Below are 57,129 nucleotides of genomic sequence, written 5' to 3' on the forward strand. Positions count from 1 at the left end.
CGCGGGGGGGGGGGGGCGCGGGGGGGGGGGGGGGGGGGGGGGGGGGGGGGCGCCCCCCCCCCCCCCCCCCCACGGCCCGGCGGCCGGGGTCCGGGCCCGGCCGGGCGGTCCTCCCCGCCCGGCCGGACCTGCTAAGCGGCGACCGGTTCGCGTGCGGCGACGCGGCACCGGGTGAGAACCGTCTGTGCGGTCTCGCCGTAGATGCTGTGGTCCTTGACCGTGCCGGTCAGCTCGACCTCGTCGCCCTGGTCTGGGACGTCGGCGGCGCTGCTGAACCAGACAAACACGTTGCCCTGCGGGTCCTGGAACTTCACCAGTCGGCGGCGCTGGGTCTGGTAGCCGTACGTCCGGCCCTCCAGCTCGATCACGGTGGTCACGGTGGCGGCGGTGGTGATGCGCTCGCCCACCGTGCCCTGCGGCCGGGAGTTCTGGGCGGCCCGCTCGGCGGCCTCCTTCTCCTGGTCGCGGTACCAACCCGCGATGGCGGACACCAGCGTCGGCAGGTGGCGCGGGTCGACGGTCTCACTCTTCGCCAACTGGCCCACCTTGTGGCGGTAGTCGGAGAGGCTGCCGTATCCCTGTACGGCCCACTCCCGGACGGCGGCGGCGGTGCTCGGAGCGTCGGGGTCGGCGTCGATGGCGGCTCGCCATTCCATCGGGGCGTTGCGGCCGAAGAAATACGTCTCGACGGTATCGGCGGTCGGCACGGTGTCCTTCCACTGCTCGGACCGGCTGTAGAACCGGCCGTCCATCGTGACGATGGCGGCGGTCACCCGCAGGACCTCGATCACGGGAACACGGAGATCAGCCGGAATACCGCCTTCGTTGCCGTCCCAGTCGGAATCCTTCAGCGTGCCGAACCGCCACAACGCCTGAAGCCCCTTGATCGGCAGACCGGTGTACGGCTCGACGCACGTGGTGCCCAACTGCCGCATCTCGCCGTTCTCGTTGCGGGCAAGGTAGGTGGCGGTGCGGTGACGGGCGACGGCGCACCCGTGGCAGAAGTTCTCGATGGCCCGGTACTGGCGCGCGGCCTCGGCGTCCTGCTCGGGCAGACCGGGGAACAGGCTGGTGATCGTCTCGCAGCTCTCCTCGTCGTGGTCCAGGCGAGCGATGACGGTCCAGCCCTGGTGACGCGGGACGTCGCCGGAGATCGACACGGTGACGGTGGGGCGCTTGCCGATCACGCGGCCGTCAAGGTCGCGGTAGTTGGCAAGGAACGGCTCGGAGAAGTCGAGCGCGTACGCGCTGAGGTGGTGGACGGCCGCGCGGGCGTTGGTGGCCTCGACAAGCTGACGGACGCGGGACTGGGCGGTCGCGGGGATGGAAAACCGCATGACTGCGCTGGTCATCGTGGGTGCTCCTGCTGGTGAGAGAGGAATTCGCGGGCCCGGCCGGGGGGTTGCCCTCTGCGCACGGCCGGGGCGGTCCGGCTGGCGGACCGTGGTGTTGGAGGGGGGTTGCCCTCCCCCTCCAACACCACTAATTAAACCATGTTTAGAGGTGTGTGGCAAGCATCCCGGCCGGGGATGTCGAGTGCGGCGCGGTCGCGCAGGAACGCGGCGAACAGGGCGGCGGTGTAGCTGTCGGCGGTGCCGTACGTGCGGCGGCAGTCCAGCGCGCCGATGCGCTCGCCACGGTGGTGGACGGGGAACGGCTGACCGGGGGCCGGAATGGCGAGCGCGTACAGTCCGCGCGGGGTGTCCACCCGCAGGACGACGGCGGCGGCCTGGTGGTCGTAGGCGGCAGACCAGCGGGCGGGGCCGATGCCGAACTCCGCGAGTCCGCCCGCGATGGCGCGGGCCTGCATGATGTCGGCGGTGGTGCCGGGGTCGGGCTCGGCGGGGGCGGGGACGCATCCGCAATCGTGGTCGTCGGCGTGGGTCTCGAACAGAGCTGTACGGGTCACTGTGGGGCTCCTGGGGGTGCCGGGGGCGGGCGGTTCCCGCCCCCCGGCGTCGGGCGGCTGAGGTGGTTAGGCGGCGGCTTCGTCGTCGCTGGCCGGGTCGTCGGCTTCCTCGGCCTCCGGCTCGCCCGTCTCCTCGTCGGTGCCGGGCTCCTGCTCAGTCTCCGGCTCGCTGCCGGACGTGATCGCGGCGCGGGGCTTCTTCTTCGACGGGTCGTAGGGCTCCTCGTCCGCGACGGACTGCTCAATGGGTGTGAGCGGGTACCCGAGGGACGCGAGCACCTGGAACCACCGGCCGGTGGGCTTCCGCGTCCACGGGGCGTGCTGGCTGTCCGTCCGCCATGCAGACCGGTTCGCGCACTTCTCCCGGACGGCCGCGATGGCGGCGAACTGGAGCTGGGGGGCCCGGCGCGGGTCCTTGGCGACGTGCCCGGCAAAGCTGCTCCGGTCCTTCGCCTGCTCGGCGTTCAACCCCAGGAATCCGGCCAGAATCTCCGTGGTGCCCTCCTTGTTCAGGTCGTCGGAGATGCCCCAACTACCGTCCAGCAGAGCGTTATTGACGTGCCCGATCAAGGTGTTGGTGGTGTTCTTCGGGAGGTTGCGCCGCTTGATCAGGTCCGTGATCCACTTACGGCGCAGGGCCTCGGCCGCGTCCCAGTCGATGTTCCCCTTCTTGACGGCGGCGCGGGCGGCGCGCTCGGCCTCCTTGTCGGCGGCGGTCATCGTGCCGCCGCTGGCGCTGGCACCCTCGGGCACCATGTGCCCGTACAGGCCGGGGGCGGAGCAGTAGGGCTCGTACCGGTTCCCCCGCCGCTCATCGAACACCCAGACAAGACCCTTGCACTCGGCGTGCTCCTCGGTGCTGATGCCGCGCAGTCGCCACACGGGCATGGCGCGCTCGGACAGTTCCTCGGCGTCCCTGATCTTCTGCCCGGCCGTCTCCAGCTCCGCGCGGTGTGCCTCCGCCTTGTTCCGCTTGTCGCGCTTGGTCCGCTCGATCGCGATGGCCCAGTCAACGTCTCCCTCGTCGGCGTCGTCCTCGGCGGCGGCCTCGGTGATCGCGGCGAGCGCTTCGGCATCGTCGGCGAACTCCGAAAGTGCGGCCAGGTGCTCGAAAGTCCACTCGTAGCTGCCTGCGCCGCTGACGGCGGCGCTCAGCTTCTCGTCAGACCTGACCTTGACCAGCGTCTTGACGTCCTTCTGCCGCACGCCTGCGGCCTTGGCGATTCGGCCGACCTGCGCGCCCGCCTCGGCGGCGCTGAACATGGCCTGGTTCATCTCGGAAGTAGTGAGGCTCTTACGGTGCTGAGCAGTCGTGATCATGTCGAGGAACTGCCCGGCCGCGTCGCGGTCGTCGTCCTCCCACTCGTACGGCAGGTGGGTGAGACCCGCGTCCGTCGCTGCGTGGTAGCGGCGGTTTCCGTCGTTGACCTGGAGGACTCCGCCGTCGAGCCGCTGGATCTTGACGGGGATGCGGCACCCCTCGGTGCGGAGCGAGTCCACGAACGGCGCGTTGAGGTCGAGATCTTCACGGGCGTTCTTCGGGTGCGGGGTGAGCACGTCGATCCGGATGACGGGGCGGGGCGTGACCGGCACGGTCTCCAGCCCTGCGGCGAAGGCGGCGGCCAGTCGCTGGAATCCGTCGATGACCTGCGGCACGCCGCCGTGGGTGCGCACGACGTACAGCGGCTCGACGACGCCGTTGCCCTTCACGTCGGCCAGCAGATCGGCCGGGGCCTCAATGTCGCGGACGTTGCCGGGGTGCGCGGCGAGTTCGGAGACCGCGAGGGTCTGCCACGGGGCAGGGGCAGTCTGGACGCCGGCCTGGGTCTTGGTGTTCGTCATCGATCCTTCTCTTTCTGGTGAGAGTTCGTCGGGCCGTTCGGCCCGGTGACAGTGTCGGTCGGGGGGTTGCCCTCCCCCTTCCGGCGCCATTAATTAAACCATGTTTTTAAGAGTGGGGCAACCGGGGGTGCTGTGATCGCCGCCACTCGGGTGCAGGGCTGCGGCGGTGCGGATCATCGCGGCGGCCTCGGCGGTGTTCCGCTCGGGTTCGTCTCCCCAGCACCACAGGAGGGTGCGCCGGTAGGCGTCCTCCGTGAGCCGCAGCTTTCGCCACCGGACCCCGGACACGGGACGGCCGTTGACCTGGTTGCTGAGCACCACAAGGGAGTCGAACAGGGCGCGTTGGAAGACGTCCCACGGTTCACCGCGCACGGACCAGCGGGGCCGAACGGAGCGTACGCCGCGCTCCCACGCGTGCAGCACGGTGCACGGGGCGGTGTCGCCCATCCGGCCGGGCTGCCAGAGGTGGTCACCCTGGTAGAGGCCGACGCGTTCGATGTGGTCGGCGGCCGCGGTGAGGATGCGGGCGGGGGTGGCTGGGGGCTTTCGAGCGGGCACGGTCATGCCTCCTGGGTAGGTCGCGGGCTCGGCGGCCGGGGGGCGGCGGATGGCCACCCCCCGACCTCGACGGGGTTACGCGGCTATGGACCCGGCCATGGTGCGGCCGATCCGCTTACCGCCGATGTCGGCGCGGCTTCCCGCCGTCCACCCGGCTCCGTACCCGTTGCCGGTCATGGTGGTGGTGCCACCCTTCCGTGCACGGGGGTACGCCTGCTGATAGCTGCGCGAGACGACGGCCTTGCGGTCCGCGAGCACGAGGGCCGCGCTGCGGCCGGTGGCGGTGGTCTCGCCCCTGGCCTCGTCGCGTGCGCCGCGCTCGGCCTCCTCGATGCGGTCGCCCACCCGGTTGATGAAGCCGAGAAGCCAGGACCGACGCCAGGCACGCGCACCCTGACCCGGCGGGACCGACTGAGCGGCCAGTCCGCTGTTCATCTGGAGGAGAAGGGAGGTGTAGAGAAGTTCGACACGCTGAAGGTCGCTCGCATACCCGAAGATGTGCACTCGGCGGGCCGGGCCGCTGCCGTCCCGGCCGAGGTGGATCAGCTCGCAGCCGAGGGCGAGCGCGATGCGGTTGATGAGGCGGACACGCTCCATCGCCCACGGATTGTCCAGAACGATCTTGCGGTCCGTCGGGGCGTCGCTGGCCGGGTTGGCGTCGTTGAGCATCGCCTGTTCGACGCCGTACTTCGCCATCATCTCGAACGCCCGCTTCCGAGCCAACTCCGCCTCCGCCTCCGGAGTACGGGGGTCCTCCGCCTTGGCGAGAAGGGCGCGGATGGTTTCGAGCTTCGCGGGTGCCTTCGTGGTGCTCACGTTCGTTCTCCTGGTGAGAGAGGTTGTCGGCGGCCGGTCGGCCTGCCGTGTGCCGGTCGGGGGTTGCCCTCCCCTTCCGACATGACTAATTAAACCACGTTCTAGGGGTCGGGTCAACCCGGATAGGGTCTCTGACCTGGCCTTTTCTCACACCCCACGGCCCGCACCCGCCCGGCCGGGCCCGGCCACAACGGGCCTGGGCGGGGTTCCCTCCTCGGTCGGACAGCTCCGCCGTACCAGGGTTGCGGGCGCGGTGTCCGGGCTCGCGTAGCGACCGCGTAGCGGCTTGGCCTGGACGCCGTGCCCGGGTTCCTGGTACGCCCCTTGGGGTGTCCGGCCGAGGAGGGAACCCCGCCTTCACCACCCGCACCACGACGGCGCGGCACCCGACCGACCAGCCCTCACCCCCTCCGAGGAGGACCCGCCGGAGGCTGCCTTTCGCTCTGGCCGGCACCCAACGAACTCGTGGTTCGAGATGTCCGCGTTCCTGTGCCTACGGTGCGCGCGACGAACAGTATTTTCGAACAGAACTGGGGGCACGGGTGAGCACGAATTCGGCAGGACCGGTGAGCGCGTCGGAGCTGCGGCGGCGGGTTCGCGCTACTGAAGCGGTGAAGGCGAAGACGCGGGAGATGGCCGCCGAGCACGCGCTGACCGCGCGTGAGGCTGCGGTGAAGACGGCCAAGGCGAAGGAGGAAGCCGACGTCACGGCACGGGAGGCGGTTGCTGTAGTGCTGCGGCTGTTCGACAACGACGCCGAGTTGGTCTCGGAACTGCTGGGCGTCCCGGCGGAGGAGCTGGAACGCGAGGCGAAGCCTGTTACCGCCGCTCGGGCGAAGGAGGTCATCGAATCGCTGCGAGCCCGCGCCGAGCGGCCCCGCACCACCCGAGCCCGTAAGCCTCGGGTGGATGCGGCAGGCGCGGCTTCCTCGACCTCGGGCGCCCCGGCCCCGGTCGTCACGGCGGACGGCGGCCGGGCTGATGCCGCCTGAGAACGACATCGGGCCCGGACTCTTCCCGCTCGCGGCGGTGAACGGGTCCGGGCCCGTTCGCGTTGACGAGCAACTTTCTCTCATCGGTGAGCCAACACCGGTTCGTATACCGGCCGTTGAGTGGATGTCCTGGCTGGCCAACGAGTCCGTTCGGGCCCGGTACTGGGCGAAGGTCTACCGAACCTCGTCAACCGAGGACTGCTGGTTCTTCTTCGGCGGGATCTCCAGTACCGGCCACGCCACCTTCAGGGCTGCGTCGCGGCCGGGCAGGACGCGACGCGGCACGGTGCCGGGCCACCTCTACGGGTACCAGCTCGCGCACGGTGTCATCCCTCGGCTCGGCTGGGGTACCGACAGCCCGACCGTCTGCCACACCTGCGACAACCACTCCTGCCAGCAGCCGGCGCACCTGCGACTGGGGACAGCGGCGGAGAACCGGGCCGAATGGCTGGCCCGCCGCAGAGACCCGGGTAGCCCCCTCGCCGACCTTCGCGGCCCGGCCGGACGCTCCCGCGCCATAGGCGCCGCTATCAGTGCCGGCCGGAACGGCGGGGAGTCCGGAGCGGAGATCGCAACACGTATCCGTGCGGCGATTGCGGCGGGTCGTCCCCTCAGCCTCTGGTAATGCGAGGCACAGCCCTACCCCCACATTTCACGATGCACCTTGGATGCATGCGAGCGTCCGGTCCGCAACGACGCAGGAAGGGTGGGGTGGACGGTCTCGATCGACTCCACCGTCGCAAGGGCTCACCAACACGCAGCCGGCACCCGCGAAGAAAAAGAGGGATCAACCCGAGGGCGAGTCGGATGAACCGGCAGCAGTTGCGGGTCGCGAGGCGCTCGGCCGAACCGGGGCGGGCCGACTACCCGCAGTGCCGTCTTCGCTCATCCGCAGCAGCCGCGACCGGAACCTTCTACGGTAGTCATTCTCAACGCTGCTGAGCAGCGCGTTGGTGTCCACCATGCCGACCAGATGCGGCGCGCTTGAACTGAGGGATCAAGCGCGCGTCTGACGATCGATGGACGCTGGTTCTTCCGTCATGAATCAGCGGTAGTCGTCGGGCGTGACAGCCTCCGGCAGGTTTCCAGAGTCAACAGGGGTCTCCTACGGCATGACGAACGTGGCGCTGTACTTCGCCCGCGTCACCGCGACATAGAGCTTCGCTCTGTCTCCGGCCTGGGTGCAGTCTCGGGTCTGGTAGTAACTGATCATCGGCTTCGTCGGGAAGATGAGCACGCGGTCGAACGTGCTGCCCTTCGAGGTACCCATGTTCATTGCGTCGAGACCGCATGTATCGGCTCGCTTGTCCCAGCGCAGCACCGTCGGCGCGTACTCCTCTGCATACTCCAACACGGCCGATTTCCTGATCGCGAAGATGCCATCGTGACCAGTCATTTCGGTGTTCTTGGACACGGTACGCGCAAGGTCGGGGTACAGATCGTCTGCGAAATCACAGATAACTTGGTTGCAGCGGTAACTCTCTACTCGGTTTTCAACGAGGCATAGGTCGGTACGCGTAGCCAACCACTCAACGATGCCACTCCCTTTATACTTCGAGTTCTTTGTAGCGTTGTTCGTTGCGAAGGTGGCCTGGCGGGGATCGCCAACCACCGTGACGGAAATCGGCGACTTCATCAGCAGGTCCAGGAGTTCGAGGTCGTACCCCGCCATGTCCTGGATCTCATCAATGAAAATATGGTCGTACATCCGCGAAAGACGATCGACCACCATACCCTTGCTCAGTTTGTTGGCCTCGAAGGAGAACGCCGATACGCCGTCTCGATACGCCGACTTGCCACGGTCTAGGTAGTATTGCTGAGGCTTGCTTTTTGGGATGTACCTCGAACGCTGTCCCACGAAATTGAGCCTACCCATCATTCCCGCTTCACCGAGAACAAAGCTCTGATAGGGGCGAGCACACTCGTTGAGGAGAAACGTGAACCAACCCATGACCGTGACGTGCCTCGGTAGCACTCCAGTGCCCGCGCTCAGTCGGCTCACGATCTGGTGGAGATTTTCGTTGGTGTAAGTCGTCACCAAGACACGCTTGCTCGGATTAGCGACGACGCAGTCGATGATGTGCTGAGTTTTCCGCGAGCCGGCCGCCGCGATGACGGCCCGATTATTGGGCGACTGCATCCCTTATGTACTCCGGCATGTTGATGGTCTGGTCGCTAGAGAAGATCGTTAGAGCACAGGTTGTCTTTCGATCCTCCATGTGCTCAAGCAAGTCTACTTCGGAGGTAAAATTCTTTCCGAGGATAGCGTTCATTGTGACGAGACCGTTCGCCTTTAGGAGTTGCGGCTCAAGGGTCTTGTATGCCTTATCCTGTCCCACGTGAACAGAGATGTTCGGGAAGACAGTGTGAGCGGCGTACTTTCGCTGCACCTCTGCGGCATCGGTACCGTCGTTATCCCTCACGACGGCGACCACATTGCCGGTGAGTGATGCGATATCTAGGAACCGACGAAATGCCAGTCCACGAACGCTGATTACGTCTACGCCGTCTTCAATGGGCAGGCAACCATGAACGTCCCTGTAGGCCCGCTGAACAATTAGTTCATCGGACGGCCCTTCCACAAGGATTGATCGTCGAGCAAGCACAAGGCGCAGGGTGTCGTAACCCGACAGCTTACGGAAGTAGTCCTGCGTGTCCGCCGGAAGGCTGTCGAGGCGGAACCCCTCCGTCGCCGAGAGCAGGACGAGCTTCTCAAGCCCTAGCTTGTTCAGCACGTAGGAGCTGTGCGTAGTGATAAATACCTGCTTGCCGTCGCACTTGTCGCTGATCTTCTTAACCAGCTTGCCCAAGTTGGAGAATGACAGGTGATTCTCCGGCTCTTCAACCAGGACGATGTGCGCGTCTTCAACCTTCTTGTTGAGAGCGAGAAGAATTTTGAGCGTACTCTGCTCTCCCTTGCCAACATACTGAAATGGCAACTCGTCGAGGTGCGGAACGATACTGCTTTCCCAGCTCGATTTCTGCGAAACATCGATACCGAGCGTTAGTTCGCGATCACTGACGTCACTGGGAGCGCCCCGTAGCTTCTGATTAATCTTTACGATCGAGTCGTCTGCTGCAAAATTCTCCCGAAGACTGCGATATGCGCGCGTTAGCTTTACGCGTTCGTCTGGCGCAAGGTGCGAGTTGATGATTCCGTTCAGGTAGTAGTCGACACCACTCTGAAGGTGAATGTTAGAGGCGTCGATCAGGGAGGCCGTTGCAGGAATGCTTCGGAAGGTAATACCATTGCCCGAGAAGGCCAGCCAATCGACCTTGTAGTACTCGGTGGGAATCAATCTGACTTGCTTCGGATCCCTGATGAACTCCTTGTACTCAGGCACGTAATCTGGGTTGAGCGCAACACGAACACGCACACCCGGCTCATTGGCCTTCAGAAGATTATTGGTTCCCATCAGCTCAGCAGGCGCAGTTTTACTGTCGAGGAACAGGTCAATAATAATCTCTGGTGGCCTGGCTTCTCGCCCCTCTCGGAGGGCGGCGATGTACTCGGCGGTGGCCTCTTGGTGGAACAGATACGGCGACAGCTCCTGGGCAAGCATTTTGCCTCGCAGCCTGCCCGTGAGCGCAAGGCTGATTGCTTCAAGAATCGTCGACTTACCGGCGTCGTTATCCCCGACCAAGATGTTCATCTTGGGGTCGAAGTCGAGTTTGAAGTTGCGAAACGAGCGATAATTCTGAAGGATAATTTTCGACAGCATATGCCCCCCATTTTCCCCTCGAAGGCGAGAATTAGCTGAATCACGGAATCGCTCCGTCGCTCAAACCCCCACCGCACGCCTTCGAACAAGTGGCGAGGATCGTAGCAGGCATCACCACAGTTACAGGAGTAGAACCGACAAACTTTTTGACCACACCTATGCGTTTGGAACAGATGTGCGAACCCCCCGACCCGGCCCACACCGCTCGCCCTCTCTTACGCCTCGGGCGACCTCGACGCTGGGGCAAGCTACTCCATCGTTCGAGGGCTACAACGAAGAAGACTCCCCCTATCCGGTGGTCGGCAGGGTGTTCCTCATTCCTGGGAGCTAGAAACCCGACTCACCGACGGCCGACCTCGGCCCTTGGGGTCGGGCACACCCACTGCACATCAAGATGACACCCAGTCCGGCGGGACCAGGCGGCATCTTCGAGGTCCATAGGTGTGCGTGGGGTTATATGCCGCTCACGGCGCCGCTCAGCGTGCTCGTCTCGTGCAGCACCGCCCCGCTTCTCGCTCGATCACCGCTTCCAACAGTCCGCCGATGACTTGGGTGTTCCGTGAGCTGCTCCAGACACGGCGCGATCACGTGGTGCGCGTCGTTGTGAAGGAGCCGACGAACCAGAGCTGGGGCATCTGTGGCACCGCCCAGATGATCAATAAGGAAGAGGACGGCCCACCTGTCTCTTCGCTCTCTCACTATTGCCCCTGGTGCCGCAGCTGGCGGAGCCGTTCTGTTCGTGGCCATGCAGGCTCGGCGTCGCCGCGAGCGGCCAGTTCCGCTACTCCTGCACCACGACGGATATAGGCTGTCGGCTTCCCGCACAACCCCGCCAGTGGCCAGTGCGTCAACTTCGCGACCATGGCTACCGACCCCGCCACCGTCTCGCGAGCCCTCAAGAGTCTGACCGATGCGGCCGCTGTCGTCTTCCTCGGTACCGACTGCGAAGGCGACACCACTACGTCCTGTTGCCCGGCAAAGGCGCCTCCGACCGCCTACTCGTACGCTCCGTCGCCTTCTCCTGAGAGGCCGGGCGCACACGGGCGCCCATAGTCATCCCCGGTGCCTCCCCCACGGGCGGCCGGCGGGTCGACGTGATGGAATTCTTGCGCCATGGGGGCCTACTCGACGAGGAGCAGGCGCCCGATGACTTCGTGGCTGCATGCGCACCGCACTCATGGCGGCGGACCCAAGCGCCGCAAGCGTTAACAGAGCACCTCTGACCGAGGCCAGCCGGACACCCCAGAACCGTGCCCGGTCGCGGCCGGAGCCGTGCCCGTTCTTGGTAGTTCAGCATAAGAGCGCACGGCCTCCGCCTCCTGGCAACTCATGCGGCCTTAGAGACATGCATATCTGCGGAACCCATAGCCCACTCAACGGCAGCCACGACCTCGTCGTCCGATGCCTCCAGCAGGTGCCCGTACCGGTCGACCGTCGTCGTGATCGACTCGTGGCCGAGGCGGGCCTGAATCACGGGCAGCGGGACCTTGCCAGCTATGAGCCAGGAAGCGTGGGTGTGGCGAAGATCGTGGATTCGCGGGCGCTTGGTGAGACCGGCTGAGTTGGCCGCGTCCAGGGCCGGCTTCCAGCGGTGCGCGTGGAACACGCCGGAGTGCCACGCAGCGCCCTCTGGCGCCGTGAATATCAGGTCGGTCGGCTTCTTCCCCTGGCATCGCCTCTGGAACAGCTTCACCTGCTCTGGCGTGAGCACGAGGGTGCGACGTGACTTCTTCGTCTTGGGGGCGCCGAGGAACGTTCCGCCCTCGCCGCGCCTCTTCCAGGCCCGCTGCACCCGGAGCGTCGGTCTCTTCCCCACCAGCGTGAAGTCGCGGGGCTGGAGCGCCGTGATCTCGCCCCAGCGGAGCCCGGTGCTCACCAGAGCATCGACGATGTCCAGGGCGTCCGCCCGTACGTGCTGCCGAAGGACGGCGTACTCGTCGGGTTCGAGGAACACCTCGTCGTCCTCCGTGTCGTTCCCCTTGGGCAGCCGGGTGTGTGCACAGGGGTTCGAGTCACGCAGCGGCGGATCGGCGGTCACGGCCGACTGGAGAATGCTGAACAGCAGGCCGTGCAGGTTCGCGATCGTCTTCGCGGCGTACGGTCGGCGCTCAGTCCCGGCAGGATGCAGCGGACCAGGCTTTCCGTCTTGGAGGTCGAGGATCCACTGACTGATGTGGGCGCGCGTGAACCGCGGGCCTCGGTCGGAAACTGACAGCTCTCCAAACCACGGAGTCAGGTGGTTATCGATGAATCTGGTGTAGTTCGTGCGCGTGTGGTCCGATATATCGGTGAGCAGGCCCACGTAGGTGTGTGCGTACACGACGAACATCTCAGCAGCAGGCACCGCCGGTTCGTCAGGCTTGACGAAGCCCTTGCCCTTGGTCCACCCCGGGGGCCATTGCTGTCCGTGACCGTTCACCAAATCCCGAAAGCGTTCCGCCGGGTCGGAATCGTCGAAGGTCTCGTTGCACCACGCACCGGCGCGACCGCCCCCGGCGCGCCAGTAGACGATGTGCGAGGTCTCCCCGGAGCTCAATTTCTTCGTCTTGATGTAGGCCATGGGGACAAGCGTACGAGGACTCCGTGCGGTACTCGTGCGGTACCGCGCCTGCCCGACGGCTCATCAATCGGGCGTATCTGCAGGTCACGACGTTTCTGCTGTGGTGGGGCGGGTGGGACTCGAACCCACGGCCGACGGATTATGAGTCCGCTGCTCTAACCGGCTGAGCTACCGCCCCGTCTCGGCGTGGCGCGTACAAGTGTGCGCACCGTCTGCCGCAGCATAGCCGGTCATACGATCTCTCGCTTCGGATGGCCGACTTCACCTGATCTTGAGGACGGCGCTGCGTGCTGCCCGGTTGCGGACGAGATCGAGGAGACCCGAAAGAGGCACTCCAGGGCCCTTCGGGGGCTCCGGGAAGGCATCGGCCGGGCACGCGAAAGAGGACCCCGAAGGGCCCTCTTCCGTTCCGCTCCCCCGACTGGACTCGAACCAGTAACCCTCCGGTTAACAGCCGAATGCTCTGCCAATTGAGCTACAGGGGATCGCGCTCCCCCGACTGGACTCGAACCAGTAACCTGCCGGTTAACAGCCGGCTGCTCTGCCAATTGAGCTACAGGGGATTGCTGCGTCGCTGCGAAATCGTACCTGCCTGGCGGCTGCCGGGCGGCGCGCGTTCGCTGCGACACATACATTAGCGCAAGCAGGGGGGTGCTCCGCCAATCGGTATCGCCCGGGGTGATCTCGGGTGGTCGCGGGTAGGCGGGCTGCACACGTCGCACGAAGCGTAGGAAGGGTGGCAGCCATGCGGTACCGGCTCACGTTCATCGCCGGAGTGGCCCTCGGTTACGTGCTCGGCACGCGAGCCGGGCGCGAGCGTTACGAGCAGTTGAAGAAGACGGCCCGGCAGTTCACGGAGAACCCCGCCGTGCGCAACGCCGCCGAGAGTGCCGCGCACAACGGGCGGGACTTCGCGGGCAAGGCGTACCACTCGGTCAGCGACAAGGTCGGGGACAAGGTGCCCGCCTCCGTCGCCGAGCGGGTCCGGTCGCTGCGGGACCGCAGCAGCCAGAACGGCTTCGAGGACGACTGGGGGACCACCAATACCTAGGAGCCGTGGCCTCGTCGCGGACGGCGGCGGTTACGGGAAAATGGCGGGGTGCGGCAGAATCTCCCCATGGGCATAGTCGCGGGGTTGGACAGTTCTTCCGCCTTCACTCACATCGTCGTCTGTGACACGGACTCGGGCGCCGTGCTCCGGGAGGGGTACGCCGCCCATCCGGTCGAGGCCAAGGCCACCGAGGTCGATCCGCAGGCCTGGCTGCTCTCGCTCGGCGAGGCGGCCTCCGGTGGGCTGCTCGAAGGCGTGCAGGCCATCGGGGTCTCCGCGCAGCAGCACGGGCTCGTCCCGCTGGACCAGCAGGGCAACCTCGTGCGTCCCGCCCTGCTCGGCAACGACCGGCGGGCGCAGGTCGCCGCGGCCGATCTCGTCGACGCGCTGGGCGGGCGGGGGGCCTGGGCGGAAGCGGTCGGGGCCGTGCCGGGGGCCGCGCAGCCGGTGGCGAAACTGCGCTGGCTGGCGCGGACCGAGCCGGAGAACGCCCAGCGAGTGGCCGCCGTGCTCCAGCCGCACGACTGGCTCGTGTGGCAGCTGCTGGGCCGGCCCGCCCGGCGGACCACGGACCGGGGCGCGGCCTCGGGCACCGGCTACTGGTCGGCCGGGTCCGCCGCCTACCGGCCCGATCTGGTCGAGCTGGCCCTCGGCCACTCCGCCGGACTGCCCGAGGTGCTCGGCCCCGCCGACTCCGCCGGGATGACCCCGGAAGGGCTGCTGATCTCCGCGGGCACCGGCGAGACCATGGCCGCGGCCTTCGGGCTCGGGGTCGCGGTGGGCGACGCGGTGGTGTCGCTGGGGGCCTCCGGGTCCGTGATGGCGGTGCATCACGAGGCGCTCGCCGACCCGAACGGGATGATCACCTCGTTCGCCGACGCCACCGGGATGCACCTGCCGGTGGTGCACCTCTCCAATGCCGTGCGTGCGCTGCGCGGGACCGCCGAGATGCTGGACGTGGAAGGGCTGGAGGAGCTGTCCGCGCTGGCCCTGAAGTCGACGCCGGGCGCCTCCGGGCTGGTGCTGCTGCCGTATCTGGAGGGCGAGCGCACCCCGCAGCTCCCGCACACCGCGGGCACGCTGAGCGGGCTGCGGCGCGAGTCGATGAAGCCGGAGCATCTGGCGCGGGCCGCGTTCGAGGGGATGCTGTGCTCGCTGGCCGACGCCCTCGACGTACTGCGGGGGCGGGGGGTGGAGGTGCGGCGCGTCTTCCTGCTCGGCGCCGCCGCCGAGCTGCCCGCCGTACAGGCCCTGGCCCCGGCGGTGTTCGGCACCCAGGTCGTGGTGCCGCAGCCCGCCCAGTACGCGGCGATCGGCGCGGCCCGGCAGGCGGCGTGGGCGCTCGGGGTCTCGCAGGGCTCCCTCGACCCGCGCACTCCCCCGGCCTGGCAGGGTGCGGCGGCCCAGGTGCTGGAGCCCGGCGACGAGCTGGCGGTCGGCGGTGCGGTGCGTCAGCAGTACGCAGCGACCCGGGACCAGATCCACCCCGGGGCCTTCGGCGGAGCGCACCCGGCGTAGCCAGGACCGGGCCCGCACGCGTCGCACCCGGCACGCACCCCGGCCAGGACCGGACCCGTACGCGTCGCAACCGGCACGCAACCCGGCCAGGACCAGATCCGTACGCTTCGCGACCGGGGCAGGGCCGTCCGGTGCCCGCCCGCGAACGGTGCCGCGCCCGGAGTGAGTCCGTGGTTCCGGAGCGCGGGAGGGCTCTCCGCGCGCTCCAGGTTTGACCTGGGCTTGGCGAAAAGGGTTCGCCCTCGGAGTACGGCGTACGCGAAACTGGGGCGGCCTCTGCCTTCCGCCGATTCCGAGAGACCCGCGTGCTCATAAAACTCCTGCGGGCCCATCTGGGCCCGTACAAGAAACCCATCGTGCTGCTGGTGTTCCTCCAGCTGCTCCAGACCTGCGCCACGCTGTATCTGCCCAGTCTGAACGCCGACATCATCGACAACGGTGTCGTCACGGGCGACACCGGCTACATCCTGGAGTTCGGCGGTCTGATGATCGCCGTCAGTGTCGTTCAGGTGCTCTGCAACGTGGGGGCCGTGTACTACGGCGCCCGGACCGCCTCCGCCCTCGGGCGCGATGTGCGGGCCGCCGTCTTCGACCGGGTGCAGTCCTTCTCGGCCCGTGAGCTCGGGCGCTTCGGGGCGCCCTCGCTGATCACCCGGACCACCAACGACGTCCAGCAGATCCAGATGCTGGTGCTGATGGCCTTCACCCTGATGGTGTCGGCCCCGATCATGTGCGTCGGCGGCATCATCATGGCGCTCGGGCAGGACGTGCCGCTCTCCGCGGTGCTGCTGGCGGTCGTGCCGGTGCTCGGCGTCTCGGTCGGTCTCATCGTGAAGAGGATGCGGCCCCTGTTCCGCACCATGCAGGAGCGGCTGGACTCGGTGAACCGGGTGCTGCGCGAGCAGATCACCGGCAACCGGGTCATCCGCGCCTTCGTCCGGGACGGGTACGAGGAGAAGCGGTTCCGGGGTGCCAACACCGAGCTGACCGATGTGTCGGTGGCGACCGGGCGGCTGATGGCGCTGATGTTCCCGACCGTGATGACGGTGGTCAACCTGTCGTCGGTCGCGGTGGTGTGGTTCGGTGCGCACCGCATCGACAGCGGCGGGATGCAGATCGGCGCGCTGACCGCGTTCCTCGCCTATCTGATGCAGATCGTGATGGCCGTGATGATGGCCACGTTCATGTTCATGATGGTGCCGCGCGCCGAGGTGTGCGCCGAGCGCGTCGAGGAGGTGCTCGGGACCGAGTCGAGTGTGGTGCCGCCCGTCGCTCCGGTGACCGAGCTGCGGCGGCACGGGCATCTGGAGGTGCGGGGCGCCGAGTTCCGCTATCCGGGCGCGGAGGAGCCGGTGCTGCGGGCCGTGGAGCTGGTGGCCCGGCCCGGGGAGACGACCGCGGTCATCGGGTCGACGGGAAGCGGGAAGTCCACGCTGCTCGGGCTCGTACCCCGGCTGTTCGATGTGACGGACGGCGAGGTGCTGGTCGACGGCGAGGACGTGCGGACGCTCGATCCGGTGCTGCTCGCGAAGACGGTGTCCCTGGTGCCGCAGAAGCCGTACCTCTTCTCGGGGACGGTCGCGACGAACCTGCGGTACGGGAATCCGGACGCCACCGACGAGGAGCTGTGGCACGCGCTGGAGGTGGCGCAGGCCAAGGAGTTCGTCGAGGCGCTGGAGCACGGGCTCGACGCGCCGATCGCGCAGGGCGGCACCAACGTGTCCGGCGGTCAGCGCCAGCGGCTCGCCATCGCCCGGACGCTGGTGCAGCGCCCGGAGATCTATCTGTTCGACGACTCGTTCTCCGCGCTGGACTACGCGACCGACGCCGCGCTGCGGGCGGCGCTGGGGCGGGAGACGGCCGGGGCGACCGTGGTGATCGTGGCGCAGCGGGTGTCCACGATCCGTGACGCGGACCGGATCCTGGTGCTGGACGAGGGCCGGGTCGTGGGGACCGGCACCCACCACGAGCTGATGGACGGCAACGAAACATACCGGGAGATCGTGCTCTCCCAGCTGACGGAAGCGGAGGCCGCGTAATGGCCGGTCCGGGCGGACGGATGATGGCCGGGGGCGCGCCCACCGACCGGTCGATGGACTTCAAGGGGTCGAGCAAGCGGCTGCTGAGGCGGTTCGGCCGGGAGAAGTCCTCGCTGTGGCTGATGCTGGCCGCCGTGACGGTGAGCGTCGCGCTGTCGGTGGCCGGTCCGAAGATCCTCGGGAAGGCGACCGACCTGATCTTCGCCGGTGTGGTGGGGCGCGGAATGCCCGAGGGCACGACGAAGGCGCAGGCGATCGAGGGGCTGCGGGAGAAGGGCAGCGGCTCCATGGCCGACATGCTCTCGGGGGTGGACTTCACCCCGGGCGAGGGCATCGACTTTGGGGCGGTGGGGAACGTCCTGCTGGTGGCCCTGGTGATCTACGTCGGGGCCGGGCTGCTGATGCTGGTCTCCACGCGGCTGTCGATCCGGGTGATCAACCGGATCGTGTTCCAGCTGCGCGAGGACCTCCAGACGAAGCTGGCGCGGCTGCCGCTGTCGTACTTCGACCGGGCCAAGCGCGGTGAGGTGCTGAGCCGGGCGACGAACGACATCGACAACATCTCGCAGACGCTCCAGCAGACGATGGGGCAGCTCATCAACTCCCTGCTGACGATCGTCGGGGTGCTGGTCATGATGTTCTGGATCTCGCCGCTGCTGGCCCTGGTCGCGCTGGTGACGGTCCCGTTGTCGGTGGTCGTGGCGACACAGGTCGGCAAGCGGTCGCAGCCGCAGTTCGTGCAGCAGTGGCGGGTGACGGGGACGCTCAACGCCCACATCGAGGAGATGTACACCGGGCACAACCTGGTGAAGGTCTTCGGCCGGCAGGAGGAGTCCGCGCGGGACTTCGCCGAGCAGAACGAGGCGCTGTACGAGGCGGGGTTCAAGGCGCAGTTCGCCAGCGGGCTCATGCAGCCGCTGATGTTCTTCATCTCGAACATCAACTACGTGCTGGTCGCGGTGGTCGGCGGGCTCCGGGTCGCCTCGGGCACGCTGTCGATCGGTGACGTGCAGGCGTTCATCCAGTACTCGCGGCAGTTCTCGATGCCGCTGACGCAGGTCGCCTCGATGGCCAACCTGGTGCAGTCCGGCATCGCTTCGGCGGAGCGCGTCTTCGAGCTGCTCGACGCCGAGGAGCAGGACGCGGACCCGGAGCACGGCGAGCGCCCGGAGCGTCTTGAGGGCCGGGTCTCGCTGGAGAAGGTGGCCTTCCGCTACGACCCGGAGAAGCCGCTGATCGAGGATCTGTCGCTGAGTGTGGAGCCGGGGCAGACCGTCGCGATCGTCGGTCCGACCGGCGCCGGCAAGACGACGCTGGTCAACCTGCTGATGCGGTTCTACGAGGTGACCGGCGGGCGGATCGCGCTCGACGGGATCGACGTGGCGAAGATGTCCCGCGACGAACTGCGGTCCTCCATCGGCATGGTGCTCCAGGACACCTGGCTGTTCGGCGGGACGATCGCGGAGAACATCGCGTACGGCGCTTCGCGCGAGGTCACCCGGGAGGAGATCGAGGAGGCGGCCCGGGCGGCGCACGCGGACCGGTTCGTCCGGACGCTGCCCGACGGGTACGACTCGGTGATCGACGACGAAGGCTCCGGGGTCAGCGCGGGCGAGAAGCAGCTGATCACCATCGCGCGGGCGTTCCTGTCCGACCCGGTGATCCTGGTCCTCGACGAGGCGACCAGCTCGGTGGACACCCGGACCGAGGTGCTGATCCAGAAGGCGATGGCGCGCCTGGCCCACGGGCGTACGTCGTTCGTGATCGCGCACCGGCTCTCCACGATCCGGGACGCGGACGTGATCCTCGTGATGGAGAACGGGTCGATCGTCGAACAGGGCACGCACGAGGGGCTGTTGGCGGCCAAGGGCGCCTATGCCCGGCTGTACGCCGCCCAGTTCGCGGAGGCGCTGGCCGAGGTGGACTGAGCGGATCGGCCGGGCGGATCAGTCGAGGTAGCCGCGGAGTTGGTCGGCGAAGGCGTGGTCCCGCAGCCTGCTGAGGGTCTTGGACTCGATCTGGCGGATGCGTTCGCGCGTCACGCCGAAGATCCGGCCTATCTCCTCCAGGGTGCGGGGCCGCCCGTCCTCCAGCCCGTACCGCAGCTGGACGACCTTGCGTTCGCGTTCGCCGAGGGTGGAGAGCACCGCCTCCAGGTGTTCGCGGAGCAGGAGGAAGGCGGCGGACTCGACGGGTGAGGCGGCGTCGCCGTCCTCGATGAGGTCGCCGAAGGAGACGTCGTCCTCCTCGCCGACGGGGGCATGCAGGGAGACGGGCTCCTGGGCCAGGCGGAGGACTTCGGTGACCCGCTCGGGCGTCAGGTCCAGCTCCACGGCGATGTCCTCGGCGGTCGGTTCGACGCCGCGCTCCTGGAGGAGGCGGCGCTGGACCCGCACCACGCGGTTGATCAGTTCCACGACATGGACCGGGACGCGGATGGTGCGGGCCTGGTCGGCCAGCGCGCGGGACATGGCCTGCCGGATCCACCAGGTCGCGTACGTGGAGAACTTGTAGCCCCGGGCGTAGTCGAACTTCTCCACGGCCCGGATCAGTCCGAGGTTCCCCTCCTGGACCAGGTCGAGCATGGTCAGCCCACGGCCGACGTAGCGCTTGGCGACGGAGACGACGAGGCGGAGGTTGGCCTCGATGAGGCGGCGTTTGGCCGTGCGGCCCAGCACGACCAGCCGGTCAAGGTCCCCGGCGAGGCGGGAGTCGAGGTCCGGGGTGCCCGCGAGGCGTTCCTCGGCGAAGAGCCCGGCCTCGACGCGGCGGGCGAGTTCGACCTCCTCGGCGGCGGTGAGCAGCGGGATGCGGCCGATCTCGCGCAGATACTGCCGGAACAGGTCGGAGGTGGGGCCGCCGGAGTCCGCCCGGTTCCGCGGCTCCGGGGGGTCGGGGAGGTGCGTCGTTTCCACCATGACTGCCTCGGGTGCGTATCCGGGCGGTCCGGCTGTGGTCTCCGGGTGGTGCAGGGACCTGTTCTGCGCGGGAATGGCCGGGATGGCCGCCATGGTCTCGGTCGTGGTCGTCACGGTCCGGGTCTGCACGGGGGCGACCTCCAGGTGATCGCTGCCGGATGACGGGGGGGGAGGTCTGTCCGGCCCCGGGGTGCTCTCCTGCGGGCCGGTGTGCTCCGATGACTCAGACATTCCCCAGTGTGGGGTACGACACACGACTGCCACGAGGGGCGTGCGGGGACTTTCTGGTTCCGGTCCGTCACCGGACGATTACCGCGGTCGGCCGCGCGTCGGCTCCGACAGCCGCTCAGAGCGCGGCGGCGCCGTAGGCGCGCAGGGACTGGGCGTACTGCTGGAGCACCCAGACCTCGTTCTGCGCGGCGGCCAGATCCTGGGGGGCGACGTGGCTGCCGAGGCGGGCGAGGCTGCCCTGGACGTCGTTGATGCGGCGGTCCACGGCGCGCAGCCGGACCTGGACGAGCTGCATGCCCGCGTAGGTCTCGTCGATGGTCTTGCCGATGAAGACCTCGACGGCGAGCTCGGTGACGAGGCTGCGGACGGTGTTGTCGGGGGCGGCGTCCATGACGGCGACCAGATACTCGCGGTTGTCGGCGAGGCCCTGTTCGGCGCCGCCCGCCTGCTCGATGCACTGCCGGACGGCGGCGTAGGGCGGGGCGGTGAACTCGTCCACGCCGTACGCGTCGAAGGCCGGGGAGACCAGGGCGGGCTTCTGGAGGGCGAGCTTGAGCAGTTCGCGTTCGGTGCGGTGGGCGGGGCTGCGGAGGTTGAGCGCGGGTCCGGAGAAGCCGGGGGCGGGCGCGGGCTGCTGCGGGGCGCCGCCCCGCGGGCCCTGGGGGCCGCCGCGCCGGCCGCCGCGCTCCGCGTGGTCGCCGCCCTTGTCGCGGGCCCAGCGGGCGAGCTGGGCGACGCGGTGGACGACGAACTCCTGGTCGAGGATGCCGACGAACCCGGCGAGCTGGACGGCGACCTCGCGCTGCACGCTGCTCGTCTTGATCTTGGCGACGACGGCGGCGGCCTCGTCGAGGGCGGCGGCGCGGCCGGCCGGGGTCTCCAGGTCGTACCGGCCGACGATCTGGCGCAGGGCGAATTCGAAGAGCGGGGTGCGCGGCTCGACCAGGTCGCGTACGGAGTCGTCGCCCTTGGCGAGCCGCAGGTCGCAGGGGTCCATGCCGTCCGGGGCGATGGCGATGTACGTCTCGGCGGCGAACTTCTGGTCGTCCTCGAAGGCGCGCAGGGCGGCCTTCTGTCCTGCCGAGTCGCCGTCGAAGGTGAAGATCACGCGGGCGCTGCCGTTGTCCATGAGGAGGCGGCGCAGGATCTTGATGTGGTCGTTGCCGAAGGCGGTGCCGCAGGTGGCGATGGCGGTGGTGACCCCGGCGAGGTGGCAGGCCATGACGTCGGTGTAGCCCTCGACGACGACGGCGCGGCTGGCCTTGGCGATGTCCTTCTTCGCCAGGTCGATGCCGTACAGCACCTGGGACTTCTTGTAGATCGGGGTCTCGGGGGTGTTGAGGTACTTCGGGCCGTTGTCGTCGTCGCGCAGTTTGCGGGCGCCGAAGCCGACGATCTCCCCGGCGGTGTCGCTGATGGGCCACATCAGCCGGCCGCGGAAGCGGTCGATGGGGCCGCGGCGGCCGTCCTGGGAGAGCCCGGAGGTGATCAGTTCCTTGTCGCTGAAGCCCTTGCCGCGCAGATAGCGGGTGAGGTGGTCCCAGCCGGCCGGGCTGTAGCCGACGCGGAAGTGGGCGGCGGCGTCCTGGTCGAAGCCGCGCTCGGCGAGGAACTTGCGGCCGATCTCGGCCTCGGGGCTCTCCAGGGCGCGTACGTAGAACTCGGCGGCGGCCTGGTGGGCCTCGATCAGCCGGATGCGTTCGCCGCGCTGGTGGGAGGGGTTGTAGCCGCCCTCCTCGTAGCGCAGGGTGATGCCCGCCTTGGCGGCGAGGCGCTCGACCGTCTCCGAGAAGGAGAGGTGGTCGATCTTCATCACGAAGGCGATCGTGTCGCCGCCCTCCTGGCAGCCGAAGCAGTGGAACAGGCCCTTGCCGGGGCTGACCTGGAAGGAGGGGGACTTCTCGTCGTGGAAGGGGCAGAGGCCTTTGAGGTTTCCGCCGCCCGCGTTGCGCAGCTGGAGGTATTCGGACACGACGGAGTCGATCGGGACCGCGTCCCGTACCGCCTTCACGTCGTCGTCGTTGATCCTGCCAGCCACGGGTGAAGTCTACGGGTGGGCGCGGACGGCCGGACGCCCGGCGGGTGGCCCGGCGGGGTGCGGGCGGTGCCGTCCGCACCCCGCCGAGGCTCCTCAGAGCAGGGACTCCAGCGGGACCGACGGGTCGCCGAGGGCTTCCGGGTCGTGCTGCCGGCGGGCCCGGATCAGCTCCTGGATCGTTTCGGTGACATCCCACACGTTGACGTTCATCCCGGCGAGGACGCGGCGGTCCTTCAGCCAGAACGCGATGAACTCCCGCTTCCCGGCGTCGCCCCGGATGATCACCTCGTCGTAGGAGCCGGGCGGGGCCCAGCCGGAGTATTCGAGGCCGAGGTCGTACTGGTCGGAGAAGAAGTACGGGACGCGGTCGTAGCTCACGTCCTGGCCGAGCATGGCGCGGGCGGCGGCCGGTCCGCCGTTCAGGGCGTTCGCCCAGTGCTCGACGCGCAGCCGGGCGCCGAGCAGCGGGTGGGCGGCGGCGGCGACGTCCCCGGCGGCGTAGATGTGCGGGTCGGAGGTGCGCAGGGAGGCGTCCACGGCGATGCCGCCGCCGTGGGCGCGGTCGGCCGTCTCCAGGCCCGCGGCCTCGGCGAGGGCGGAGCGCGGGGCGGCGCCGATCGCGGCGAGCACGTCGTGGGCGGGGTGCTCCTCGCCGTCGTCGGTGCGGACGGCGAGCACCATGCCGTCCTGGCCGGTGATCTCGGTGAGGCGGGCCCCGAAGTGGAAGCGGACGCCGTGCGCGCTGTGCAGCTCGGTGAAGATCTGGCCCAGCTCGGGGCCGATGACCTGGTGCAGCGGGGTGGGCTCGGCCTCGACGACGGTGACCTCGGCCCCGTAGCCGCGGGCGGCGGCGGCGACCTCCAGGCCGATCCAGCCGGCTCCGGCGATGACCAGGTGGCCGTTGTCGCGGCCGAGGGCGGCGAGCACGTTGCGCAGCCGGTCGGCGTGGGCGAGGCGGCGCAGGTGGTGGACGCCGGCCAGGTCGGTGCCGGGGACGTCCAGGCGGCGCGGTTCGGAGCCGGTGGCCAGGAGCAGCTTGTCGTAGTGGATGACGGTGTTGTCGCCGAGCTGCACGGTCTTCGCGTACCGGTCGAGCACGGTGACCGGCTGGCCGAGGTGCAGTTCGATGTCGGCGCCCGCGTACCAGGCTCGTTCGTGGGTGAAGACGCTGTCGCGTTCGGCCTTGCCGTCCAGGTAGCCCTTGGAGAGCGGCGGTCGTTCGTAGGGGTGGTCGCGCTCGTCGCCGATGAGGATCACCCGGCCGGTGAACCCTTCGGCGCGCAGCGTTTCGGCCGCCTTCGCCCCTGCGAGTCCTGCTCCGACGATGACGAACGTCTGGTGTGCGTCGACCACTTGATGCCTCCTCAGTGCTGTGCTGCGCGGCGCCCCCAGCTGCGAGCGTCCCGCACGCAGCGTGATGGCGAAAGAGGGTGTGCCCCGGTCAGGTCACACCCAGTGGTCAGATGTCCGGCTTCTTCCAGTCTGCCGGTCAGCCGCGGCGGGCGGTGAGCGCGGCGTGCAGGGATCGTGCGGAGGCGTCGGTGAGGGCGGCGATCTGGTCGACGAGGACCCGCTTGCGGGCGTGGTCGTCGGGCGCCTGGTCGAACAGGGCGCGGAAGTGCGGTTCCAGGCCTTCGGGGGCGCGGGCGGTGAGGGCGGCGGCCAGCTCGGCGATCACGATGCGCTGGTCGGCGCGGATGGCCTCCTGTTCGGCGCGCTGCATGACGTAACGGTCGGCGACCGCCTTGAGCACCGCGCACTCGTGGCGCACCGCGCGCGGGACGACCAGCTCGGCGCCGTACCGGCCGAGGCGGCCGGGGCCGTACACCGCGCGGGTGGCGGTCTCGGCCTCCGTGCAGAAGCGGCCGATGAGCTGGCTGGTGGCGTCCTTCAGGCGGGCCTGGGCCGCGGCGGAGCCGTCGTAGCCGTGCGGCCACCAGTCCTGGTCGATCAGCCGGTCGAGGGCCTCGGACAGCTCCTGCGGGTCGGTGCCGGCGGGGACGTAGCGGCCGATGGCGACGGCCCAGATCTCCTCGCGCTCCGGCTCGGCGTAGAGGCAGTTGGGGTCGATGTGGCCGGCGTGCAGCCCGTCCTCGAAGTCGTGGACGCTGTACGCCACGTCGTCGGACCAGTCCATGACCTGCGCCTCGAAGCAGGTGCGGTCCTCGGGGGCGCCCTCGCGGGCCCACGCGAAGACCGGGACGTCGTCGGCGTACACCCCGAACTTGGCGGAGTGCGGGTCGGTGGGGTGCGCGCCGCGCGGCCAGGGGTACTTGGTGGCGGCGTCCAGCGCGGCCCGGGTCAGGTTGAGGCCGACGCTGACCAGGTCTCCGGTGCGCGGGTCGCGGACGAAACGCTTGGGTTCCAGGCGGGTCAGCAGGCGCAGCGACTGGGCGTTGCCCTCGAAGCCGCCGCAGTCGGAGGCGAAGTCGTCGATGGCCTGTTCGCCGTTGTGGCCGAACGGCGGGTGGCCCAGGTCGTGGGCCAGGCACGCCGTCTCCACCAGGTCCGGGTCGCAGCCGAGGACCGCGCCCAGCTCGCGGCCGACCTGGGCGCACTCCAGGGAGTGGGTGAGCCGGGTGCGGGGGCTGGCGTCCCAGACCAGGGAGCGGGTGCCGGGCGTCACGACCTGGGTCTTCCCGGCGAGCCGGCGCAGGGCGGCGGAGTGCAGGACCCGGGCGCGGTCGCGCTGGAAGGCGGTGCGGCCGGGGCGCTTGTCCTCCTCGGTGTCGAAGCGCTCGGTGTCGGCGGACCCGTAGGGGCTCGCCCCGCGTCCGCTGGGTGCGCCCTGTGCGTCGTGCGTCCGTGCGTCGTGCGTCCGGTCTGCCCCGTGTGCGCCCTGTGTGCCGTCCATGGTTCCGACAGTAGCGACCGGGACGGACAACGTGGCGTGAGCGGGCCCGGATGTCAGGCGGAAGCGAGCAGGCTCGCCGCGACGGCCGGGGCCGGGGCGCCATCCGAGGCGGCCCGTGCCTGGTCGTAGCGGTGCAGTACGAGGCGGGCCATCGCCGGGTGGGCGCCGAGCGGGGCGGCCGCCCGGTGCGGTACGGCGTCGGCGCAGGCGCTCGCGAAGCGGCCTGGGGCGGTGAAGTACGAGGCGACGAAGGTCCGGTGGCGGCCCCGGGCGGCCAGGGCGCGCAGGGCGGCCGGGACGGTGGGCGTGGCGGCGGAGGCGTAGGCGGGGACGACGGGCACGCCGAGGCGCATCGCGAGCGCGCGGGCGGTGTGCCGGGTGTCCCGGGCGGAGTCGGGGTCGCGGGATCCGGCGGCGGCGAGGACCACGGCGGCGTGGCGGCCCCCCTGGTCGGCGGGGTCCCAGCCGGCCTCGACGAGCCGCCCGTACAGCGCCTCGACGAGCAGGGGGTGGGGGCCCAGCGGCGCGGCGATCCGGGTACGGACGTCCGGGGCTGCGGCCGCCCCGGCGGGCAGGTCGTGCTTGACGTGGTGGCCGCGTCCCAGGAGCAGCGGTACGAGGACGGCGTCGGCCCCGCGCAGGCCGTCCAGGGTGTCCGGGAGCAGCGGCCGGTTCAGCTCGATGTGGCCGAGCCGGACGTCGAGCCCGGGGCGCAGGTCGCGCACCCGGTCCAGGAGGGCCAGCACGGTGCGCGGGGCCTCCGGGTCGCGGCTGCCGTGCGCCACGGCGACCAGGGACGGGGCAAGGGCTCCGCGCCGCTCCTCCGCGGGGCGGTCGGGCTGCCGGGTGCGGTGCGTGGGGCTGTGGGTTCCGTTCCGGGGGGCGGGGCCGGGCTGGGCGCCGAGCCGGTCGGTGACGCGGGTGGGGAGGTGGGCGGTGCCGTCGGTCATCGGGGGCGACCGGTGGGGCTGTTCGGGGAGCTGCTCCGTCATGGACCGATGGTGCCGGGCGGAGGTTGCCGGGTCGTTGCGCGAGGGTCACGGGCGTTTTCCGCCGCCTCACGACGGGGGCGGGGAGTGTGTGCGTACGCGGCTCGGTCCGCTCCCCCGCCGGTGTCGGACGCCACGGGCCGGGGCGGCCGGCGAACCTTTGCGGCGTCCCGGACGTCAGGTGGGGTGAGGGCTAGGTCCTGTCGTCGAACTCCCGCCGTCGCCCGAAGGACGGCCCTGCGGGGTCAGGTGCGTGCTCTCGGTGTGCCGGGCGCAGGTCCGCGTACTGGACGTACTCGGGCGTGTGCCCGGTGCGGCGAGAGTGCGTGCATGGCGCCTCGGGGCAGGCGGGAGTTTGACGACAGGGCCTGGGTGGCGCGGACGACGCGACGGACAGCGGAACGACAGGGGGTTTCTGGTGCGCGGAAAGAACGGCGGGAGCAGGACGGCGGGTAAGAGACGGCCGGTGCGCGGGCGGTGGCCGCAGGGCCTCCGGCTGCCGGGGCGGACCGCCCGGCGTCAGTCGGCGCGGCCCGTCGCCCCGCTGGTGCCGGGGCGGTTCGCGCTGCGCCTGCCGGAGCGATTCGCCCTGCGGCCGCCGGGGCGGTTCACGCTGCGGCTGCCCCGCACGCGGCGGGTGCAACGGCGGCTGACGCAGGGGCTGGTGGCCGCCTGTGTGCTGGCCCTGGTGCCCGCGACCTGGATGCGGCTGGAGGCCGGCGACCGGGTGGGCACGACGGCCGAGGCTCCGGCGCGGGAGGTCGCCGTGGTGTTCGGCGCCGGGCTGTGGAAGGGCCGGCCGACCCCGTACCTCGCGCACCGGCTGGACGCGGCGGCCGAGCTGTACCGCACCGGGAAGGTGAAGGTCGTTCTGGTCACCGGGGACAACAGCCGCGTGGAGTACGACGAGCCGGACGCGATGCGCACGTATCTCACCGGGCGCGGGGTGCCGGACGAGCGGATCGTGAGCGACTACGCCGGGTTCGACTCCTGGGACTCCTGCGTCCGGGCCAAGAAGATCTTCGGGGTCGACCGGGCGGTGCTGGTGAGCCAGGGCTTCCACATCCACCGGGCGGTCACCCTGTGCCGGTCGGCCGGGATCGACGCGTACGGCGTCGGGGTCGACGAGCCACGGGACGCCACCTGGTACTACGGCGGCGCCCGGGAGCTGGCGGCCTCGGGCAAGGCCGCCCTGGATGCCCTGCTCCGGCCCGACCCGCGTTTCCTGGGGCCGGAGGAGCGGGGCGTGACGGAAGCGCTGGCGGCGGGGGCGCGCTGAACGGGCCCGCCCGAAGCGCGGAACCGTCGCCCGGGACGAACCCGGCACCACCACTCCCCGCCGCAGAGCAGGTCGCCGCTCCCCGCCACCAGGTTCCGTCCTCAAGCGCCGGACGGGCTTGAGGACGGAACCCACCGGGAGTACCGCCGAGCACGGCGTCGGCCACTTGCTCCGGGCGGGTGAGCCCGACGGCAGGTTCTAGGAGCCGCCCGCCGCGCGTCCGGTGGCCCACCGCCCCCCGGGGATGAGGACGCCGCCGGTCCGCAGCGAGCGGGTGACGGCGGTCGCGGCGAGGTAGACCCAGGCCCGCACGGCCTCCCCAGGTTCCCCGACTCCCCCGGCCTCCCTGACTCCCCCGGCCTCCCCGGCCTTCCCGACCTCCCCGGCCTCCCCGGCCTCCAACGCCCCTCGCGCCGGCAGCTCGACCTCGCGGACGACGCGTTCGTACAGGTTGCACGGGTGGCCGGGGCCGAGGAACTCCTCCAGGTGGTCCAGCAGCCCCAGCAGTTCCCCGTACGCCCCGGGCGCGGCGACGAGCAGGGTGCCGTGGACGCTGCCGTGGCCCTCGATCGCGTACGGGTAGCCGGGGCCTTCGTAGAGGAGGGCCCGGGGCAGCACGGCCGGCCGCTCCCCCGCCGTGCGGCCCCGGAGGAACAGGTCGTGGTTGGGTTCGCCCGGCAGCAGCGTCCCGTACACGAAGAAGGGCAGCTCGGCGGCGACGGGGCCGCCGGGGACGGTCGTGGTCATGGCCGCCGTCACAGGGCTGCCGGGGGCGCCGTCTCCGCCGTCACCCAGCCGAGGTAGCGGGCACTGCCCCGGATCACCGGCAGGGCGATGATCTCCGGCGTCTCGTAGTCGTGCTCCCGCTGGAGGTGTTCCTCCAGTTCGTCGTAGCGTTCCGCCGTCGTCTTGAAGAACACCTGCCACTCCTCGGTCGCCTCGATGGCGTTCTGCCACCGGTAGACGGAGGTGACCGGGGCGGAGATCTGCGCGCAGGCCGCCAGCCTGGCCTCCACCGCCGACCGGGCCAGGGCGTCGGCCTTGTCCTCGCTGTCGGTCGTGGTCAGTACGGTCAGCCATGCCGGCGGCGCTGTCATGGTCGGTCTCCTCCGAGTACGGCGGGCTCCTCAGCCCGTGGGCCTTCCCTGCGATTGTCGGCCCACGACGGGTCAGGCGCCGTACGGACGGAGATGACGGGCGTCGCGCAGAGCGGTGCCCCACCACACCAACTGGTCCAGCAGCGCCTTGGCCGCCGCGTCGGCGGGCCCCGGGTCCAGATGGCGCCCCTGGTCGTCGAAGAGGGCGCCGGCGTTGTGGAAGGACACGGTGTCGCGGACGGTGACGGTGTGCAGTTCGGCGAAGACCTGCCGGAGCTGTTCGACGGCCCGCAGCCCGCCGGAGATGCCGCCGTAACTGACGAAGGCGACGGGTTTGGCCTGCCATTCGGCGCTGTGCCAGTCGATGAGCGTTTTCAGCGGTGCGGGGAACGAGTGGTTGTACTCGGGGGTGAGGACGACGAAGGCGTCGGCCGCCGCGAGCCGGGCGGAGACCACGCCGAGCCGGTCCGCCTCCTCGGGCCCGGGGCTGAAGGTGATCGCGGTGGGGAGGCCGGCCTCGGCGACGTCGACCAGGTCGGTCTCGATGCCGGGGTGGCTCGCCGCGCGGGCCAGGAACCAGTCGGCGACGACGGGACCGAAGCGGCCGTCGCGGTTGCTGCCGAGGATGACGGCCACCTTGAGGGGGGCGGGCTCGGTGACGGGGACGGTGGCTGACGTGGATGACGTGGATACGGCTGTGGTGTCCATGACGTCGAGGTTTCTCCCTCAACCGTGGTTGAGGTCAAGCGTGCCCGTCCGGAGCCTGGCCCGTCCGGGCCCGGACGGCCCGCTTACGGTGGCCGCATGACGACGCACCGGCCGAACACGCCTCTCCCGTACATCGAGTTCGACGGCCGCCCGGCCACCGGGGAGGACCTGCGGATCCCCGCCCTGTACGGCTACGGCCACTTCACCGCCATGCAGGTGCGGGCCGGCCGGGTGCGGGGCCTCGGCCTGCATCTCGCCCGGCTGGACGCCGCGAACCGGGAGCTGTTCGACCTGCCGGTGGACGGCGACCGGGTGCGGGAGCTGATCCGGCACGCCCTGGACGGGGCGGGACTGCGGGACGCCTCGGTGCGGGTGAACGGCTATCTGCCGCCCGGCGCGACGCACACGACCCTGATGGTGACGGCCCGGGAGCCCGCCGCCCGGCCGGCCGGGGCGCGGAGCCTGATGTCGGTGCCGTACGCGCGCACGGCCCCGCACATCAAGCGGCCGGGCGAGTTCGGGCAGACGTACTACGGGATCCTGGCGGGGCGGGCGGGTTTCGACGAGGCGCTGCTGACCGCGCCCGGCGGGGTGGTGACCGAGGGGGCGACCACCAACGTCAGCTTCTGGGACGGGAGTTCGGTGGTGTGGCCCGACGCCCCGGCGCTCGCCGGCATCACGATGACTCTGCTGGAGCAGGGACTGGAGCGGGCCGGACGGCCGTCGGCGCGCCGCTCGGTGACGCTGGACGGCCCGGACGGGGTGAGCCGCTTCTCCGCCGCCTTCGTCTGCAACTCGCAGGGCATCGCACCGGTGCGTCGGATCGACGGCATCGCGTTCGCGATCGACGAGGAGCTGATGAGGGCGCTGGGCGCGGTGTACGACGGCACCCCGGAGGACGCCGTGTGAGACACCCCGCACGGCACGGCCGGGGCACCCGCTCCGGCCGTGCCGGACCATGGGGGCATGCAGATCCATATCGAGGCATCGGCCCTCCCCGGCCGCGACTGCGGACCGGACAGCGACTTTCCCGGGTACGCGAACATCCACGTCGGCGTCCAGCGCAAGGACCGGCCGGGCGAACTGCTCGACCCGCACCCCGGGGACTCCCCCTCCGCCTCGTGGGTGCTCGACTGCACGGCCACCGCGACGGCGGACGGAGTCGAGGTGTCGGGGCCGTACGTCCAGAACCGGCTGGGCGGGCGGTTCGTCTATCTGTCGTGGGGCACGGTGGACGACGCCGGGGTCTTCACCATGTTCCGTCGCGCCAAGCTGATGTTCGACGACATCGACCCGGACGTCCTCGAAGCCGCCGCGCGCTCCGGCCACCTCACCGGGCGGCTCGGGCTGACCGACGCCAAGGGGCAGCCGCTGTGCGCCCGGGTGCGCCCGCCCCGGATCACCTGGAGCGCCACGGACGGGACCTGAGGAGCCGGGAGGGGACGGGCGGAGCCCGAGGGGGCGGGTGCCGGGGGCGGGAGCGGCCGGAGGCGGAGTCGACACCGCCCTCTCCGGTCCAAGGGGGGGTGGACCGGAGAGGGCGGGTGCCGTGGGGGGCGGGGAATCCGTCCCGTGGGGGGTGTCATGCGTGTGCCCGGGGCCCGCGAGGTCACACATGTGACCTACGTCACATCCCCTTGACCCGCCTCACCCGATCGGCACCCGGACCGGCAGCACGGACCGAACGGCCCAGCCGCACCGCCACGACCTGCGGTGATCCCTCCCGGCAAGGGCGCCGCGCCGGTCCGTACGGGTGAAAGCTGACCCAGCGTCAGAAGGCGTGGCGGGCCCTGCCCCCGTTGGCTCGGGAACAGGACACACCCGTTCGCGCCGTTCTGCCCGGAGGATCCCCATGCGCAGTCCTGCCCGCCTCGTGACCGGCACCGTCGGTGCCGCGTTCACCGTCATCGCGTTCGGTCTCACCGCCGCCGCTCCGTCCGCGTACGCGGGCGACTTCGGCCGACTGGAGATCACCCCGTCCACTGCGGCACCCGGTGCCACCGTCACCGTGAACACCACCGCCTGCGGCAAGAAGGGCTCGGGCATCGGCGACGCGAACTCCCTGGACGCCGGGGACTTCGAAGTACGCCCCGGTACCCACAAGGAGGTCGTGGTCGGCAAGTTCACCGTGCCGCACGACACCCGGCCCGGCACCTACGAGATCATCGTCTCCTGCGACAACGGCAAGGACGCGGTCGGTGACCTGGAGGTGATCGGCGGCGGCAAGCACGAGAAGCCCATCCACGACCGCCCGTCCGGCCATGTACGGACCGGGGTCGGCGGCAGCGTCGAACCGGACTCCACGCAGGTCGCTCTCGGCGTCGGCGTGATCGGCCTGGCCGCCGTGGGCGGACTGTGGCTGCTGCGCCGCCGCACGGAGGGCACCGAAGGAAGCTGAACACCCCGCGCCGAAGGCGCCGAAGGCAGCTGAACCGCCGCTTCCCCTTTGACCGGGCGGGGCGCGTCCCCGAGCGCGCCCCGTCCGCCCCGGACCACCGACCGAGGACGACGCCGTGTCACCGAGCGCGCAGAAGGCCAGGGGCTGGCTGGTGGGCATCGCCGTGCTGTGCGGCATCTGGCTCGTCCAGAACGGCCCCGGCGGCCAGCTGATCCCGCCGCAGCCCTCCAGCGCCCAGGCCTTCGCCGCCGGGCCCCAGCTCCAGCCCGGCTCCCCGGTCGCCGAGCCGCTGAACCCCTCCGAGCCGGTCCGCATCCGCATCCCGAGCATCGAGGTGGACGCGCCGATGACGCGGCTGGGGCTGGCCGCCGACGGCAGCCTCGACGTACCGCCGGACGAGGACCGCAACCTCGCGGGCTGGTACGAGGGCGGCGTCCCGCCCGGCGCGCGGGGCACGGCGATCGTCGCGGGGCACGTGGACAACGCGGACGGCCCGTCCGTCTTCTACGCCCTGGGGGCCCTGACCAAGGGGACCTCGGTCGAGGTGGTCCGCGAGGACGGGCGCACGGCCGTGTTCTCGATCGACGCCATCGAGGTCTACGACAACGACGACTTCCCCGACCAGCGCGTCTACGGCGACTCGCCGCACGCGTCGCTCCGGCTCATCACCTGCGGCGGCGGCTTCTCGAAGGAGACCGGCTACCAGGGCAATGTGGTGGCGTACGCGCACCTCACCGAGGTGCGCTGAGACGACGTCCTGTGGCCGTCACGCGTTCCACTGGTCGAAGCCCAACTTGGCGACCAGCGAGAACACCACGGTCAGCAGCACCGCCCGGACGAAGCCGCTGCCCCGGCTCAGCGCCATCCGGGCCCCGATCATCCCGCCCGCCAGATTGAAGAGCGCCATCACGGCCGCGAGCTGCCACAGCACGGTGCCCTGGTACGCGAACATCGCCAGCGCCCCCGCGTTGGTGCACACGTTGACGATCTTCGCGGTGGCCGACGCGGTCACCAGGTCCAGGTGGAGCACGGCGCTCAGGGCCAGCACCAGGAAGGTGCCGGTGCCCGGCCCGAACAGCCCGTCGTAGAAGCCGATACCGCCGCCGACGAGCACGATCGCCGTGACGATCCGGGCCCGGGCGACGGGCCGGTCCGTGCCGTCGCCCGCCGCGGCGGTGCCGAAGGAGGGGCGCAGCAGCACGAAGGCCGCGACCCCCAGCAGCACGACCATGATCACCGGGCGGAGCACCTCGCTGCTGATCCCGGCGGCGAAGAACGCCCCGGTCATCGACCCGGCGAGCGCCATCAGCCCGACCCGCACCGCCAGCCCCACCCGTACCGGGGCTCGGCGCAGGAAGGTCACCGCGGCGCCCGAGGTGCCCACGATCGCGACGGCCTTGTTGGTGCCGAGCACCTGGGCCGCCGGGACGTTCGGCAGACCGAGCAGCAGCGCGGGCAGGAGCAGGAGTCCGCCGCCGCCCACCACCGCGTCGATCCACCCCGCGGCGGCCGCGGCGAGGCAGAGGAGCACCAGGGTGGTCAGGGTTATGTCAGGCACGAGCCGACATTAGACGCCTGTCGCCGGGGCTCTTCCACCTGGTCCCTCACAGGGCCCCTGCGCCGTCGCTGAGCGCAAGGTTCCGCCCGGGAAACAGGCGGGATGCGGCCGGGTAACACCTGCCGCCCACGCTCGGGGTCATGAGGACAACCGACGGAGGCCACTGAGATGCCGGAGCCCACCTTCGACCCGAGCGCCACCACCGCCGCCGCCCTGGTGACCACCCCGGACGCCCTGGCGCACAGCGCCGTTCCGACGATCGTGGTCGTCGGGCACGGCATGGTCGGCCAGCGGTTCCTGGAGGCCCTCGCCGACCGCGGGCTGACCCCGGCGGCCGGCGCCGCCCGGGTCGTCGTGCTCTGCGAGGAGCCCCGGCCCGCCTACGACCGGGTGCGGCTCACCTCGTACTTCGACGGGCGGAGCCCCGAGGACCTCTCCCTGGTGGAGGCGGACTTCATGGACCGGCACGGCATCGAGCTGTACGTCGGCGACCCGGCGACCGGCGTCGACCGGGCCGGGCGGACGGTGACCGCGCGGTCCGGGGCGGTGTTCCCGTACGACACGCTGGTGCTGGCGACGGGCTCGTACCCCTTCGTGCCGCCGGTGCCGGGGAAGGACGCCCGGGGCTGCTTCGTGTACCGGACCATCGAGGACCTGCTCGCGATCGAGGAGTACGCGAAGGGCGCGGCCACCGGTGCGGTGGTGGGCGGCGGGCTGCTCGGTCTGGAGGCGGCCGGGGCGCTGAAGGGGCTCGGGCTGTCCACCCATGTGGTGGAGTTCGCGCCACGGCTGATGCCGGTCCAGGTGGACGAGGGCGGGGGCGCGGCGCTGCTGCGCACGATCGAGGACATGGGCCTCGCGGTGCACACGGGGGTGGGTACGCAGGAGATCCTGACGAGCACGGGCGCGGGCGCGGGCACGGGCGCGGGCGCGGACGGCGCGGTGACCGGGATGGCCCTCTCCGACGGCTCCTCGCTCGACGTCGATCTGGTGGTCTTCTCGGCGGGGGTGCGGCCCCGGGACGAGCTGGCCCGGGAGTGCGGTCTGACCGTAGGGGAGCGCGGCGGGATCGTCGTGGACGAGGAGTGCCGGACGTCGGACCCGGCGGTGTTCGCGATCGGCGAGTGCGCGCTGGCCGCCGACGGCCGGGTGTACGGGCTCGTGGCGCCGGGTTACGAGATGGCGCAGGCGGCGGCCGAGGTGATCGCGGGCGGCCGGTCCGCGTTCACGGGGGCGGACCTGTCGACGAAGCTCAAGCTGCTCGGCGTGGACGTGGCCTCGTTCGGCGACGCGCACGGGGCGGCCGACGGGGCGCTCGACGTCGTGTACTCCGACGCCCGGTCGGGGGTCTACAAGAAGCTGGTGATCGCACCGGACGGGACGCTGCTGGGCGGGGTGCTGGTCGGCGACGTGGACCAGTACGGCACGCTGCGGCCGATGACGGGCACGGTGCTGCCGGTCGCCCCCGAGCAGCTGGTGCTGCCGGCGGGGGCGGGCGGCCCGGTGGCGCTCGGCCCCTCCGCGCTGCCGGACGAGGCGGTGATCTGCTCCTGCCACAACGTGACCAAGGGCGCGGTCTGCGAGCACAGCACGCTGCCCGAGGTGAAGAAGTGCACCAAGGCCGGTACGGGCTGCGGCAGTTGTCTCAAGGTGATCGGTCAGCTGATGCCGCCGCCGGCGGACGCGGGGCTGTGCGGATGCTTCCCGTACAGCCGCAGCGAGCTGTACGAGATCGTCCGCACCCTGGAGGTCACCTCCTTCGCCTCCCTCCTCGACTCGCACGGCCGCGAGGAGGCGCGGGGCGGGGACGGCTGCGAGGTCTGCAAGCCGACGGTCGGCTCGGTCATCGCCTCGCTCGCGCCGACCGTGGGCGCGAGCGGCTATGTGCTGGACGGCGAGCAGGCGGCGCTCCAGGACACCAACGACCACTTCCTGGCCAACCTCCAGCGCAACGGTTCGTACTCGATCGTGCCGCGCGTCCCCGGCGGTGAGATCACCCCGGAGAAGCTCATCGTCATCGGCGAGGTGGCACGCGACTTCGGCCTCTACACGAAGATCACCGGCGGCCAGCGCATCGACCTCTTCGGCGCCCGGGTCGACCAGCTGCCGCTGATCTGGACCCGGCTGGTGGACGCGGGCTTCGAGTCCGGGCACGCGTACGGGAAGTCGCTGCGCACGGTGAAGTCCTGTGTAGGGCAGACCTGGTGCCGCTACGGCGTGCAGGACTCCGTACGGATGGCGATCGACCTGGAGCTGCGCTACCGGGGCCTGCGCTCCCCGCACAAGCTGAAGTCGGCGGTCTCCGGGTGTGCCCGCGAGTGCGCGGAGGCCCGGGGCAAGGACTTCGGGATCATCGCCACCGCCCAGGGGTGGAATCTCTACGTCGGCGGCAACGGCGGGGCCACCCCGCGCCACGCGGACCTGCTGGCCCAGGACCTCTCCGACGCCGAACTGGTGCGGCTGATCGACCGGTTCCTGATGTTCTACATCCGTACCGCCGACCGTCTGGAGCGCACCTCGGCCTGGCTGGAGCGGATCGACGGCGGCCTGGAGCACGTCCGGGACGTGGTCGTCCACGACTCGCTGGGGCTCTGCGAGGAGTTGGAGCGGATGATGGCCGACCATGTCGCCGGCTACCGCGACGAGTGGGCCGAGACCATCAACGACCCGGAGCGGCTGCGGCGTTTCGTCACCTTCGTCAACGCCCCCGACGCCCCCGACCCCTCGGTGAGGTTCGTTCCGGAGCGGGACCAGATCAAGCCGGATCTGGAGCTGCTCGCGGGGCCCGTGCTCGCCGTCCGCACCCTCGAAGGGACCGCCTCCTGATGACCACCGCGACGATCACGACAGCGCAGGACACCGGCTGCGTCCGGCTCGCCCACGGGAAGGACTGGCTGACGGTCTGCGACCGGGCCCTGCTGATCCCCGGGCGGGGAGTGGCGGTGCTGCTGCCGGACGGGGACCAGGCGGCCGTCTTCATGGACCGGGCCGGCCTGGTGTACGCGATCGGCAACCGGGACCCGTTCACCGGGGCGTACGTCCTCTCGCGCGGCCTGCTCGGTTCGGCGGGCGGGCGGCCGTTCGTGGCCTCGCCGCTGCTGAAGCAGCGTTTCGACCTGGCGACGGGCGCGTGTCTGGACGACGAGGTGGCGGCGGTGCCGGTCTACCCAGTACGGACCGACTGACCGACCGACCGGCCTCGGGGGCGGCCAGGCCGCGGGGCGCGGCCTGTGCAACTCCTCCGCCGCCCGTTCACCCACGCGTGACGCCCCGTCAACTCGCCTCTCCTACAGTCCTGACGCGCGACCCGCCGGTCCGTCCGGAGCGGCGGGCCCACACTCATGCGTGGAGTGATCGTGGAACGTCGGACCTTCTTGCGCACCGCGGTGATCGGCAGCTCGGCGGCCGCCTTCGGCGGCACGCTGTGGCGGGGCGCCGCCTTCGCCGACCCGGCCCAGCCCGCCCCCGGCCCGTACGGGGCGCTCCAGGCGGCCAACGGCAACGGCATCCAGCTGCCCAGCGGCTTCACCAGCCGCATCATCGCCCGCTCCGGGCAGACCGTGCCCGGCACCTCCTACCGCTGGCACAGCGCGCCCGACGGCGGGGCGACGTACGCCGACGGCTCGGGGTGGATCTATGTCTCCAACGCCGAGGTGTCCCCGAGCAGCGGGGGCGGGGCGAGCGCGGTGAAGTTCAACTCCTCCGGGACGGTGACGTCCGCGTACCGGATCCTGGGCAACACGAACAACAACTGCGCGGGCGGCGCGACCCCGTGGAAGACCTGGCTGTCCTGCGAGGAGGTCACTCGCGGGTATGTGTACGAGACCGACCCCTGGGGCGTGAACGCGGCGGTGCGGCGTCCGGCGATGGGCCGCTTCAAGCACGAGGCCGCCGCCGCCGACCCGGACCACGGGTACGTCTACCTCACCGAGGACGAGAGCGACGGCCGCTTCTACCGCTTCCGGCCCACCACCTGGGGGAACCTGTCGAGCGGCACACTTCAGGTGCTGGTCGCGGGCACGGCCACCTCCGGCCCGGTGACGTGGGCGAACGTGCCGGATCCGGCCGGCTCCTCCACCCGGACGCGGCACCAGGTGTCCGGCGCGAAGGTGTTCAACGGCGGGGAGGGCTGCTTCTACGCGGCGGGCACCTGCTGGTTCACCACCAAGGGCGACAACCGGGTGTGGGCGTACGACGCGAACACCTCGTCGATCTCGCTCGCCTACGACGACTCGCTGGTGACGGGCGGCTCGGCCCCGCTGACCGGCGTGGACAACGTCATGCGGTCCGGGTCCGGGGACCTCTACATCGCGGAGGACGGCGGGAACATGGAGATCTGCCTGATCACGCCGGACGACACGGTGGCCCCGTTCCTGCGGATCACCGGCCAGTCCGGTTCGGAGATCACCGGGCCCGCGTTCTCGCCGGACGGCAGCCGGCTCTACTTCTCCTCGCAGCGCGGGACGAGCGGAAGCTCATCCGGGGGCATCACCTACGAGGTGAAGGGGCCCTTCCGCAGCTGACCCGGACTCCCCGCGTGCGCCGGCGCCCGTCCCCCCCGGCCCGGCGCACGTCCTGCGGCTCAGCCCTGGTCCCCGGCGGCGGCGGCCGGGTCCATCCAGATGACCTCCCAGATGTGGTGGTCGGGGTCCTGGAAGGAGCGGCCGTACATGAAGCCGAGGTCCTGCGTCTCGCCCGCCGGGGAGCCGCCGGCGGCCAGGGCGGCGTCGGCCAGCCGGTCGACCTCCTCGCGGCTGTCGCAGCTCAGGGCCAGGATGACCTCGGTGGTCTTCGAGGCGTCGGCGACATCCTTCTTGGTGAAGTCCTTGAAGCGCGGTTCCGTCATCAGCATGGCGAAGATGGTGTCGCTGATGACCAGGCAGGCCGTCCTGTCGTCGCTGAACGCCGGGTTGAAGCCGTAGCCGAGCTTCTCGAAGAAGCCCTTGGTGGTCTCCAGGTCCTTCACCGGCAGGTTCACGAAGATCATCTGAGCCATGGTCGTTTCCTCTTCCTCTGTCCCGTGGCGCCCGCGGTGGTCCGTCCGGCGCTTTCGATGGTTGGACGGCGGAGCCGCGCGGAACTCATCGGCGTACGGCAGAAGATTTGCACGGCCCACTGACAACGGCCCCGGACAGCTCTCAGGGCAGGGCGAGCGGGGCGCCGCCGCGCAGCAGGGAGCCGCCGAGCGGGGTCAGCGTGTGCAGGACCGAGCTGCCGTGGCGCAGCGTCAGGACCAGGCCCGCCTCGCGCAGCACGGAGGCGTGCTGGCTCGCGGAGGCCAGCGACACTCCGGCCCGGCGGGCGAGTTCGCTGGTGGTGCAGCCGTTGCCGATGGAGGAGAGGACGGCCGAGCGGGTGTGTCCGACGAGCCGGCCGAGCCAGGGCCCCGGCTCGGCGAAGACCGGGGCTCCGGGGTTGGCCACCGGGTAGACCAGCACCGGCGGGAGCGACGGGTCGCGGTAGACCACGGGGGTGCCCCGGCAGAAGAAGGACGGCTGGAGCAGCAGCCCGCGCCCGTCCAGGTGCAGATCGCGGTCGAACGGGTAGTCCGCCTCCAGCACGGGCGAGCGCCACCGGATCATCGGCGGCAGCGCGGCCAGGAGTCCGTCAGCCCCGCCGTCCAGCAGGGCCCGGCCGCGGACGGCCCGGTCCGCCTCGACGCTGGCCCGGATGTGCGGCCAGTAGGGCTCCACGGCCGCGTGGTGGTAACTGCGGAGCGCCCCGATGAGCCGGGCGAGCGGCTCGGCACGGCCCTCCATGAGCGCGGCGGGCAGCGCCGCGCTCGCTCTCCCCGCTCCGGAGTCCTGCTGACGCGGGCCGGCGGACAGGCCGGCCCGCTGCCGTATCCGCCCGGCGGCCAGCAGCTCCAGCTCGGCGTGGACGCGGTCGGCGGGAGTGTCGCGCAGCGCCTCCATTCCGACGTCGAGCCCGAAAGGCTCGGCGCCCTCCTGGGAGGGCGTCAGGAAATCCGGGAAATAGCCGCGGGGCGGGACGACGGCCGCCAGCAGCTGTGCTTCACCATTCAACCGCGCGCGGGATTCCGTACGCCATTTTCCGAACACCGTCGAAGCTCGCCGGTCCCTGATCCGGTGAAAACTGAGAATGGTTTCCCACAGCGCGTCCGGCCTCGTGGCCATCCGCACCCGCGAAAGGTCCAGCCTGGACACATGGATACGCAGCACTACTCCCCCACCTGTTGCATCCGCAATTGCCCCCATCGAAGGGTATGCGGACCATCACAGGAGGTCACCACGGGGTTTCGGCCAGAAGTGAAAGGTCTCGCCCCGTTCCGCTCCAGCCGAAAAGCTGTACGGCGTCGGGTACGCATCCGGTGCCCACCGGATGAGCACGTGAAGGCCGTGGGGGGCTTTGTGTGTTCGGCGGCGGTGGGCGACGGTGCGGCTCCGTACCCGACGGGGGTAAGCCGGGTGCGGTCCATGGGTGGGGATCCATGGACCGCACCCCGGTCCCCGGGGGCCCGTCACCCGACATTTTCTTTGCGCATTAAACGACGCAATGTGCTCTGCGCCACATTCCTGGTGCGGCATTCGGTGCGCGCTTCTGACGACTTCCCCGTATCGCCGGTCATTTCCGCACACGCCACTTCCGTGCCGTTGGCCGCTTCCGGGCCGCCGGCCGCTCCCGTGCCACTGGCCGCTCCCGTGCCACTGGCCGCTCCGGTCAGCGGTCGCTTCCGGTCAGCCGGTCACTTCCGGTCAGCGCAAGGCGAAGCGGCGGCACCCCCGCACAGGGTGCCGCCGCTTCTCGGCGGGCCTTCGAGGCCCTGGTCGGTGGGCAGGGCTGTTCGTGCAGCCCTGCCCATGAGGTCGGAGGCTGTTCGTGCAGCCCCGACCGGTGGGTCCGGGCCGTCCCTGCGGCCCCGACCCGGTGAGTCCGGATCAGCGGCTGTCGCTGCCCCGGGACTCGGCTGCGGCCCGGCCGGCCTCAAGGCGGGCGACCGGGATCCGGAACGGTGAGCAGGACACGTAGTCCAGGCCCACCTCGTGGAAGAAGTGCACGGACTCGGGGTCGCCGCCGTGCTCGCCGCAGACGCCGAGCTTGAGGTCCGGGCGGGTGGCCCGGCCGGCCTCGACGGCGCTGCGGACCAGCGCGCCGACGCCGTCCTTGTCGATCGTCTCGAACGGGGAGACCCCGAAGATGCCCTTCTCCAGGTACGCGGTGAAGAACGAGGCCTCCACGTCGTCGCGGGAGAAGCCCCACACCGTCTGGGTCAGGTCGTTCGTGCCGAAGGAGAAGAACTGCGCGGCCTCGGCGATCTGGCCCGCCGTCAGCGCGGCGCGCGGCAGCTCGATCATGGTGCCGATGGTCAGCTTGAGGTCGGTTCCGGTGGCTGCCTGGACCTCGGCGATGACCCGGTCGGCCTCCTCGCGGACGATCTCCAGCTCCTGGACCGTGCCGACGAGCGGGATCATGATCTCGGCACGCGGGTCGCCCTTGGCGTTCTTGCGCTGGGCGGCGGCCTCGGCGATGGCCCGCACCTGCATCGCGAACAGACCGGGGATGACCAGGCCCAGGCGCACCCCGCGCAGCCCCAGCATCGGGTTCTGCTCGTGCAGCTTGTGCACCGCCTGGAGCAGGCGCAGGTCGTTCTCGTTGGCGTCCTTGCGGGACTCGGCGAGCGCGACGCGGACCGACAGTTCGGTGATGTCGGGAAGGAACTCGTGCAGCGGCGGGTCCAGCAGCCGGACGGTGACGGGCAGTCCGTCCATCGACTCGAACAGCTCGATGAAGTCGGCCTTCTGGAGCGGGAGAAGAGCCGCCAGCGCACTCTCGCGCTCGTCGTCGGTGTCCGCGAGGATCAGCTTCTCGACCATCTCGCGGCGCTCGCCGAGGAACATGTGCTCGGTGCGGCACAGGCCGATGCCCTGGGCGCCGAAGCGGCGGGCCCGCAGCGCGTCCTCGGCGTTGTCGGCGTTGGCCCGCACACGCAGCCGGCGCACCCGGTCCGCGTACGCCATGATCCGGTGCACGGCGGCGACCAGTTCGTCGGCGTCGTCGGCCCCGGCGTGCATCCGGCCCTCGAAGTACTCGACGACCGGGGACGGTACGACGGGTACCTCGCCGAGGTAGACCTTGCCGGTGGAGCCGTCGATCGAGACGAGGTCGCCCTCCTCGATCACCCGGCCGCCCACCGTCATCCGGCGTCGCTTGGTGTCGACCTCCAGGTCCTCGGCGCCGCAGACACAGGTCTTGCCCATGCCGCGCGCCACGACCGCCGCGTGCGAGGTCTTGCCGCCGCGCGAGGTCAGGATGCCCTCGGCGGCGATCATGCCTTCGAGGTCGTCGGGGTTGGTCTCGCGGCGGATCAGGATGACCTTCTCGCCGGAGCGGGACCACTTGATCGCGGTGTACGAGTCGAAGACGGCCTTGCCGACCGCGGCGCCCGGGGACGCGGCGATGCCCCGGCCGAGCAGCTCGGTCTTCGCCTCGTCGTCGAAGCGCGGGAACATCAGCTGGGCGAGCTGGGCGCCGTTGACGCGCTGGAGCGCCTCGGCCTCGTCGATCAGGCCCTGGTCCACGAGCTGGGTGGCGATCCGGAAGGCGGCGCCGGCGGTGCGCTTGCCGACCCGGGTCTGGAGCATCCAGAGCTGGCCGCGCTCGATGGTGAACTCGATGTCGCAGAGATCCTTGTAGTGGTTCTCCAGGGTCTCCATGATCTGCATGAGCTGGTCGTACGACTTCTTGTCGATCGACTCCAGGTCGGCGAGCGGCACCGTGTTGCGGATGCCGGCGACGACGTCCTCGCCCTGCGCGTTCTGGAGGTAGTCGCCGTAGACGCCCTGGTGGCCGCTGGCCGGGTCGCGGGTGAAGGCGACGCCGGTACCGGAGTCGGGGCCCAGGTTGCCGAAGACCATCGAGCAGACGTTGACGGCCGTGCCGAGGTCGCCGGGGATGCGCTCCTGGCGGCGGTAGAGCTTGGCCCGGTCGGTGTTCCACGAGTCGAAGACCGCGTTTATGGCCAGGTCCATCTGCTCGCGGGCGTCCTGCGGGAACGCGCGCCCGGCCTCGGACTCGACGATCTTCTTGAACTGCTTGACGAGCTTCTTCAGGTCGGCCGCGGCGAGGTCGGTGTCGACCGTGACCTTCTTCGCGTCCTTCGCCGCCTCCAGCGCCTCCTCGAAGAGGTCGCCGTCGACCCCGAGGACGGTCTTGCCGAACATCTGGATGAGCCGGCGGTAGGAGTCCCAGGCGAAGCGCTCGTCGCCGGACTGGGTGGCGAGGCCGGCCACCGAGTCGTCGGAGAGGCCGATGTTCAGGACCGTGTCCATCATGCCCGGCATGGAGAACTTGGCGCCGGAGCGGACGGAGACCAGCAGCGGGTCGTCGGCCTGGCCGAGCCGCTTGCCCATGCGCTCTTCCAGCGCCCCCAGGTGCGCACTCACCTCGTCGCGCAGCGCGGTCGGCGCGTCCCCGCTGTCCAGGTAGACCTTGCAGGCCTCGGTGGTGATCGTGAAGCCCGGCGGGACGGGCAACCCGAGGTTGGTCATCTCGGCGAGGTTCGCTCCCTTGCCGCCCAGAAGATCCTTCAGATCCTTGTTGCCCTCGGTGAAGTCGTAGACGAACTTCTGGGGATCTTTGTTTTCCGACACGGGTCTCGACTCCTCGAGGACGCGGTGGCTGCCCTGACGGCGAGGAACATACCCAGATCGAAGGTGGATGGGTACGTCCACTTGGTCGTCATACGGCCGCAACCACCCGTCCGCCCGCAGATCGAAAGGCTCGCCCGGCCGAAGCAACCGGCGCTCCGCCTTCACCTCCCGAAGGCAACATGGCCGAAACTTGACCATGGCCGCTCACCTGAGCGAGTGGCTCACCAGATGATTTCACTTCTCGAATCCACCAGGGTGGCACTGAGTGCCACGTCTTCCAGAAGTGCAGCCATGTTGAAATCGCTCATCTGAGCGTCACCCTGATCAAGGGTGGCGCGAATCACGCCCGTTTCGGACCCCGGATTTCAGGATCCGGACGCCCTGGGTCGTCGCCGGGGACACCGGGGCCGACCTCTTCCAGGCTACGGGCGAAGGTCCGCCCCCGCGCGGGAACCGTCGGCGGCGGGGGCCTCACCGGCACCGGAGCGGCCCCGAGCCCACGGCATGCCGTACGGGCAGGGCGGCATCGCGGCAAGCGCGAGAGGCCCGCCGCTCACGGAACGCGAAAGGCCTCCCCCGTACGGAACGAGGGAGGCCGCCTTCTCCGTACGGGATCAGCCGCCGGAGGTGTCCAGCTCCGCGTCGGCGCTGATGCCCGCGCAGTCGTACGGGTCCTTCAGCCAGCCGTCCGGCAGGACGACCCGGTTGTTGCCCGAGGTCCGGCCGCGCGGTCCGTCGGCACCGTCCGGCCAGGGCTGGTCGAGGTCCAGCTCGTGCAGCTGGCTGCTCAACTCCTCCAGCGAGGAGGTGACCGCCAGCTTCCTGCGCATCTCGGATCCGACCGCGAAGCCCTTGAGATACCAGGCCACGTGCTTACGGAAGTCGATCACGCCGCGGGTCTCGTCGCCGATCCACTCCCCCAGCAGCGTCGCGTGACGCACCATGGCGTCCGCGACCTCGCGGAGCGCGGGCGCGTGCCGTTCCGGACGTCCTTCCATGGCGTTCACCAGGTCGGCGAAGAGCCAGGGCCGTCCCAGGCACCCACGTCCGACGACGACGCCGTCGCAGCCGGTCTCCCGCATCATCCGCAGGGCGTCGTCCGCGCACCAGATGTCCCCGTTGCCGAGAACGGGGATCTCCGGCACGTGCTCCTTGAGCCGGGCGATGGCGTCCCAGTCGGCGGTGCCGCCATAGTGCTGGGCGGTGGTGCGCCCGTGCAGGGCGACGGCGGTGACGCCCTCCTCGACGGCGATGCGACCGGCGTCGAGGAAGGTGAGGTGGTCGTCGTCGATGCCCTTGCGCATCTTGATGGTGACGGGGAGGTCCCCGGCCCCCGACACGGCTTCCCTGAGGATGGCCCGCAGCAGGGGCCGCTTGTACGGGAGCGCGGAGCCGCCGCCCTTCCGGGTGACCTTGGGGACCGGGCAGCCGAAGTTCAGGTCGATGTGGTCGGCCAGATCCTCGTCGACGATCATCCGGACCGCCTTGCCGACGGTGACCGGGTCCACTCCGTACAGCTGGATGGAACGCGGCGTCTCGGTCGCGTCGAAGTGGATGAGCTGCATGGTCTTCTCGTTGCGCTCGACCAGCGCCCGCGTGGTGATCATCTCGCTGACGAACAGCCCCTTGCCGCCGGAGAACTCCCGGCACAGCGTCCGGAACGGGGCGTTGGTGATGCCGGCCATCGGGGCCAGCACGACCGGCGGCCGCACGGTGTGCGGGCCGATGCGGAGCTGCGGGAGGGCGGGGGCGAGCGTGGTCATGGCTCCATTGTCGCGTACGCCGAAGAGGTGGCCGCCCCGGCGGGGGGAGTCCGTCGGGCGCCGGGCACACCAGGAGCCCGAGGCGGGGTCCGCCCCGGGCTCATCGGCATCGCTCGGCTCGCTCACATACTGGCGAAGATGGCGCCGACGACCATTCCGCCGACCAGTCCGACGGCGCTGACCACGATGGCGACCGTGGCGAGCCGCTCGTGCCGGACGGTCTTGGCGATGATGGCCATGATCAGTCCGCCCAGGGCGAAGACGATCGGCAGGAAGATCAGCCCGATCACGCCCAGGACGATCGCGATGATGCTGAAGACGTTGCCGTCGGCACCTCCCCGCGGCGCACTGTGATGCCCCTGCCCGGTCGGCTGGTTGCCGTGCTGCGTAGCCATCTGTCGCTCCTTCGGGACGGTCGCGCCGGAATCCGGTCTCGAAGAGGACCGGCCTGTCGTTCGAGTGCCCCGAAGCCCCTCGCGTACACGGCTGTTCGCCTACGGGGGCGTGCGGCAGGCCCCGGTCAGAACGTCACCGCGTCGCGGATCAGCGGGCAGGTCATGCAGTGCCCGCCGCCCCGGCCCCGGCCCAGTTCCGCCCCGACGATGGTGATGACCTCCACCCCGGCCCGGCGCAGCAGCGCGTTGGTCTGGGTGTTGCGGTCGTAGGTGAAGACGACGCCGGGCTCCAGCGCCACCGCGTTGTTGCCGCTGTCCCACTGCTGGCGCTCCGAGGCGTAGACGTCGCCGCCCGTCTCGATCACCCTCAGCTGGGGAAGGCCCAGGGCGCGGGCCACGACCTCGGTGAACGGGGTGCTGCCCTCGTCGGTGATCTCGATCCCGGGCGCCAGGTCGGACGGCCGCAGCGAGAAGGCGTGGACTCCGTCCATGATGCGCGGGTACAGCGTGACGATGTCCCGGTCCGCGAAGGTGAACACCGTGTCGAGGTGCATCGCCGAGCGCAGCTTCGGCATCCCGGCGACGATCACGTGCTCGGCCGCACCCTGCTCGAACAGGGCCGCCGCGACCTGCGTGATGGCCTGGCGGGAGGTCCGTTCGCTCATGCCCATGAGGACGACGCCGTTGCCGACGGGCATGATGTCCCCGCCCTCGAACGTGGCCTGGCCCCACTCCTTCTCCGGGTCGCCCCACCAGACGGTGCTGTCGCGGAAGTCGGGGTGGAAGGTGTAGACCGCCTTCATCAGCAGGGTCTCGTCGCGCCGGGCGGACCAGTAGAGCGGGTTCAGCGTCACCCCGCCGTAGAGCCAGCAGGTGGTGTCACGGGTGTACAGGGTGTTGGGCAGCGGCGGCATCAGGTACTCCCGCGCCCCGGCCCCCTCGCGGGCGAGCGCCACGTACCCGGAGCGGAACGCGTCGGGGAGGTCGGCGGTGGCGAGCCCGCCGATCAGGTACTCCGCGAGCTGTCGCGGGGTCAGGGTCTCCAGGAAGGCGCGGGTGTCGTCGATCAGGCCGAGGCCCACCTCGTTGGCGGTGATCTTCCGGTCCAGGAGCCACGACCGGGCCTCGGGCAGAGCCACCGTTGCGGCGAGCAGATCATGCAGTTCGACGACCTCCACGCCGCGCCCGGTGAGCTGGGCGACGAAGTCGGCGTGGTCGCGCTGGGCGTTCTCCACCCACATCACGTCGTCGAAGAGCAGGTCGCCGGAGTTGGTCGGGGTCAGCCGCCGGTGGGCCAGTCCGGGGGCGCAGACCAGGACCTTGCGCAGACGCCCCACCTCGGAATGGACGCCGAGGGCGGAAGCGGGGGTGGTGCTGTTCACGGTGGGCCTTTCACTCGGTGACGGCAGAGGGTGTGCGGGATCGCGCGGTGACGGCAGAGGGTGTGCCGGATCGCGCGGCGACGGCAGCAGGGACGTGCGGAGGGCTCGGAGCGAGGACGGGAGGCGGAGGACGCTCAGAGCGAGGACGGGAGGGGGCGCTCGGAGCGAGGACGGGAGGCGGAGGACGCTCGGAGCGAGGACGGGCGCAGGTCGCTCAGAGCTCGATCCACCCCATGGCCAGCGCCACGACCCCCGCGACGGCGCCGGCGACCGAGACGGCGCAGATGACGGCCTCGCCCGGGGAGAAGGGCCTGCGCCCCTGTTCCCTGCGGGACTTGACGAAGAGGAAGGTGGCCGGGGCGTAGAGGATGAAGGAGACGAGGACGAACTTCAGCCCCGCCGCGTACAGCAGGAACGCGGTGTAGAGCGTGGCCACCACGGCGATCACCAGCTCGCGGCGGGTACTGCGCCCTGCCACGTCGGACCGGCCGGGACGCCAGGCGATCCGTACCGCGAAGGCGGCGGCCAGGAGGAAGGGGATCAGGCTGAGCGCGCTGGTCAGGTCGAGGGCGAAGTTGAAGGCGTCGTCGGAGAACAGCGTCACGACCAGGACGACCTGGCTCAGGCACGTGGTCATGAGGAGCGCGGCCTCGGGCACGTCCGCCCCGGTCGACCGCCCCAGGAAGCGGGGCATGTCCTTGTCCTTCGCGGCGACGAACAGGACTTCGGCGGCCATCAGCGTCCAGGCGAGGTAGGCGCCGAGCACGGAGACGATGAGGCCCACGCTGACGAAGACCTTGCCCCAGGTGCCGACCGCCGCCTCCAGCACCTCGGCCATCGAGGGCTGCCGCAGCTCCGCGATCTCGGCCATCGGCAGCAGTCCGTAACTGACGATCGTGACGGAGGCGAAGACGGCGAAGACGCTGAGGAATCCGAGGACGGTGGCCCGCCCCACGTCCTCGCGGCGCTTGGCGTGGCGCGAGTAGACGCTGGCCCCTTCGACGCCGAGGAAGACGAAGACCGTCGCGAGCATCGTGCCGCGGACCTGGTCGAAGAGGGAGCCCGCGTAGTCGGCGCCGCCGAAGTTGTCCGCGAAGACCGAGGCGTCGAAGTAGAACAGCGCCAGGATCACGAAGAAGAGGATGGGCACGATCTTGGCCACGGTGACGATCCGGTTGATCGCCGCGGCTTCCTTGACGCCCCGGCGGATCAGCAGGAAGAACCCCCAGAGGCCGACCGAGGAGATCACCACCGCCGTCACGGTATCGCCGTCGCCCAGTGCCGGCGCCACCGCGCCGACCGTCGACATGATGAGCACCCAGTAGGTGACGTTGCCGACGCAGGCGCTGGCCCAGTAGCCGAAGGCGGAGAAGAAGCCGAGGTACTCGCCGAAGCCCGCTTTCGCGTACGCGTAGACCCCGGCGTCCAGGTCGGGCCGGCGGACGGCGAGCGTCTGGAAGACGAAGGCGAGCATCAGCATGCCGGTCCCGGCGACGGCCCAGGCGATCAGCGCTCCCGCGACGCCGGTCTCCTGCGCGAAGCGCCGGGGCAGCGAGAACACCCCGGCGCCCACCATCGAGCCGACGACCATCGCGGTGAGCGTGAGGAGCGTCAGCTTCACCGCCGGGCGCTCCGCGGCCTGTTCGGCGTGCGTCATGACGTTCCCCTGTCGATGCGGTCATCGGCCAACCAGGGAAAGCTAACAACTTTATTGCGCAAAATAGCCCATACCCCCACCAACGGAGTGGTGCGCCGAGCCCTGCTCGCGAAGCCGAACACCCCAAGGGCTGTCCCGCAGCTCCCGGCGTGACAGCCCTTGGGTGGACCCGGCTCGTTCCAGGGGTACTTCCGACCGGACGCCCCGGTCGGAATCCCCCCTCGCCACCGCAGGTTTCCTCGATCGGAGCCATGAGGGAGGCGTCAGCGGGCAGAAGCAGTCTCAACTTTGGGAGGCTGTGATGACGTGTGACCGGATGGGACTGGCCGAAGTGCTGGCGGCGGCGGAGAGCGCGGCCCCGGTGGACTCGATCGATGTCGTGGCGCGCAACCTGCGCACGCGGTTCGGTGCGCGGTACGTGTCGTTCCTCTTCGTCGACGTGGTCGGCAGCCGTCTGCTGCGGGTCAACGACACGGTCGGCGTCACCCAGGAGCACCGGACCGGGAGACGGGCCGAGGGGGTGGCCATGGCCGTCAGCGGCGTCTACGACAAGGTTCTGCGTGCCCAGAAGACGGTGCTGGCGGAGGAGGGCGGGCTGGGGCAGCGCGTGCTCGCGCCGGTCACCAACCGCGGTGACACCATCGGTGTGCTGGAGCTGTACCTCGACGTCGTGACCGAGAGCGTGCTGGAGCAGGTCGAGGAGGCCGCGCACGCGCTGGCGTACATCATCGTCACCGATCGCCGGTTCACCGACCTCTACCACTGGGGAAACCGGACCACGACGGTCAGCCTGGCGGCGGAGATCCAGCGGCAGCTCCTCCCGTCGGCCCCCTCCTGCGAGGCGTCCGAGTTCGCTCTCGCCGGAGCCCTGGTCCCGGCGTCCGACATCGCCGGGGACACCTACGACTACTGCCTCGACCACGACACCCTGCACCTGTCCGTCACCGACGCCATGGGCCATGACGTCGACGCTTCCCTCACCGCAACCCTGGTCGTGAACGCCTCCCGCGGCGCCCGCCGTGCCGGAGCGGACCTCGCCGAACAGGCCGGCCACATGCACCAGGCCCTCCTCGACCACGGGCGCCACGCCTATGCCACGGGCCAGTTGCTCCGCATCGCCCTGGACGGAAGCGGTGCGCAGTTGGTCAACGCGGGGCACCCGGGGCCGCTCCGGTTGCGCGACGGCGCAGTCGAGGAAGTGGGTATGGCCGTCAACATGCCGTTCGGCTTCACTGCCCAGGGCTCCTACGAGGTGCAGGAAATCGACCTGCGCCCCGGCGACCGTCTTGTGCTGTTCACCGACGGAATGCAAGAACGCGAAGCGGAGACGGTCGACCTGCCCGGCCTCCTGCTGCGGACCGCGGCCGAGCATCCGCGTGAGGTCGTCCGTACGTTGGTCGCCGCGGTGGCCGACGCCTATGGCGGCCGGCCGCCGAAGGACGACGCCACCGCCCTGTGTCTTGACTGGCACGGCCCCAGCGGCGGGATCCGCCGGTCGGACGCCTGAGTCCGAGCGCTCCTCAGGCGAGGCGGGAGGCTCCCCAGGCCGCCTCGATCATCCGGAAGATCTCGTCCACGGCAGCCTGCGGATCGGCCGCCTCGCGGGCCAGCGCGTAGGCGTCGATCGCGAACCTCGCGATGGTCCGGCAGGCCGTCGTCGTCTCCGGTACGCCGAGGTCGGCGGCGATCGCGGCGGCCAGCGCCTCCGCGTGGCGCAGCCGCATCGACTCCTCGTACTCCCGCAGGGACGGCGACGACTCGATCATGTTCCGGACCGGGGCGGCGCCGGGCGCCCCGCAGTGGCGTACCAGGGCGTGGATCTCGCGGCGCAGCCCGGGAATCAGGGGCTCGTCCGCCGCCCGCTCGGCCACCGCCCGCACGAGGCCCTGTTCGAACCCCTGGTCCTGCTCGAAGACCAGCGCTTCCTTCGAGGCGAAGTGGGAGAAGAGCGTGGTCACGGCTACGTCCGCCTCGGCCGCCACGTCACGGATGCCCACAGCGTCGTACCCGCGTTCCAGGAAGAGCCGCAGAGCGGTGTCGGCGATCTTCTGGCGGGTCGCGGCCTTCTTGCGCTCGCGGCGTCCGCTGGGCTCGTTCATGCGCTGACACTAGCAAATACAAAACTGGAACCGATACGGAAAGCTAACGGTTAGTGTTATGTTCGACGCATGGAGAACCTGAAGAGCATGAAAAAGGTGAGCTTCGCCGAGTTCGGCGGGCCGGATGTGCTGCACCTCATAGACGCCGAGGAGCCCCACGCGGGCCCCGGCCGGATACGCGTCCGCGTCCGCGCCGCCGGAGTGAACCCCGTCGACTGGCGCATCCGCGAGGGCCAGGTCCTGGGAGCCCATCCGGTCGAACTGCCCTCGGGAGTGGGCCTCGACGCCGCCGGAGTGGTGGACGAGGTGGGCGAGGGCGTCGAAGGAGTGGCGGTCGGCGACCACGTGTTCGGCGAGGGCTCCGACACGTACGCCGAGTTCGCCGTCCTGTCGGCCTGGGCCCGGATGCCGGAGGGCCTGACCTTCGAGGAGGCGGCGGGCTACCCGTCCGTGGTGGAGACCGCGCTGCGCGTCCTGCGCGAGGTCGGGGTCCGGCCCGGCCAGACACTGCTGGTCAACGGCGCCTCCGGCGGGGTCGGTTCGGCGGTGCTCCAGATCGCCCGCGACCGGGGCGTCACGGTCATCGGCACGGCGGGCGCCGCGAACCAGGAGTACCTGCGCGGCCTGGGCGCACGCGCCACGACGTACGGCGAGGGCTGGGTCGAGCGGGTGCGGCAGCTCGGCCGCGTCGACGCCGCGCTCGATCTGGCGGGCTCGGGCGTGCTCGGCGAACTGGTCGAACTGACCGGTGACCCACGGAAGGTGGTCACCATCGCGGACCTGGGCGCAGCGGAGTTCGGCGTCCGGTTCTCCGGCGTGGCGGGGAGCGTGCCGGACGCGCTGACCGAGGCGGCGGCGCTGATCTCACGTGGCCGGCTGCACATCCCGGTGGAGAAGTCCTACCCGCTCGCCGAGGCCGCCGCCGCGCACATCGACAGCCGGGCGGGGCACACGCGGGGGCGCCGGGTGGTGATCATCTGACCGGGAGGCGGGTCACGGCCCGTATCGTACGCCGGGCACAGTGGCAGCCACCGGCGCGGTGACAGGGGACGGACGTGCTCGACTACGACGACGAGGCCCGGCACTACGACGCGTCCCGGGGTGGTGAACCGAGGGCCCGGGCGGCGGCGGACGCGGTGGAACGGCTCCTGCCGCAAGGGCCCCGCACCGTCCTGGACATCGCGTGCGGTACGGGCATCGTGACGGAACGGCTCCGGCGTCCGGGGCGGACGGTGGTGGGCGTCGACCGTTCGCCCGGGATGCTGGGCCTCGCCGCGCGGCGGGTGCCGGGAGCAATCGTGCGGGGCGACGGCGCACGGCTGCCCTTCGCGTCGGACACGGTGGACGCCGTCGTGATCATCTGGCTGCTGCATCTCCTGCCGCACCCCGTGCCCGTGCTGGCCGAGGCGGCCCGGGTGCTGCGGCCCGGCGGGGTGCTGATCACCACCGTCGACAAGAACGACGCGTACTTCGCCGAGCACAGCGACATCGCCGAGATCACGGCGGACCTGCGCGGCCGGTACGCGCCCCGGGTGCCCGACCACTCCGCCCTGCTGCTCCGTTGGGCGGCGGAACATGGCCTGGGGGCGGCCGGCCGGACCCGGTTCCCCGGCACGGGGCAGGGCCGCAGCCCTCGCGGGTGGCGCGAGGTGATCGAGGCGGGCCGCATCTCCTGGTGCACCCACGCGCGCCCGGACCAGGTGGCCGACGTGTGCCGGCGCCTCGCCGCGCTGCCGAACCAGGACGCGCCCCGCCCGGACCCGCTGTACCGTCTCCTCGCCCTGAAGTCGTGAGGTCATGGCGGCAGTCGGGCCCTCTCGTCGTGATCGACGCGGAGCGGATCGTCCATACGGAGCACTGGCTGCGGCGCGAGGGCTTCGCACCACGCCAGTTCTGGACCAGGCCGGACCGGTAGAGCCAGGCGCCCGCGTCAGAAGCGCCCGGGTCAGAAGACGGACAGCCCGGTCAGCGTGGTGAAGCGGTCGAGGGCCGACACGCCCGCCACCGAGTTGCCGCGCCGGTCGAGCCCCGGACTCCATACGCACAGGGTGCACACCCCGGGCACGATCGCGATGATCCCCCCGCCGACTCCGCTCTTGCCCGGCAGCCCCACCCGGTAGGCGAACTCCCCGGCCGCGTCGTACGTCCCGCAGGTGAGCATCACCGCGTTCACCTGCTTGGCCTGGCTGCGGGTGAGCAGCGCGGACCCGTCGGCCCGAATCCCGTGCCGGGCCAGGAACCCCGCGGAGAGGGCCAGGTCCGCGCAGGACGCCTCGATCGAGCACTGGCGGAAGTAGGCGGAGAGCAGTTCGGGGACCGGGAGCGTGATGTTGCCGTAGGAGGCCATGAAGTGGGCCAGCGCGGAATTGCGGTCGCCGAAGGCCGCTTCGGAGGCGGCGACCTCCGGTACGAAGTCGATGGCGGCGTTGCCGCTCTCCGAGCGCAGCAGCTCCCGCACCTGGCCGGCGGCGTCCCCCGTCAACCCCTGGAGCCGGTCGGTCACCACCAGGGCCCCGGCGTTGATGAACGGGTTGCGGGGGATGCCGTTCTCGTACTCCAACTGCACCAGGGAGTTGAACGGATTACCCGAAGGCTCCCGGCCGACTCCCCGCCATATCTGCTCGCCGTCCAGGGAGAGGGCCAGGGCCAGGGCGAACACCTTGGATATGGACTGCGTCGAGAACGGCTGCTGCCAGTCGCCGACGCCGTAGACGGTTCCGTCCGGCTCCGCGACGGCCATGCCGAAGCGCCGGGGGTCGGCGTCGGCGAGCATCGGGATGTAGTCGGCCGGGGTGCCGTGGTCGGTGAGTGCGGCCATCTCCTCGGCGATGCGGCTGATGACGGAGCTGAAGCGGTGCGCGTCGGCGCGCGGCGCTGTGCTGCTCGCCCGAGGGGCGGGAGAGGGGTGGGACACGGCAATTCCTGACGGAGATGAGGAGCGAGGAGGCCCAGCGGGCGGAGCAGAAGCGGGCGGTCGCCCCCTAGGGTCTCTCACCCGGGCGGCCGGGAATCGCCTGGCGCCCAGCCGCAGAGCCACTCCGGCTCGGGGCGGGCGCCGTCATTGCCCTTCAGGAGGCGTGGTGCTTGTCGGGTCAGCAGAACGCGATCAAGTCTGTGTGAGCGGCGGCATCCTCACGATGGCCCGGGTTCTTTACTGATGCTCCGCTTCGAATGCCTGGGCGACGGCCAAGCTGTCCTCGTAGACATGGTGCCGGGTGACGAGGCCGTCCGCGACGGTGAGATGCAGAGCGAACCGCGCCAGGTAGGCGCGCCCCGTGGGCCGGGCGGTCTGACGGATCTCGCCCAGCACGACCGCGTCGCTTCCGTCGACAAGGATGCGCTCGATCTCGGTCGCCACACGCTCCGGCACATGATGCTCGGCAAGCTCGCGATAGTGGGCGGCCGCGTCAGCTCGGGTGGACCGGTGGCGGATCCACGGCGTGGCAGCACGGCCGTGCTCGGCCTCCGGCCAGGAGAGCTTCCAATCGCCCTGCTCGGCATACATCTCGGCGATGCGCTCGGGGTTGCCCTCGCCGATTCTGCGCAGCAGCTCCTCAATCACCGTGCGCGTGCTCGTAGACGTGGCTGTGGACATGACCGACCTCTCCGTCCGGTCCGCGTCCTGCGACGCGGAGAGAGCGCCAATCCTGCCAGCGCGGGTACGCCAAGGCGATTACCTCGGAAGTAGGGTGAGCGGATCATCCGGTTCCCCTTGTTTGCGCACTGAGGGCGGAGACGACTTCGAGCGAATCCCGGCCCGCGAGGAATCCGCTTGGCCGACCACCGCGACCGCTGCTACGTTCCAGGAAGCCGTGCTGGAAATCGAGGAGGTGGTACCCGTGAACGCTGTATCGACATGGGTGCTCCCCTCCGGGGTCACGGTCGGGCGGTAGGTCGTCCGGGAGCGCCGTTCATGAGCCTCCCGAAAGGCACGACCATGCATTTCACCTCTGAACAGCGTCTCGACGGCGGAGTCCTCGAACGCGCATTCAGCTTCGGCGACATCCCCGGCATCCTGTGGACGCCCGCATCCGCGCCCGCGCCGACGCCGCTGATCCTGATCGGCCACCCCCCGCTCGGACTGCGCAGGATGTACCCCCGACTGGCGGGGCGGGCCCGTCACTACGCGGCGGAGTACGGCTTCGCCTCGGCCACCATCGAGCTCCCCGGCAGCGGCGAACGGCCCCGTTGGGCCGCCGCCGAAGAGGCCCGCGCCGACCTGCGCCGGGCGATGGAGGCGGGCGAGCCGGTCGGCGGCGAGATCATCGACGCCCTCGTCCTGCCGCTGGTCGACAAGGCGGTCCCGGAATGGCAGGCCGTCCTGGACGCTCTCCTGGCACTGCCCGGGATCGGCGGGCCGGTCGGGTACGAGGGAGGGGTGATCTCCATCGGCGTCCGCCTCGCGGCGGTCGAGCCGCGCATCGTGGCGGCCGGGCTCTTCGCCGGGAGTCTCGTGCCCGCCGCCATGTTCGAGGAAGCCCGCCGGGTCACCGTTCCGCTGCACGTCCTGCTCCAGTGGGACGACGAAGGGAACGACCGGCAGGCGGCCCTGGACCTCTTCGACGCCTTCGGCTCCACGGAGAAGACCCTGCACGCCAACATGGGCGGACACACCGGCGTCCCGGAGTTCGAGCTGGAGACCGGGGCCCGGTTCTTCGCCCGGCACCTGAACCGGACGGCGCACCGGACGTAGGCTCCCCGTCTCCTCCCGGGGGGTCTCCCCACCCCGCACGGGCCCGCTGACCCGATCTCGGACAGGCCCGCTGACCGGATGGATCAGTGCCTCTTGATCGCGGAGGCTGAGCATGTCGAACATGCTCAGCTGATCGGAGAACCAGTGTTCCGCTTGAACTCGTCACGCCGTACGCTGGCGCGCGCCGCCGCGGTCGTCCTGGCCGGAGCGGCGTGCGCCGCCACGATGACCGGGAGCGCTGAAGCGATCGTCAACGGTACGGATTCCACGCAGCGTTACCCGTCCATGGTGTCGATCCCCGTGTCGGGTGCGGACGATCCCACGTTCAAGGGGGTCTGCGGGGGCTCGTTGATCGACTCGCGATGGGTGCTCACGGCTGCCCACTGTGTGGACCCGAGGCTGGTCACCCTGGACGGCACCGTTCGGATCGGCAGCGAGTGGAAGGACTCCGGGGGCACGGTCCGGTCCGTCGCGAAGACGGTGTCCCATCCCGGCTACCGGAGCGGCGAGGACACCGGCCCGAACCGCGCCGACATCGCCCTGATCCGTCTGGACCGCCCGGTCGCGGAGAAGCCCGTCCGCATCGCCGACCGTCCGGGGCGACCCGGCACCCCGACCCGGATCCTCGGCTTCGGCAGGACCGACGACGCACCCGACGCCCCGTGGGTCTTCCCCGACCGACTCCAGCAACTCGACACTCGCCGGGGCGCGGTGACCGACTGCGCACCGGGCTACGCGGACGGCACCCGCCTGTGCACCGTCAGCCGGACACCCGGGGCCATGGCGTGCAACGGCGACTCGGGCGGTCCCCAGCTCCAGCGGGACCGGAAGGGGCGCTGGGAGCTGATCGGCGTCACCTCCGGCCCCGGTGCGCCGGGCGTGCGGTGCAGCGAAGGGCCGGGGCTCTACACCAGCGCACCCGCCTATGCGGGCTGGATCCGGGAGGCGATAGGCCGCCACGGCTGATCCGGGACTCCGACGTCATGGCCGCCGTCACCGTCCGCCCGCGAAGTAGGCGGTGGCGGCGACCGCGAGCAGCAGGAAGGCGCCCGGGAAGGCGAGGTTGTGGAAGACACGGGCGCGAATGTGGGCCAGGACCGCGCCGACGAAGAACGCGATCAGGCCGGCCCCCGCCGCCAGACCCAGCCAGCGGACCCCGAACAGGCCGATGAGGAGGCCCACGGCGCCCGCGAGCTTGAGTGTCGCCAGATACGGCACCGAGGCCGGCGGGAGCCCGACCTCCGCGGAGTTCGCCAGGACGAAGGGTGCCCGCGCGTAGTCCGCGACCGCGATCAGCACGTTCACGACGACGCATCCCACCGTGGCGACGAACAGTACGGAACTCATGTGATCACCAGCTGTAGGCTCATGGCGTTCTCATCTCTCGGGAGGCGGACAGGACAGGTTTCCCAACCACCCGTCCTGACGTCCGTCGGCCCCGGAAGGTGACACCCATGCCGATCACGGTCGAGGAGTTCGAGACCGCCCGCCCGCGTCTCCTGTCCGTCGCCCACCGCATGCTGGGCTCGGCCCAGGACGCCCAGGACGCCGTCCAGACCGCATGGGTGCGGGCCGCCACCGCCCGATCGTCACCGCAGGTCGAGAACCCGTCGGCCTGGCTCACGACCGTCACCGCACGGGTCTGCCTGGACGAGCTGCGGGCCCGACGCCGCCGCGCCGAAGCGCCGCTGCTCGCGGACGCCGTCCCGGCGGCGGACCTGGCCGCGGACGAGGCGGTCCTCCGCGCCGAGGACGTCTCTAGGGCGCTGATGATCCTGCTGGACCGGCTGACCGCACCCCAGCGGGTCGCGTACGTCCTGCACGACCTGTTCTCCACCCCGTTCAACCGAATCGCGGAGGTGCTGGGCACGACCGTACCCAGCGCCAAGCAGCACGCCAGCCGAGCACGCCGACGCCTCGCCCCGGCACGGCAGGACGCGGCGGAGACCGGCCGGACAGATCAGCGGATCGTGGACGCTTTCATGGCGGCGGCCCGGACCGGGGACACGCGCGCGATGATCCACCTGCTCGCGCCCGACAGCGTCCGTGACGCCGAGGCGGCGCTCCTGCCGCACGGCGGCCCCACCACCGTGACCGGCGCCACCGACATCGCCGCCGAGACCGCGCGGTTCCGCGACCGCATCCGGGCGGCCTGCCGGCTGACCGTCAACGGCCGGCCGATGTACGTGGTCGCCCCGGGCGGGCACCCCTTCGCCACGATCGAGATCGACACGGCGGGCGGGCAGGTCACCCGCATCACGCTGCGGCCGGTACGGGCGGGCGACCGCTTCGGCGCCCTGGAGCTCTGACGGCCCTCTGCACAAGAGTGTCCCTGCCGACCGGTCGCGGTACGAGGCCCCCTGGCCAGACGGGAGCCACCGTGCCCAAGCGCGGCGACCGTACGGCACGGAAACCGCGGACCCGCACCGGTGCCTCGGCCTCGGCGCACCGG

48 protein-coding genes, 3 tRNA genes and 2 pseudogenes are annotated in these 57,129 nt (G+C 70.5%); 21 read left to right on the forward strand and 32 right to left on the reverse strand.

The features are described 5' to 3' along the window. Positions 1-131: 131 nt before the first annotated feature. The 5 genes from ACH4KB_RS18595 to ACH4KB_RS18615 all read right to left on the reverse strand — a co-directional run bounded on the left by ACH4KB_RS18595 (position 132) and on the right by ACH4KB_RS18615 (position 5,125). Positions 132-1,352 carry a hypothetical protein gene (locus ACH4KB_RS18595; RefSeq protein ID WP_398066981.1) on the reverse strand — a complete coding sequence of 407 codons (1,221 nt, stop codon included), beginning with the start codon at positions 1,350-1,352 and terminating at the stop codon, positions 132-134. 134 nt (positions 1,353-1,486) lie between these two features. Next, entirely contained in the window at positions 1,487-1,909 is a 423-nt protein-coding gene (locus tag ACH4KB_RS18600; protein ID WP_398066982.1) for a hypothetical protein, read from the reverse strand. A 66-nt stretch (positions 1,910-1,975) separates the two neighbouring features. Beyond that, positions 1,976-3,751 carry a ParB N-terminal domain-containing protein gene (locus tag ACH4KB_RS18605; protein WP_398066983.1) on the reverse strand — a complete coding sequence of 592 codons (1,776 nt, stop codon included), beginning with the start codon at positions 3,749-3,751 and terminating at the stop codon, positions 1,976-1,978. A gap of 93 nt (positions 3,752-3,844) precedes the next feature. Then, positions 3,845-4,315, reverse strand: a complete 471-nt coding sequence (locus ACH4KB_RS18610) for a DUF6197 family protein (protein WP_398066984.1) — start codon at positions 4,313-4,315, stop codon at positions 3,845-3,847. 69 nt (positions 4,316-4,384) lie between these two features. Next, complete coding sequence (locus ACH4KB_RS18615; protein ID WP_398066985.1) at positions 4,385-5,125, reverse strand: DUF2786 domain-containing protein; 741 nt, start codon at positions 5,123-5,125, stop codon at positions 4,385-4,387. A 611-nt stretch (positions 5,126-5,736) separates the two neighbouring features. On the opposite strand from ACH4KB_RS18615, the gene ACH4KB_RS18620 reads away from it, so the two are divergent. Continuing rightward, positions 5,737-6,117: a hypothetical protein gene (locus ACH4KB_RS18620; RefSeq protein WP_398066986.1), complete on the forward strand. Its 381-nt coding sequence runs from the start codon at positions 5,737-5,739 to the stop codon at positions 6,115-6,117. Positions 6,118-6,802: 685 nt separating this feature from the next. After that, positions 6,803-6,991 (forward strand): annotated as a pseudogene (locus tag ACH4KB_RS18625) (IS5/IS1182 family transposase); the annotation flags it as partial. Between the two features lie 231 nt (positions 6,992-7,222). On the opposite strand, the gene ACH4KB_RS18630 reads toward ACH4KB_RS18625, so the two are convergent. The 6 genes from ACH4KB_RS18630 to ACH4KB_RS18655 all read right to left on the reverse strand — a co-directional run bounded on the left by ACH4KB_RS18630 (position 7,223) and on the right by ACH4KB_RS18655 (position 12,962). After that, on the reverse strand, positions 7,223-8,257 hold the full coding sequence (locus tag ACH4KB_RS18630; protein WP_351045564.1) for a UvrD-helicase domain-containing protein: 1,035 nt from the start codon (positions 8,255-8,257) through the stop codon (positions 7,223-7,225). Continuing rightward, on the reverse strand, positions 8,241-9,839 hold the full coding sequence (locus ACH4KB_RS18635; protein ID WP_398066987.1) for an ATP-dependent nuclease: 1,599 nt from the start codon (positions 9,837-9,839) through the stop codon (positions 8,241-8,243). The genes ACH4KB_RS18630 and ACH4KB_RS18635 overlap by 17 nt, the downstream gene beginning before the upstream one ends. Before the next feature lie 1,327 nt (positions 9,840-11,166). After that, a complete protein-coding gene (locus tag ACH4KB_RS18640) occupies positions 11,167-12,399 on the reverse strand; it encodes a tyrosine-type recombinase/integrase (protein WP_339151652.1) in 1,233 nt (410 codons plus the stop codon). Positions 12,400-12,500: 101 nt separating this feature from the next. After that, positions 12,501-12,577, reverse strand: a tRNA-Ile gene (locus ACH4KB_RS18645). 234 nt (positions 12,578-12,811) lie between these two features. Further along, positions 12,812-12,884: transfer RNA gene (locus ACH4KB_RS18650), tRNA-Asn, on the reverse strand. Between the two features lie 5 nt (positions 12,885-12,889). Next, a tRNA-Asn gene (locus ACH4KB_RS18655) sits at positions 12,890-12,962 on the reverse strand. Positions 12,963-13,144: 182 nt separating this feature from the next. Between ACH4KB_RS18655 and ACH4KB_RS18660 the strand changes: the two genes are divergently transcribed. The 4 genes from ACH4KB_RS18660 to ACH4KB_RS18675 all read left to right on the forward strand — a co-directional run bounded on the left by ACH4KB_RS18660 (position 13,145) and on the right by ACH4KB_RS18675 (position 18,935). Continuing rightward, a complete protein-coding gene (locus ACH4KB_RS18660) occupies positions 13,145-13,450 on the forward strand; it encodes a YtxH domain-containing protein (protein WP_398067216.1) in 306 nt (101 codons plus the stop codon). 66 nt (positions 13,451-13,516) lie between these two features. Beyond that, positions 13,517-14,968 carry an FGGY family carbohydrate kinase gene (locus ACH4KB_RS18665; RefSeq protein ID WP_398066988.1) on the forward strand — a complete coding sequence of 484 codons (1,452 nt, stop codon included), beginning with the start codon at positions 13,517-13,519 and terminating at the stop codon, positions 14,966-14,968. A 305-nt stretch (positions 14,969-15,273) separates the two neighbouring features. Beyond that, positions 15,274-17,007 carry an ABC transporter ATP-binding protein gene (locus ACH4KB_RS18670; RefSeq protein WP_398066989.1) on the forward strand — a complete coding sequence of 578 codons (1,734 nt, stop codon included), beginning with the start codon at positions 15,274-15,276 and terminating at the stop codon, positions 17,005-17,007. Beyond that, complete coding sequence (locus ACH4KB_RS18675) at positions 17,007-18,935, forward strand: ABC transporter ATP-binding protein (protein ID WP_398066990.1); 1,929 nt, start codon at positions 17,007-17,009, stop codon at positions 18,933-18,935. The genes ACH4KB_RS18670 and ACH4KB_RS18675 overlap by 1 nt, the downstream gene beginning before the upstream one ends. Positions 18,936-18,953: 18 nt before the next feature. Here ACH4KB_RS18675 and ACH4KB_RS18680 read toward each other — a convergent pair whose 3' ends face one another. The 5 genes from ACH4KB_RS18680 to ACH4KB_RS18700 all read right to left on the reverse strand — a co-directional run bounded on the left by ACH4KB_RS18680 (position 18,954) and on the right by ACH4KB_RS18700 (position 26,040). Further along, complete coding sequence (locus ACH4KB_RS18680) at positions 18,954-20,054, reverse strand: RNA polymerase sigma factor (RefSeq protein WP_398066991.1); 1,101 nt, start codon at positions 20,052-20,054, stop codon at positions 18,954-18,956. Positions 20,055-20,271: 217 nt separating this feature from the next. Beyond that, on the reverse strand, positions 20,272-22,194 hold the full coding sequence (dnaG, locus tag ACH4KB_RS18685) for a DNA primase (RefSeq protein WP_398066992.1): 1,923 nt from the start codon (positions 22,192-22,194) through the stop codon (positions 20,272-20,274). A gap of 93 nt (positions 22,195-22,287) precedes the next feature. Beyond that, the gene (locus ACH4KB_RS18690) at positions 22,288-23,547 is read right to left on the reverse strand and encodes an NAD(P)/FAD-dependent oxidoreductase (protein WP_398066993.1); all 1,260 of its coding nucleotides are present in this window, start codon (positions 23,545-23,547) and stop codon (positions 22,288-22,290) included. Positions 23,548-23,683: 136 nt separating this feature from the next. Further along, positions 23,684-25,048: a deoxyguanosinetriphosphate triphosphohydrolase gene (locus ACH4KB_RS18695; RefSeq protein WP_398066994.1), complete on the reverse strand. Its 1,365-nt coding sequence runs from the start codon at positions 25,046-25,048 to the stop codon at positions 23,684-23,686. 53 nt (positions 25,049-25,101) lie between these two features. After that, positions 25,102-26,040: a sirohydrochlorin chelatase gene (locus ACH4KB_RS18700; RefSeq protein WP_398066995.1), complete on the reverse strand. Its 939-nt coding sequence runs from the start codon at positions 26,038-26,040 to the stop codon at positions 25,102-25,104. A gap of 562 nt (positions 26,041-26,602) precedes the next feature. On the opposite strand from ACH4KB_RS18700, the gene ACH4KB_RS18705 reads away from it, so the two are divergent. Next, positions 26,603-27,316 carry a vancomycin high temperature exclusion protein gene (locus ACH4KB_RS18705; protein ID WP_398067217.1) on the forward strand — a complete coding sequence of 238 codons (714 nt, stop codon included), beginning with the start codon at positions 26,603-26,605 and terminating at the stop codon, positions 27,314-27,316. A gap of 198 nt (positions 27,317-27,514) precedes the next feature. Here ACH4KB_RS18705 and ACH4KB_RS18710 read toward each other — a convergent pair whose 3' ends face one another. From ACH4KB_RS18710 to ACH4KB_RS18720, 3 genes are all read right to left on the reverse strand, one after another. Then, positions 27,515-28,063 (reverse strand): gamma-glutamylcyclotransferase family protein, encoded by a 549-nt coding sequence (locus ACH4KB_RS18710; protein WP_398066996.1) that lies wholly within the window; start codon positions 28,061-28,063, stop codon positions 27,515-27,517. A gap of 8 nt (positions 28,064-28,071) precedes the next feature. Then, positions 28,072-28,413: a divalent-cation tolerance protein CutA gene (gene cutA, locus ACH4KB_RS18715; RefSeq protein ID WP_398066997.1), complete on the reverse strand. Its 342-nt coding sequence runs from the start codon at positions 28,411-28,413 to the stop codon at positions 28,072-28,074. A 72-nt stretch (positions 28,414-28,485) separates the two neighbouring features. Then, a complete protein-coding gene (locus tag ACH4KB_RS18720; RefSeq protein WP_398066998.1) occupies positions 28,486-29,121 on the reverse strand; it encodes an NADPH-dependent FMN reductase in 636 nt (211 codons plus the stop codon). Between the two features lie 96 nt (positions 29,122-29,217). On the opposite strand from ACH4KB_RS18720, the gene ACH4KB_RS18725 reads away from it, so the two are divergent. The 4 genes from ACH4KB_RS18725 (at position 29,218) to ACH4KB_RS18740 (ending at position 32,267) form a co-directional block, all read left to right on the forward strand. Continuing rightward, positions 29,218-30,030 (forward strand): aminotransferase class IV family protein, encoded by an 813-nt coding sequence (locus ACH4KB_RS18725; protein WP_398066999.1) that lies wholly within the window; start codon positions 29,218-29,220, stop codon positions 30,028-30,030. Between the two features lie 57 nt (positions 30,031-30,087). Continuing rightward, on the forward strand, positions 30,088-30,549 hold the full coding sequence (locus tag ACH4KB_RS18730; protein ID WP_398067000.1) for a DUF5990 family protein: 462 nt from the start codon (positions 30,088-30,090) through the stop codon (positions 30,547-30,549). A gap of 424 nt (positions 30,550-30,973) precedes the next feature. Continuing rightward, positions 30,974-31,519, forward strand: coding sequence for a hypothetical protein (locus tag ACH4KB_RS18735; protein WP_398067001.1), 546 nt, complete (start codon positions 30,974-30,976; stop codon positions 31,517-31,519). A gap of 115 nt (positions 31,520-31,634) precedes the next feature. Next, positions 31,635-32,267: a class F sortase gene (locus ACH4KB_RS18740; protein ID WP_398067002.1), complete on the forward strand. Its 633-nt coding sequence runs from the start codon at positions 31,635-31,637 to the stop codon at positions 32,265-32,267. An 18-nt stretch (positions 32,268-32,285) separates the two neighbouring features. Here ACH4KB_RS18740 and ACH4KB_RS18745 read toward each other — a convergent pair whose 3' ends face one another. Further along, the gene (locus tag ACH4KB_RS18745; protein ID WP_398067003.1) at positions 32,286-33,077 is read right to left on the reverse strand and encodes a TSUP family transporter; all 792 of its coding nucleotides are present in this window, start codon (positions 33,075-33,077) and stop codon (positions 32,286-32,288) included. 168 nt (positions 33,078-33,245) lie between these two features. Between ACH4KB_RS18745 and nirB the strand changes: the two genes are divergently transcribed. The 3 genes from nirB (at position 33,246) to ACH4KB_RS18760 (ending at position 37,600) form a co-directional block, all read left to right on the forward strand. Next, positions 33,246-35,903: a nitrite reductase large subunit NirB gene (nirB, locus tag ACH4KB_RS18750; protein ID WP_398067004.1), complete on the forward strand. Its 2,658-nt coding sequence runs from the start codon at positions 33,246-33,248 to the stop codon at positions 35,901-35,903. Then, positions 35,903-36,262: a nitrite reductase small subunit NirD gene (gene nirD, locus ACH4KB_RS18755; RefSeq protein ID WP_398067005.1), complete on the forward strand. Its 360-nt coding sequence runs from the start codon at positions 35,903-35,905 to the stop codon at positions 36,260-36,262. The genes nirB and nirD overlap by 1 nt, the downstream gene beginning before the upstream one ends. A gap of 171 nt (positions 36,263-36,433) precedes the next feature. Continuing rightward, positions 36,434-37,600, forward strand: a complete 1,167-nt coding sequence (locus tag ACH4KB_RS18760) for an alkaline phosphatase PhoX (protein WP_398067006.1) — start codon at positions 36,434-36,436, stop codon at positions 37,598-37,600. A 59-nt stretch (positions 37,601-37,659) separates the two neighbouring features. On the opposite strand, the gene ACH4KB_RS18765 is transcribed toward ACH4KB_RS18760, so the two are convergent. The 8 genes from ACH4KB_RS18765 to ACH4KB_RS18800 form a co-directional block, all read right to left on the reverse strand. Further along, positions 37,660-38,073 (reverse strand): VOC family protein, encoded by a 414-nt coding sequence (locus ACH4KB_RS18765; protein ID WP_398067007.1) that lies wholly within the window; start codon positions 38,071-38,073, stop codon positions 37,660-37,662. 142 nt (positions 38,074-38,215) lie between these two features. Beyond that, entirely contained in the window at positions 38,216-39,259 is a 1,044-nt protein-coding gene (locus ACH4KB_RS18770; RefSeq protein WP_398067008.1) for an ArsR/SmtB family transcription factor, read from the reverse strand. A gap of 717 nt (positions 39,260-39,976) precedes the next feature. Continuing rightward, positions 39,977-42,688: a pyruvate, phosphate dikinase gene (gene ppdK, locus ACH4KB_RS18775; RefSeq protein ID WP_398067009.1), complete on the reverse strand. Its 2,712-nt coding sequence runs from the start codon at positions 42,686-42,688 to the stop codon at positions 39,977-39,979. A 221-nt stretch (positions 42,689-42,909) separates the two neighbouring features. Continuing rightward, positions 42,910-43,032, reverse strand: coding sequence for a hypothetical protein (locus ACH4KB_RS18780; protein WP_398067010.1), 123 nt, complete (start codon positions 43,030-43,032; stop codon positions 42,910-42,912). Positions 43,033-43,302: 270 nt separating this feature from the next. Next, entirely contained in the window at positions 43,303-44,451 is a 1,149-nt protein-coding gene (dusB, locus tag ACH4KB_RS18785) for a tRNA dihydrouridine synthase DusB (protein ID WP_265601749.1), read from the reverse strand. A gap of 122 nt (positions 44,452-44,573) precedes the next feature. Next, positions 44,574-44,846, reverse strand: a complete 273-nt coding sequence (locus ACH4KB_RS18790; RefSeq protein WP_398067011.1) for a hypothetical protein — start codon at positions 44,844-44,846, stop codon at positions 44,574-44,576. A gap of 125 nt (positions 44,847-44,971) precedes the next feature. After that, entirely contained in the window at positions 44,972-46,228 is a 1,257-nt protein-coding gene (locus tag ACH4KB_RS18795; RefSeq protein ID WP_398067012.1) for an arginine deiminase, read from the reverse strand. 214 nt (positions 46,229-46,442) lie between these two features. Beyond that, complete coding sequence (locus ACH4KB_RS18800; protein WP_398067013.1) at positions 46,443-47,885, reverse strand: basic amino acid/polyamine antiporter; 1,443 nt, start codon at positions 47,883-47,885, stop codon at positions 46,443-46,445. A gap of 301 nt (positions 47,886-48,186) precedes the next feature. On the opposite strand from ACH4KB_RS18800, the gene ACH4KB_RS18805 reads away from it, so the two are divergent. After that, positions 48,187-49,392 carry a PP2C family protein-serine/threonine phosphatase gene (locus tag ACH4KB_RS18805; RefSeq protein ID WP_398067014.1) on the forward strand — a complete coding sequence of 402 codons (1,206 nt, stop codon included), beginning with the start codon at positions 48,187-48,189 and terminating at the stop codon, positions 49,390-49,392. Positions 49,393-49,405: 13 nt separating this feature from the next. Here the strand turns inward: ACH4KB_RS18805 and ACH4KB_RS18810 are convergent, their stop codons facing one another. Next, positions 49,406-49,984, reverse strand: a complete 579-nt coding sequence (locus tag ACH4KB_RS18810; RefSeq protein WP_398067015.1) for a TetR/AcrR family transcriptional regulator — start codon at positions 49,982-49,984, stop codon at positions 49,406-49,408. Positions 49,985-50,071: 87 nt separating this feature from the next. On the opposite strand from ACH4KB_RS18810, the gene ACH4KB_RS18815 reads away from it, so the two are divergent. From ACH4KB_RS18815 to ACH4KB_RS18825, 3 genes and pseudogenes are all read left to right on the forward strand, one after another. Next, a complete protein-coding gene (locus ACH4KB_RS18815; RefSeq protein WP_398067218.1) occupies positions 50,072-50,965 on the forward strand; it encodes an NADP-dependent oxidoreductase in 894 nt (297 codons plus the stop codon). Positions 50,966-51,039: 74 nt separating this feature from the next. Next, entirely contained in the window at positions 51,040-51,777 is a 738-nt protein-coding gene (locus ACH4KB_RS18820; RefSeq protein WP_398067016.1) for a class I SAM-dependent methyltransferase, read from the forward strand. A gap of 11 nt (positions 51,778-51,788) precedes the next feature. Further along, positions 51,789-51,899: pseudogene (locus tag ACH4KB_RS18825) on the forward strand (pyridoxamine 5'-phosphate oxidase family protein); the annotation flags it as partial. Between the two features lie 30 nt (positions 51,900-51,929). Here ACH4KB_RS18825 and ACH4KB_RS18830 read toward each other — a convergent pair. Then, positions 51,930-52,898: a glutaminase gene (locus ACH4KB_RS18830; protein WP_398067017.1), complete on the reverse strand. Its 969-nt coding sequence runs from the start codon at positions 52,896-52,898 to the stop codon at positions 51,930-51,932. A gap of 237 nt (positions 52,899-53,135) precedes the next feature. Further along, positions 53,136-53,579, reverse strand: a complete 444-nt coding sequence (locus ACH4KB_RS18835; RefSeq protein ID WP_398067018.1) for a nuclear transport factor 2 family protein — start codon at positions 53,577-53,579, stop codon at positions 53,136-53,138. A 342-nt stretch (positions 53,580-53,921) separates the two neighbouring features. Here ACH4KB_RS18835 and ACH4KB_RS18840 point away from each other — a divergent pair, with 342 nt between their 5' ends. Together ACH4KB_RS18840 and ACH4KB_RS18845 are read left to right on the forward strand one after the other, a co-directional pair. After that, a complete protein-coding gene (locus ACH4KB_RS18840; RefSeq protein WP_398067219.1) occupies positions 53,922-54,677 on the forward strand; it encodes an alpha/beta hydrolase in 756 nt (251 codons plus the stop codon). Positions 54,678-54,755: 78 nt separating this feature from the next. Further along, positions 54,756-55,643 carry a S1 family peptidase gene (locus ACH4KB_RS18845; RefSeq protein WP_398067019.1) on the forward strand — a complete coding sequence of 296 codons (888 nt, stop codon included), beginning with the start codon at positions 54,756-54,758 and terminating at the stop codon, positions 55,641-55,643. A 27-nt stretch (positions 55,644-55,670) separates the two neighbouring features. Here the strand turns inward: ACH4KB_RS18845 and ACH4KB_RS18850 are convergent, their stop codons facing one another. Beyond that, a complete protein-coding gene (locus tag ACH4KB_RS18850) occupies positions 55,671-56,024 on the reverse strand; it encodes a DoxX family protein (RefSeq protein WP_398067020.1) in 354 nt (117 codons plus the stop codon). 107 nt (positions 56,025-56,131) lie between these two features. On the opposite strand from ACH4KB_RS18850, the gene ACH4KB_RS18855 reads away from it, so the two are divergent. Then, positions 56,132-56,986: a sigma-70 family RNA polymerase sigma factor gene (locus ACH4KB_RS18855; protein WP_398067021.1), complete on the forward strand. Its 855-nt coding sequence runs from the start codon at positions 56,132-56,134 to the stop codon at positions 56,984-56,986. Positions 56,987-57,129: the final 143 nt, after the last annotated feature.

It is taken from the genome of Streptomyces sp. NPDC017520 (genome assembly GCF_044329855.1).
Lineage (GTDB): Bacteria > Actinomycetota > Actinomycetes > Streptomycetales > Streptomycetaceae > Streptomyces.

Bases quoted from the DNA above. Each gene is read 5' to 3' on its own strand.
- ACH4KB_RS18595 (WP_398066981.1), bottom strand. From the start codon at position 1,352: ATGACCAGCGCAGTCATGCGGTTTTCCATCCCCGCGACCGCCCAGTCC.
- ACH4KB_RS18605 (WP_398066983.1), bottom strand. From the start codon at position 3,751: ATGACGAACACCAAGACCCAGGCCGGCGTCCAGACTGCCCCTGCCCCG.
- ACH4KB_RS18610 (WP_398066984.1), bottom strand. From the start codon at position 4,315: ATGACCGTGCCCGCTCGAAAGCCCCCAGCCACCCCCGCCCGCATCCTC.
- ACH4KB_RS18630 (WP_351045564.1), bottom strand. From the start codon at position 8,257: ATGCAGTCGCCCAATAATCGGGCCGTCATCGCGGCGGCCGGCTCGCGG.
- ACH4KB_RS18635 (WP_398066987.1), bottom strand. From the start codon at position 9,839: ATGCTGTCGAAAATTATCCTTCAGAATTATCGCTCGTTTCGCAACTTC.
- ACH4KB_RS18640 (WP_339151652.1), bottom strand. From the start codon at position 12,399: ATGGCCTACATCAAGACGAAGAAATTGAGCTCCGGGGAGACCTCGCAC.
- ACH4KB_RS18660 (WP_398067216.1), top strand. From the start codon at position 13,145: ATGCGGTACCGGCTCACGTTCATCGCCGGAGTGGCCCTCGGTTACGTG.
- ACH4KB_RS18665 (WP_398066988.1), top strand. From the start codon at position 13,517: ATGGGCATAGTCGCGGGGTTGGACAGTTCTTCCGCCTTCACTCACATC.
- ACH4KB_RS18675 (WP_398066990.1), top strand. From the start codon at position 17,007: ATGGCCGGTCCGGGCGGACGGATGATGGCCGGGGGCGCGCCCACCGAC.
- ACH4KB_RS18695 (WP_398066994.1), bottom strand. From the start codon at position 25,048: ATGGACGGCACACAGGGCGCACACGGGGCAGACCGGACGCACGACGCA.
- ACH4KB_RS18700 (WP_398066995.1), bottom strand. From the start codon at position 26,040: ATGACGGAGCAGCTCCCCGAACAGCCCCACCGGTCGCCCCCGATGACC.
- ACH4KB_RS18710 (WP_398066996.1), bottom strand. From the start codon at position 28,063: ATGACCACGACCGTCCCCGGCGGCCCCGTCGCCGCCGAGCTGCCCTTC.
- cutA (WP_398066997.1), bottom strand. From the start codon at position 28,413: ATGACAGCGCCGCCGGCATGGCTGACCGTACTGACCACGACCGACAGC.
- ACH4KB_RS18720 (WP_398066998.1), bottom strand. From the start codon at position 29,121: ATGGACACCACAGCCGTATCCACGTCATCCACGTCAGCCACCGTCCCC.
- ACH4KB_RS18725 (WP_398066999.1), top strand. From the start codon at position 29,218: ATGACGACGCACCGGCCGAACACGCCTCTCCCGTACATCGAGTTCGAC.
- ACH4KB_RS18730 (WP_398067000.1), top strand. From the start codon at position 30,088: ATGCAGATCCATATCGAGGCATCGGCCCTCCCCGGCCGCGACTGCGGA.
- ACH4KB_RS18735 (WP_398067001.1), top strand. From the start codon at position 30,974: ATGCGCAGTCCTGCCCGCCTCGTGACCGGCACCGTCGGTGCCGCGTTC.
- nirB (WP_398067004.1), top strand. From the start codon at position 33,246: ATGCCGGAGCCCACCTTCGACCCGAGCGCCACCACCGCCGCCGCCCTG.
- nirD (WP_398067005.1), top strand. From the start codon at position 35,903: ATGACCACCGCGACGATCACGACAGCGCAGGACACCGGCTGCGTCCGG.
- ACH4KB_RS18765 (WP_398067007.1), bottom strand. From the start codon at position 38,073: ATGGCTCAGATGATCTTCGTGAACCTGCCGGTGAAGGACCTGGAGACC.
- dusB (WP_265601749.1), bottom strand. From the start codon at position 44,451: ATGACCACGCTCGCCCCCGCCCTCCCGCAGCTCCGCATCGGCCCGCAC.
- ACH4KB_RS18790 (WP_398067011.1), bottom strand. From the start codon at position 44,846: ATGGCTACGCAGCACGGCAACCAGCCGACCGGGCAGGGGCATCACAGT.
- ACH4KB_RS18800 (WP_398067013.1), bottom strand. From the start codon at position 47,885: ATGACGCACGCCGAACAGGCCGCGGAGCGCCCGGCGGTGAAGCTGACG.
- ACH4KB_RS18805 (WP_398067014.1), top strand. From the start codon at position 48,187: ATGACGTGTGACCGGATGGGACTGGCCGAAGTGCTGGCGGCGGCGGAG.
- ACH4KB_RS18810 (WP_398067015.1), bottom strand. From the start codon at position 49,984: ATGAACGAGCCCAGCGGACGCCGCGAGCGCAAGAAGGCCGCGACCCGC.
- ACH4KB_RS18815 (WP_398067218.1), top strand. From the start codon at position 50,072: ATGAAAAAGGTGAGCTTCGCCGAGTTCGGCGGGCCGGATGTGCTGCAC.
- ACH4KB_RS18835 (WP_398067018.1), bottom strand. From the start codon at position 53,579: ATGTCCACAGCCACGTCTACGAGCACGCGCACGGTGATTGAGGAGCTG.
- ACH4KB_RS18840 (WP_398067219.1), top strand. From the start codon at position 53,922: ATGCATTTCACCTCTGAACAGCGTCTCGACGGCGGAGTCCTCGAACGC.
- ACH4KB_RS18845 (WP_398067019.1), top strand. From the start codon at position 54,756: ATGGATCAGTGCCTCTTGATCGCGGAGGCTGAGCATGTCGAACATGCT.
- ACH4KB_RS18850 (WP_398067020.1), bottom strand. From the start codon at position 56,024: ATGAGTTCCGTACTGTTCGTCGCCACGGTGGGATGCGTCGTCGTGAAC.
- ACH4KB_RS18855 (WP_398067021.1), top strand. From the start codon at position 56,132: ATGCCGATCACGGTCGAGGAGTTCGAGACCGCCCGCCCGCGTCTCCTG.